This is a genomic window from Melissospora conviva, assembly GCF_049523535.1.
Taxonomy (GTDB): Bacteria; Actinomycetota; Actinomycetes; order Mycobacteriales; family Micromonosporaceae; genus Melissospora; species Melissospora conviva.
This window is the reverse complement of record NZ_JBLLDT010000002.1, coordinates 394559-451510: the sequence shown is the minus strand read 5'-3', so window position 1 is coordinate 451510 and position 56952 is coordinate 394559. Positions and strand designations below refer to the sequence as shown.

Sequence of the window (56952 nt, the reverse complement as noted above, 5' to 3'; positions counted from 1 at the left end):
GTCCGCCGCGCTCGCCGGCATCGTGCTGATGCTCCCCTTCACCGGAGTGGGGGAGACCGCGCCGGTCTTCGGCGTCAACGCCCGCGTCTTCGTGCTGCTCGGCTCGGCGGTCTACAGCCTCGGCTGGGCCCTGACCGGCTGGGCCGTCAGCCGCTCCCGGGTGTTCAGCGTCGGCGACGGCACGATGCTGATGATCGCCGCCCCGCTGCTCGGTATCGCCGGTGCCCTGCTCGGCGCCCTGCAGACCTTCGGCGCGGTTTTCGTGCTGGCCGCCGGAATCGGGGTGGCCTGGCGGGCCGGCCGTCTCGTCCCGGCCATCATCGCCCGGCAGGCGGCGGCGGCGAGCGTCGCCACCCCGGTGGCCCCGGAGAGCACCGACCCCCTCGCCGCCGGCTGAACCGGTACCGTGGCCGCCATGCCGCCGTCCCCGCAGCCCGGCATGCCGGTGCCCGCCGCAGCGGCCGCGGCAACCGGGCGGCGCGTCCGCCGGACACGCTGCCGGCTCGTCCTCGCGTTGGCCGTGGCGCTGGCGGCCGGCTGCGGCGACGGGACGCCGCCCGCGCCCACCCCGGAGCCGGCCCCCTCCAGCGCCGCGCCCGCGCCCACCCGGAGCACGCCGCCGCCGACGCCGCGCCCTTCGGTCACCGCCCCGGCCGGATTCGTCGCGCTCTCCAGCGTCGCCCCGACGATCATCGAGGACGTCCGCTACGCCACCGCGCACAACTTCGTCGGCCGGCCCGTGACCGGCTACACCGAGCCGATCTGCGTCCTCACCCGCCAGGCGGCCGACGCGCTGCGCCGGGTGCAGGCGGCGGCGCAGGCCCGCGGTTACCGCCTGAAGGTCTACGACTGCTACCGGCCGCTGTCGGCCGGGGAGGAGTTCGTGCGCTGGGCCAAGGACCCCGACGACGACCGGATGCGGGCGGAGTTCTATCCGACCCTGGCGAAGTCACAGCTCTTCCCGCAGGGCTTCATCGCCAGCCCCAGCTCCCACAACAGCGGCAGCACCGTCGACCTGACCCTGGTCAGAACGCCGGCCGCACCCCAGCCGACGTTCAGCCCCGGGCAGGAGCTGCAGTCCTGCACCGCGCCGGCCGGCCGGCGCTACGCCGACAACAGCATCGACATGGGCACCGGCTACGACTGCTTCGAGTCGCTGTCGCACACGGAGAACCCGGCCGTCACCGGTGCGGCCCGCGCCAACCGTCTGCTGCTGCGGGACCTGATGCGCCAGCAGGGCTTTACCAACTATTCCGGCGAGTGGTGGCACTACGACTACGACGACGACCCGTACCCGAACCGGTACTTCGACTTTCCGGTGACCCGCGCGGCGCTGCCCGGCGGGTGAGGCACCCGGCGGTCGGCGGCACCCCGGCGGTCGGCGGTCGGCGGGTGAGGTGGCCGACGCCCGCGGTGGGCGGTGCGTGACCCACCGCGGGCGACCGGCAGAATCGACCGGTGCCCGTGGAACAGATCACCGACCCCGACGACGTACGCATCGCCGACTACCGGGCGCTGACCGACGTGGAGCTGCGGACCCGCTGGGAGCCGCCGCACGGGCTGTTCATCGCCGAGGGGGAGCTGGTGCTGCGCCGCGCCCTGCGGGCCGGCTACCCGCCGCGGTCGTTCCTGGTCGACGCCAAGCGGGTCGACCAGCTCGGTGACCTCGACACCGGCGACGCCCCGGTCTACGCCGCCACCCCGCAGGTGCTGCAGGAGGCGACCGGATTCCACGTCCACCGCGGGGTGCTCGCCTCCTTCCACCGCAAGCCGCTGCCCACTGCCGCCGAGGTGCTCGCCGGGGCACGCCGGGCGGTGATCCTCGAGGATGTCAACAACCACACCAACCTCGGCGCGATCTTCCGGGCCGTGGCGGCGCTCGGCATCGACGCCGTGCTCCTGTCGCCCTCCTGCGCCGACCCGCTCTACCGGCGCAGCGTCCGGGTCAGCATGGGCGAGGTCTTCGCCGTGCCGTACGCCCGGCTGGAGCCCTGGCCCGCCGGGCTGACCCAGGTCCAGGCGGCCGGCTTCACGGTGCTGGCCCTGACACCCGCGCCGGACGCCGTGCCGATCCAGACCCTGACCGCCGCGCAGCGGGCCCGTGCCGCGCTGCTGATGGGCGCCGAGGGCGCCGGGCTGACCGCCGCCGCGATGGCCGCGAGCGACGTACGGGTGGTCATCCCGATGCGCCGCGGCGTCGACTCGCTCAACGTCGCCGCCGCCACCGCGGTCGCCGCCTGGGAGCTGGGCCGCGACGACCCGGTCTGACCCTCGCCAACCGTCGGAGTGGAGCCGTAACCTGTCGCCGTGTTTCCAACGGTGCGGGAGGTTCTGGCGCTGGGTCCGGTGCGGCATGGCAGCCCGCGACTGGTCGCCGGCGAGGACGGCGTCGACCGGCCGGTGCGCTGGGTGCACGTCGCCGAGGTGCCGGACATCGCGGCGCTGCTGCGCGGCGGCGAGCTGGTGCTCAGCACCGGCATCGGGCTGCCCGCCGACGACGCCGCGCTGCGCCGTTTCATCGACGAGCTCGCCGACGTGGGAGTCGCCGGGCTGATGGTGGAGCTCGGCCGCCGCTACACCGGCAGCGTGCCCCGGGCGATGGCCGACGCCGCGACCCGGCGCGGCCTGCCCCTGGTGGAGCTGCGGCGGGCCACCCCCTTCGTGCCGATCACCGAGGCGGTGCACGCGCTGGTCATCGACGCCCAGCTCACCGAGCTGCGGGCAACCGAGGAGATCCATCAGCGCTTCACCGAGCTGTCGGTGGAGGGCGCCGAGCCGGCCGAGGTGCTGCGCCAGGCTGCGGCGCTGGCCGGTTGCCCGGTGGTGCTGGAGAACCTGGCCCGTCAGGTCCTCGCCTACGACGCGGCCGGGGAGAGTCCGCAGGCCCTGCTCGACGGCTGGGAGCAGCACTCCCGCCGGGTCCGCCCACCCGGCCGCACCGGGTACGACGCCGACGCCGGCTGGCTGGTGACGATGGTCGGCGCCCGCGGGCAGGACTGGGGGCGACTGCTGCTGCGCTGGCCCGGCGCCGGATTCGACGCCGCGGGCGGATCACCGCCGACCCGGCTGGTGATCCTGGTGGAGCGGGCCGCGTCGGCGCTGGCGCTCGGCCGGCTCATCCGCCGCGACGTCGAAGGGCTGGAGCGGCAGATCCACCGGACCCTGCTCACCGCCCTGCTGGACCACACCGGCTCCCTGGACGAGGTGCAGCTGCGCGCCCGCGCGCTGGGGCTGACGCTGGAGCGCCGCCACCTCATCGGGGTGATGGTCCGCAACCGGGTCGACGATCCGTCCGCCGAGCACGGCCCGCAGGTGGCGCAGGCCCGGCTACGGGACCTCGCCGAGGCCGTCGGACAGGCGTTGCGGGAGACGAAACTGACCGCGCTGACCAGCGCCGTCGACGACCAGGCGGTGGGCGCGCTGCTGGTGCTCGCCGACCCGGCGGCGGAGGAATCGGCGCTGAGCGCCTTCGCTGCCGCGCTGCGCCGGATCCGCCTGATCGGCGCCGGACCGGCCGCGGTCAATGGCGCGGTGACCGGCTCCAGCCCTCCGGTGATCATCGCCGCCGGCTCCGGGGTGGCGGGCCTGCCCGAGGCGCGCCGATCGCTGCTGGAGGCCCGGCAGGTCGCCGATGCGGCCCGCCGGGACCGGCGTGACCTGCCGGTGTTCCGCCTGCCGCACGTCGGGCTGGCCGGACTGCTGCACCTGCTCCGCGACGAGCCGCGGTTGCAGACCTTCGTCGAACGTGAACTCGGCCCCCTGCTGGCCTACGACGCCCGGCACCCCCGCGAGCAGCTGCTGGAGACGCTGCGGGCGTACCTGGAGCAGGGGCGCAACAAATCGGCGGCCGCGACGGCCGCGCACCTGTCCCGGCCGGCCTTCTACGACCGGCTCGCCCGGATCGGCCGGGTCCTCGGCGCCGACCTCGACTCCGTGGCGGCCTGCCTTTCCCTGCACGTCGCTCTGCTCGCCCTGGACGCCGTCCGCGACAACTGACCCCGGCTCAGTCGACTGACCCCGGCTCAGTCGAGCGCGGCGAGCGCCTTCGCGTACGCCGGGGGCACGAACGACGGCCCGGCGGGGGTGAAGACGTCGGAGGCGGCGGCGGTCTCCCACGCCGAATCGGGCACGGCCGACAGCAGGGCGGTGACCACCGGGCTGTCCTGCCACTGCGGCTGCGCCGCCACCAGGCTCAGCGCCACCACCGACTCCTCCACCTCGCCGACGCACTCGAAGGGCTTGTGCCCGTCGACGCCGAGCAGCTCCCGGTAGCCGGGCAGCTGGGAGGGGTCGGCGAAGAGGTCCGCGCCGAAGATGTGCACCAGCCGGGCACGCTCCATGAACGGCGCCAGGGCCAGGAAGATGAAGCGGCACTTCGGGCAGTGCGCGCACCAGCGCGCGCTCGGGTCGTGCAGCTTGAAAGCGGCGTTGCAGCTGGTCACCACGTCGTCGTAGCGGGTGATGCCGGCGAAGAGCCGGGCGATGTGCAGCTCGGAGAGCTGCCGCAGCAGCGAGAAGTACGGCTCGGTCAGCCCCGCGTGCGCGGTGAGCGCCGCCCGCAGCAGCCCTTCGGCTTCGGCGCCCTTTGACCACTGGTGGTTGATCTCGTGACCGTTCCAGATCAGGTTCGGGTCCGAGGCGGAGCGCTCGTTGGACATCACCACCGGACCGAGCCCGTGCAGCACGGCGGTGGCGACCGCGATCAGCGAGTTGATCGCGGTGACCGGGATGTGGCCGTTGCGCGCGCCGGCGGCGTTCAGCTCGAACAGCGCCGGGTCGAGCCGCCGGCGGGCGGTCAGCGCGGTCAGCCCGGAGGCCTCGTTGACCGAGACGATCACGTGGTTGGGGTTGACCGAGAAGGGGACCGGGTCCAGTCCGGCGCCGCGCAGCGCCTCCAGGCTGACGATGGAGTCCTTGCCGCCACCGACGGCCGAGAGCGGACGGGCCGAAGCGGTGTCCAGCGGCGCGACCGGCGCCACCTCGCCGGCCGGGACATCGAGGGCCAGTTCGAGTACGTACGGCAGGTCGTTGCGGTAGGCGTACTCGCCGAGGCCCTTGGTGTAGAGGGCGGTCAGGAACGCGGTCGCGGCCTCGCCCAGCGGGTGCGGCGCGATCAGCCGGGGTGGGGCGGCGGCCTTGTAGTAGCTCACGCCGGCGGCCAGGTGCAGCAGCTCCAGCACCCGGTGCAGCGCCGCCAGCCGCGTCCCGGTCGGCGGCTGCGCCGGCAGCGGGAACGTCACCACCTCGGTGAAGCGCAGCTGACCGTCGGCGCCGGTGAGCGCGTAGTCGAAGCGGGCCTCGCCGGTGCTGAGATCCAGCGAGTACGAGGGGAAGGTGAAGGCGTCCATCTGCCGCAGCTGTCCGTTGAGCACACGCCATACTAGTCCCGGTTTGCCCGCCCACCGGAGGAGATCCCTGTGCGCCTGTCCGATCTGCGTGGCCGTCGTGTCGTCGTCTGGGGGACCGGACGGGAGGGACGGGCGGCGGTCACCGCCATCGCCGCGCAGCAGCCGGCCGAGCTGGTCGCCGTCGAGGACCGCCCGGCGGGCGACGCGCTGCCGTGGGGCGGGGCGCCGGCCGAGGTGGCGGCGGTGTACACCGGCGAGCAGGCCCACGAGCGGCTGCTCGCCGCCGACGTGGTGGTCCGTTCGCCCGGGGTGCCGCAGACCCACCCCTGGGTGATCGAGCTGCGCGAGCGCGGGGTGCCGATCACCGGTGGCACCGCGCTCTGGATGGCCGACCACGCCGCGCGCACCGTCGGCGTCACCGGCAGCAAGGGCAAGAGCACCACCGCCAGCCTGATCAGCCACCTGCTGACCGTGCTCGGCCGGGCCAACGTCTTCGGCGGCAACATCGGGGTGCCGCTGCTCAACCTCCCCGAGGCCGACCGCTACGTCCTGGAGCTCTCCAGTTACCAGTGCAGCGACCTGACCGACTCGCCGCGGGTCGCCGTGGTCACCTCGCTCTTCCCCGAGCACCTGGACGCCCACGGCGGTGAACGGGAGTACTACCGCGACAAGCTCAACCTGATCGACCACGGCCCCGAGGTCACCGTCGTCAACGGCACCGACCCGCGCCTGCTGGCCGAGCTGGGGTCGCGGCCGGCGATCCGCGCCGGGCTCCCCGACGGCTTCCACGTCGCGTCCGGCCCGGACGGCACCGCCTGGGTGTACGCCGGCGACCGGCCGCTCTTCATCCGCGCGCTCCTGCCGCTGGTCGGGCGGCACAACGAGAGCAACCTCTGTGTGGCGCTGACGGTGCTCGAGGCGCTCGGCATCGACTGTGTGGCCGAGCACGAGGCGCTGGCCCGGGCGGTCGCCACCTTCACCGGGCTGCCGCACCGGCTCGCCGAGATCGCCGACCCGGCCGGGATCACCTTCGTCGACGACACCCTCTCGACCAGCCCCTACTCGGCGATGCACGCGATCGAGGCGTACGAGGACCGGCCGTTGACGGTGATCGTCGGGGGCGCCGACCGAGGGCTTGACTACACCCCGCTGCGCGAGCATCTGGCGGCCCGGGAGCTGACGGTGATCGGGGTGCCCGACAGCGGCCCGCGGATCATCGGCGAGCTGCGCGATCTGCCCGGTGTCCGGGCCGAGCTGGCCGAGGACCTGGTCGCCGCCGTGCGCCAGGCCCGGCGGCTGACGCCGGCCGGCGGGGTGGTGCTGCTCTCCCCGGCGGCACCCAGTTACGGGCAGTTCCGCAACTTCGAGCACCGTTCCGAGGTCTTCGCCCAGGCGATCCGCGACACCGCCTGAGTCAGGGCGCTCCGGCGGGTCTCATCGGCGGTGGCTGATGATGGTCCGGCAGGTGTCATCGGCGGTGGCTGATGCGGTCTGACGGGTGTCCATCGGCGTTCGCTGATAACGGTTCGGGCCAGGGTCTTGCTGTCGGCGCGAGGGTGCCGTAAGAATTCTTCAGACGTTCATCCGAACGTGAAGACAAGCGACACACCGCGACGCGCCCGTCCACCCGACTGCCAGGCCCCGCGCGCCCCGGCGCCCCGACGCCCGCCGGACCCTGATTCGAGGAGACTCCCATGCACAGGCGTGACATCCTCCGTCGTACCGCCGCCGCCGGCCTGCTCGCCACCCCCGCCGCCGGTCTGCTCACCGGCTGCGCCACCGGCGACGGCGGGAACGACCGTGACCGTTACGAGGGCACCAGGACCGCCCAGAACCCGCTCGGCGTCGCCGAGGAGGCGCCGCTGGAGGTCGTCATCTTCAACGGCGGCTTCGGCGACGACTACGCCAAGGCGCACGAGACGATGTACCGCACCACCTATCCCAAGGCGGAGATCAAGCACTCCGCGACGCAGGAGATCAGCAAGACCCTGCAGCCGCGCTTCGTCGACGGCACCCCGCCGGATGTCATCAACAACTCCGGCGCCGGCCAGATCGACTTCAACGGGCTGGTCTCCCAGGGGGCGCTGGCCGACCTCGGCGAGTTGCTCGACGCCCCCAGCCTCGACATCCCCGGCAAGACGGTGCGCGAGACGCTGCTGCCCGGCGTGGTCGAGATCGGCTCGTACAACGGGTCGTTCCTGGTGCTCAACTACACCTACACCGCGTACGGCATCTGGCACTCCACGAAGCTCTTCGCCGACCGTGGCTGGGAGTACGCCAGGACCTGGGACGAGCACATCGCGCTCTGCAAGCAGATCAAGGCCGCCGGCATCGCGCCCTGGACCTACGCCGGCGCCCACCCCCGGTACATGAGCTGGCCGGTGATCGCCACCGCGATCAAGTTCGGTGGCAAGGAGGTGGCGCTGGCCATCGACAACCTGGAGCCGAACGCCTGGACCTCGGACGCGATGAAGACCGCCGCCGACGCCTGGTACCAGATCGTCAAGGACCGGTACATCCTGGACGGCTCACCCGGCCTGGACCACGTGCAGTCGCAGACCGCCTGGTGCCAGGGGAAGGCCGCCTTCATCTCCTGTGGCTCCTGGCTGGAGAGTGAGCAGAAGGCCGTCACCCCGGCCGGGTTCAACATGACCATCGCCCCGACGCCGAGCCTGGGCGCGGGCGACAAGCTCCCCTTCGAGGCGATCCGCGGCACCGCCGGTGAGCCCTTCATCGTTCCCGCCAAGGCCCGCAACCGCGCCGGCGGCCTGGAGTACTTCCGCCACATGCTCTCCCTCGCCGGCGCCAAGGACTTCACCGCCAAGGTCGCCAGTCTCAGCGTGGTGGCCGGCAGCACCGACGGGGTGGAGCTGCCCTTCGGGCTCGACACCGTCTCGAAGGCCCTCGACACCGCCGGCGACAACGGCTTCAACTGGGTCTACAACAACTACTACCGCAAGCTCGAGCGCAACCTGGTCGACGCGGCCTGCGGCGAGTTCTTCAGCGGTCGCTCCACCCCGGCGGAGTTCCTGGCCGCCTGCCAGAAGGGCGCCGACGAGATCGCCGCCGACTCCTCGATCACCAAGTACGAACGTACGGCGTAGCACTTCTGTGCGGTGCCGGAGGACGAGCGTGAAACAGGGCAAGTACCCGCTGATCATCACCTTTCTGGTGCCACCCCTGCTGCTCTACGGCATCTTCGTGCTCTCGCCGTACGCGCAGGCGTTCCAGATCTCCACCACCGAGTGGCTCGGCTACTCCCCGGACGCGGAGTTCGTCGGGCTGGAGCAGTTCCGCCGGCTGCTGCACGACGGCTACGTCTGGAACGCGCTCAAGAACAACGCGATCCTGCTGGCGATCGTGCCGGTGGTGACGATCGGGCTGGGCCTCTTCTTCGCCGCGATGCTCAACATGGGCGGGCGCCGGGGCCGCGCCGGGGTCGCCGGCGTGCGCGGCACCTCGGTCTACCGGCTGGTCTACTTCTTCCCGCAGGTGCTCTCCGTGGTGATCATCGCGCTGCTCTGGAAGGAGGTCTACCACCCCAACAGCGGCCTGCTCAACGGCGCGCTCTCGGCGGTGGGGCTGCCCACCCCGGCCTGGCTGGGCGACCCGCGCACCGCCTTCTGGTGCGTGCTGGCCGTGATGGTCTGGAGCAACGTCGGCTTCTACGTGGTCCTCTTCGGCGCCGCCATGCAGGCCATTCCGCGCGACATCTACGAGGCGGTGCTGCTGGACGGGGCGTCGCGCTGGACGACGATGCGCCGGATCACCATCCCGCTGCTGCGCGACACCGTGCAGGTCGCCTGGATCTACCTGGCGATCGCCGCGCTGGACGCTTTCATCCTGGTGCAGCAGATGACCAAGGGCGGCCCGAACTTCTCCTCCGACGTCATCGGCCTGCGGATGTACGACACCGCCTTCGGCGCCGAGACCAAGTTCGGGTACGCCTCCGCGATGGGCGTGGTGCTGTTCTTCCTGACGCTCTCGGTGGCGATCGTGGCGCTGCGCATCGGCCGGCGGGAACGGATCGAGTACTCATGACCACTGTCCAGCAGCGCACCGCCACCGGCGCACCGGCCACGACGGCGCGGCCGCTGCGCCGTGACCGGGGCGTGGCGAACGTCTTCTCCCACACCGTGCTGGTGGTCTGGGCGGCGCTGACGATCCTGCCGCTGGCCTGGATGTTCGTCAGCTCGGTCAAGGACAACAACGAGATCCTCACCGATCCGTGGGGGCTGCCCGCGGCGCTGCGCTTCGACAACTGGGTGCGGGCGTTCAGCGAGGCGCAGATCGGGCGGTACCTGTTCAACAGCCTGGTCGTGGTGACCGGTTCGCTGACGCTGACGATGCTGCTCGGCGCGAGTGCGGCGTACGTCTTCGCCCGCTACAGCTTCCGCGGCCGGCAGCTGCTGTACTACCTCTTCGTCGGCGGGATGATGTTCCCGGTCTTCCTGGCGCTGGTGCCGCTCTTCTTCGTGGTCCGCAACGCCGGGCTCTTCGGCACCTGGACCGGGCTGATCCTGGTCTACGCGGCGTACTCGCTGCCGTTCACGGTCTTCTTCCTGACGGCCTTCTTCCGCACCCTGCCCACCTCGGTGGCGGAGGCCGCGCTGATGGACGGCTGCGGGCACTTCGGGCTCTTCTTCCGGGTGATGCTGCCGATGGCCCGGCCGGGACTGATCAGCGTGGCGATCTTCAACTTCCTGACGCAGTGGAACCAGTTCCTGCTGCCGCAGGTGCTGATGCAGGGCGACGAATCAAAGTGGGTGCTCGCCCAGGGGCTGGCGGCGCTGGCGGTCAACCAGGGATACGCCGGCGACTACAGCCAGCTCTTCGCCGGCCTGACCATCGCGGTGCTGCCGGTGCTGGTGGTCTACGCGATCTTCCAGCGGCGGATCCAGTCCGGTCTCACCGCAGGACAGCTCAAGTAGCCGGCACCTCTGCGCCGCAGGCCTGGCCCGGCGGCGGCGGGTGCGCCGCAGGCCCGGCGGGGCGCCGGGTGCGCCTCAGGCCGCCGGGGGGAGCGCGTCGTCCGCGCCGCGGACGAAGCGCCGGTGCAGTAGCTCGGGGGCCTGGACCTGCGGCAGGCCGCGCAGCGCCAGCCAGGCCGCGCCGGCCGCGCCGTCGCCCGGCGCCGGTACCGGCGCGCCCGGCCAGCGCGTGGCGACCGCGGCGCGGACCAGCGCGGCCAGGGGGGTGTCGCCGGTGAGCAGCCCACCGGCGAGCACCAGCGGGGTCGTCTCCTGCTCGTCGCGGATGCGGGCGACCGTGGCGACGAGCGCCGCGGCTGCCTCGGCCAGCAGCGCCCGGGCACCGGTGTCGCCGGCGGTCGCGGCGGCGCAGACCAGTGGGGCGAGCCGGGCCAGCGCCACCGGGGGTGCCTGCGTGACGGCCTGGATGACGGCTTCGACGCTGCGGCGGGGGTCGGCGGCGACCTCGGTGGTGCCGATCAGCTCCCGCATCACCCGCCGGCCGAGCGGTCCGGGCTCGCCGGCGTCGAGCCCGGCAAGGGTGTGCCGGACGACCTCGCGCCCCAGCCAGAAACCCGATCCGGTGTCGCCCAGCAGCCACCCGTGCCCGTCGGCGATCCGGGTGGGTGTCATTGCCCGCAGCCCGACGGCGATCGCCCCGGTGCCGGCGATCAGCACGGTGCCGTCCGGGGCGGCGGTGCCGGCCGCGTACGCGACGACGGCGTCGCTGCAGACCTGCCAGGGGCAGCGCAGCCCGGCGGCGGACCAGGCCTGGTCGAAGGCGGCCCGCACGGCCGGGTCGCTGGTCAGCCGGGCGGCGCCGGCCATCCCGAGCACCCCGGCGCGGACCCGGCGCGGGTCGTGGCCGGCGAGGGCGGCGCGCAGCGCGGCGGCGAACTGGGCGGCGGCGGTCACCCCGTGGCTGGTCGGGTTGCCGCCGAGGGCGCGGCCCGCGCCGACCCGCTCGCCGGCGAGGGTGAAGAGCGCCGCGCGGGTGGCGGTGCCGCCGAGGTCGAGCCCCAGCACCAGGGCGGCATCGGGAAGCGGCACCCCGACATCGTCCGCGCCGGGTCACAACCGGGGCAAGCCCTCGGTGGCGTGTCGTACGTCAGGCGCAGAATCAACAGCGTGTTGACGGTGGTGGCGGCGGGACCCAACGGTGGGGGAGTGCTGCGCGCGCTGCACCCCGACGGGAGTCCCGCCGGTCCCGTCGACCTGGTCGACGACCTGGTCGCCGCCGTCGCCGCCCGCCAGGCCCGGTCGCGGCCCCGCTGGATCTGGGCGGCGACCGCCGAGTTCTATCCCCGGTTGCTCGCCGCCGGGGTGCGAGTCGACCGCTGCCACGACCTGGAGCTGACCGAGGCGCTGCTGCTGGGCCACGCCGGGCACTGGGGCGAGCCGCGCAGCGTGGCCGCGGCGTACGCGCGCCTGCACGGCCGGGCGGTCCCGCCGGATCCGCCGTCCCGCCAGCCCACCCCGCCCGGGCAGGACCAGCCGGCGCTCTTCGCCGCCCCGGCCGCCGACGGCCCGCGCCTCGACGAACTTGTCGCCGTGCACGCCGATCAGCTGGCCCGGATCGGGTCGACCGGGGCGCCGGGGCGGTTCCGGATGCTGGTCGCGGCCGAGTCGGCCGGGGCGCTGATCGCGGTGGAAATGGCCGCGGCCGGGTTGCCCTGGCGCGCCGACGTGCACGACGACCTGCTGCGCGACCTGCTCGGCGAGCCATCCCCGGTCGGTGGTCCGCCGCGCAAGCTGGCCGCGCTGGCGGCGCGGATCGCCGAGACCTTCGGCCTGCGGCAGTTGCAGCTCGGCTCCCCCGGTGAGCTGCTCAAGGCCTTCGCGCAGGCCGGCATCGATCTGCCGAACACCCGCTCGTGGTCGCTGCGGGCGGTCGATCATCCGGCGGTGCCGCTGCTGCTGGAGTACAAGGAGCTCTACCGCATCTGGACCGCCCACGGCTGGGCCTGGCGCGGCGACTGGGTGCGCGACGGGCGTTTCCGGCCGGAGTACGTACCCGCCGGGGTGGTCTCCGGCCGCTGGGCGACCCGTGGTGGGGGCGCGTTGCAGATTCCGAAGGTGGTGCGGCGGGCGGTGGTGGCCGACCCGGGACGCCGGTTGGTGGTGGCCGACGCCGGCCAGCTCGAGCCGCGGGTGCTCGCCGCGGTCTCCGGTGATGCCCGCCTGGCCGCGGCCGGCGGCGCCGGCGACCTCTACGCGGCCCTGGCCCGGGATGCCTTCGGCGGGGACCGGGCCCGCGCCAAGTTGGCGCTCCTCGGCGCGATGTACGGCCAGACCGGCGGCGCTGCCGTCCCGGCGCTGGCGGTGCTGCGGCAGAGCTACCCCACCGCCTTCGGCTATGTCGAGGCCGCCGCCCGTACCGGTGCCGCAGGCGGGCTGGTGCGCTCCTGGCTGGGCCGGACCTGCCCGCCGGGCCCGGTGCCCCCGGACGCCGGTGGGAGCGACCCGGTGGGGGAGGAGGGGACCGCCGATTCCGCCTCCGGGCGGGCGCGGGGGCGGTTCACCCGCAACTTCGTCATCCAGGCCACCGCCGCCGAGTGGGCGTTGACGCTGATGGCGCTGGTCCGCACCGGCCTGGCCGGCACCGGCGCGGAGCTGGTCTTCTTCCAGCACGACGAGGTGGTGGTCGACTCCCCGGCCGGAACGGCCGCACAGGTGGCCGAGCTGCTGACCGATTCGGCGAACCGGGCGGGGGAGCTGCTCTTCGGCGCCTCGCCGGTGCGCTTCCCGCTGGACGTCTCGATCGTCGACTGCTACGCCGACGCGGCATAGGGGTGCTTTTTCCGATTTGCCGATACCTGTCCCGAAACCACTCGTTGGGTCCGGTGAGCGTAAGGGCGGCGTGACCACCGCCCGGGCCGGCACCGGCCGGCTCTCGGAGACCATGACACGCGCCGTCGGCGGCACCGCGAAGTCCGCCGGTGGAGTGGGTCGTCACCAGTGGGGGTGGCGGAGTTGAACCGCATCGCAGGAATGATCATCGCCGCGGGTGGCGGACGGCGCATCGGCACCCCGGAGGCGCTGCTGCACCAGGACGGCAGGCCGCTGGTCGAGCAGATGCTCGAGACGCTGACCGAGTCCGGCTGCGACCCGGTGGTGGTGGTGCTCGGCGCCGCTGCCGACGAGGTCCGTGAGTCCGTGGACCTCTCCGCGGCGACCGTCGTGGTGAACAAGGCGTGGGGCACCGGCATCGGCTCGTCGCTGCGCGCCGGCCTCAACGCGCTGAGCGACAACAGCATCGAGGCCGTGGTGGTGGTGCCGGTGGACATGCCCGGCCTGACCGCCGCCGCCGTACGCCGGGTGATCGCGCTGCCGTACCCCGACGTGCTGGTCTGCGCCACCTACGGCGGGCTGCGCGGCTACCCGATGCTCTTCGGCCGCCGGCACTGGGCGGGAATCAGCACGCTGGCCAAGGCCGACGTCGGCGCGCGCCCCTACCTGCTGGCGCACAAGAAGGAGATCGTCGACATCTCCTGCGACTCGGTCGCCGACGGCTGCCGGGTCGACACCCCGGAGCTGATGGAGCTCTGGGGGCTGACGGTGCCGCCGCAACGGGTGGGGGTCTGAGCGGCGCAGCCGATTCCGGACAGCGACGGGGGGCTGCGCCGGCCGGTTCAGACCTCGATGTTGAACTCGCGCAGCACCGACGGCGCCACCAGGCCGATCGTGGCGAGCACCGCGAGCCCGGTGAGCACCGCGCGCATCACCACGGTCTCGGCCTTGCTGCCGGTCTTGATGGCGATCGAGTTGGGCAGGCCGACCATCGTCCACATGCGGCGCTTGATCGGGATGGGCCAGAGAATGGGCACGCCCGCCCGCGTGATCATGTCGCCGAGGATGTGCACGAAGGACCCCACGCCGACCGCCAGCCCGATCATCGGATAGCTCTGGTTGCCGGGGAGGTTCAGGTAGGTGAGCCAGGCGGCGCCGAGCGAGATCACCGTGACCCAGACCCAGCCGGCCCGCTTGGCCCACTCGTCGAAGAGACCGCGCAGCGCCAGACCGATCATGAAGAAGAGGATCGGGATGACGGCCCACTTGCCGTACGCGTTGCAGAGCGAGGTGGTGCCCCAGCCGACGAGCAGAGTGAAGGGGATGGTGTGGGTCAGCGTCCGGTGGCCGTTGCGGCGTACCGGGTCCTTGCTCAGCCGGGTGGCGGTGTAGACCCCGAGGGAGACCTTCTCGACCACCTCGGCGATGAAGAGCGAGAAGACCCCGAAGGTGCGGGCCACGGTAGCCCCGCCCTCGTTCTTCGTCACCTTGCCGGAGAGGTCCAGGTCCGGGAAGAGTGCGCCGCCGGCGCAGACCGCGGTGCCGACGGCGATGGCCAGTGCGGACTGTTCGTAGTCGGTGAACTGCTCCACCGCGAACGACCCTGCCAACCACACCGCCGCGCCCGAGAGCGCGTGCGACGGTCCCATCATGCCGGCAACCTCCCTATGGATCTTGCGGGAGAAGGTACGGCATCGGTGTGACAGCGCCGACACCGGCACCCGTGCTGTCCGTACTCAGTGGACGTTGGAGGAAATGGTCGCGGCAGGCGCTCCGCGGCGAGCGGATCAGCTCGCCTGGTCGTCGCGGAAGAGCAGATTCCCCTCCGGAACGACGATCTTCGCGGGCGCCGTGGGCGGCCGGTGCCGTCCGCCTTCGCGGCCGGCGCCGAGATAGGTCAGCACGGTCAGTCCGGCGATCGCCGGCCAGCTGTAGCGCTCGCCGACCATGCTCCTCGCCCGGCGCGCCACCCGCCGGGCGAAGACCTCGTCGGCCAGCAGCCGGTCGACCGCCCCCGCGAGCGCCTCCGGATCGCTGTGCGGGAAGGTAACCCCGGTGACCCCCGGTTCGACGATCTCGGCCAGCCCGCCGGTGGCCGCCACCGCCAGCGGCGCGCCGGCCGCCGCCGCCTCCAGCGCGACCATCCCGAACGGCTCGTAGAGGCTCGGCACCACCGTGGCGTCGGTGGCCGCCAGCATCGCCGGCAGCTGGGTGGCGGTCATGAACCCGGCGAAGCGCACGGTGCCGTCCAGTCGCAGTGCTGCCGCCTCGGCCTGCAACTGCTCCCGGTACGGCCCGTCGCCGGCGATCACCACCCGCAGTCCCGGGTGCCGCCGGTGCAGCCGGGGAACGGCGTGCACCAGGTGCTGCACGCCCTTCTCGTAGACCAGCCGCCCGGCGTACCCGATGAGGGGGCCGTCGCCGGCGAAGCGGGCACGGGCGGCGGCGACCGCGCGGGCGCCGGCCCGCCAGGCGCGGTCGTCGACGCCGTTGGGCACCACGTCGACCCGGCTCTGCGGGGCGCCGAAGAGGGAGGTGACCTGCTGGCGCATGTAACCGGAGCAGACGATCACCCGGTCGGACTCGTGGGTGATCCAGTGCTCGACGGCGTGGATCGTGCGGTTGAGTTCCTCGGGCAGCCAGCCCTGGTGCCGGCCCGCCTCGGTCGCGTGGATGGTGGTGACCAGCGGCAGACCGAGATGCTCGGCGAGGGTGATGGCGGTGTGCGCCACCAGCCAGTCGTGGGCGTGGATGACGTCGTACTCGCCGTCGTCGCCGGCCCGCAGCGCCGCACGGGTCAGGGTGTGGTTGAAGGCCATCGTCCAGGCCAGCAGCGAGCCGGTCGCGAGCGGGAACGCCACCGGATCCTCGGCGGCGCGGATGACGCGTACGCCGTTGACGTGCTCCCGCAGCGGCGCCCCGGCGGCGTGCCGGGTGACCACGGTGACCTCGTGCCCGGCCGCGGCGAGCGCGCCGGAGAGGGCGTGGACGTGCCGGCCGAGTCCGCCGACGAGCACCGGCGGATACTCCCAGGAGAGCATCAGGATGCGCAGTCGGCGACCGGGGTTGATGGCGATCAGGTCGGCGTCAGGTGACATGCGGTCCCCCTCGGATTGCTCCGGCCTCCCGCGCGCGGCGCCGGACCGGTGCCGCCACGTCATCGGGATGGACCAGATCCTGCCGATACCGCAAGAAGGTGCGAAGAATTCGCTGTTGCCAATGTGTAACGGTCAGTTGTCACTTGCCGCGGGCGCGTAGTACCTCCCCGACGGACCAGGCCTGGAAGGGGCAACCGGTGGCGAGATGCGGCGCGGATCCGTCCGCCGTCTCGCTCACCGAGCCTAGGCCAAACTCTCCCAGATGAGAATCAATGCCTGCGAAAACGTCCATCATGGGAAGATCCGCCCGTCTGTGGGCATCCGCCCACGGCCCGAGCAGCCACGGCCAGACCGTGCCCTGGTGATAGGCCCGGTCGCGCTGGGCCGGACCGCCACGGTGTGACCCGGCGTAGCCGGGCAGGCCGGGGGCGAGGGTGCGCAGCCCCAGCGGCGTCAGCAGCCGGGCGCCGATCATCCGCAGCGCTTGTGCGTCGGCGGTCATCGGCGCGTACGGCAGGGACCAGGCCAGCAGCTGGTTGGGGCGCAACTGGTCGTCGTCGTGGCGCGGACCCGCGCCACGCGGGTAGGCCGGTGCCGGGGCGTCCACCACGTCGTGCAGCCAGCCGGCCGGCGCCGGGAAGCGGCGCCGGAACGACGCCACCGCCTTGCCGTGCGCGGCGCGGGCCGTTGTTGCCTGCGCGCCGATCCGCTCGGCCAGCCCGGCGACGGCGGCCAGCCCGTTGACCCAGAGCGCGTTGACCTCGACGGCCTTGCCGGCCCGCGGGGTCACCGGCACCCCGTCGACACGGGCGTCCATCCAGGTCAGAGCCGCCCCCGGTGCGCCCTGGGTGAGCAGCCCGTCCGCCGGGTCCACGCCGATGCCGTACCGGGTGCCACGCAGGTGCGCGTCGACCACCGTGCGCAGCGCCGGAAGCAGTTCAGCGGCCAGGTCGTCGTCGGCTGCCACCTGGACGTGCCGGGCGACCGCGTGCAGGAACCACAGTGTCGCGTCGACGGTGTTGTACTCCACCCGCCCGGTGTCGGCGGTGTTGGCGAGCATCCCCTCCGACAGGGTCGCCGCGTAGCCGCGCAGCAGCTCACGCCCTCGCGCGGCGCGGCCGGTGGCGAGGAAGAGCCCCTCGTAGGCGATCATCGTGTCCCGCGACCAGCAGCCGAACCAGGGGTAACCGGCCACCACGTCCGGGCCGCGCGGAGTGTCGATGACGAAAGCGTCGGCGGCGAGCGCCAGGCTCGCCTGCACCTCGTCCGCCGGCCGTGCCGCGGCGACCACCGCCCGGTGCCGGGCCCGGGCTGCCCCCACCACCTCCTCGGCCGGCGGGGGCGCCTGCGCCGGGGTCGGCGTCCACGCCCGCACCCCGAGGACGTCGCCGGGCCGCTCCAGGGCGGCCGCGAAGGAGCCGGCGTGCCAGAGGTCCTCGCTCGCGGCCAGGCCGCGAGCCGCCTCCTCCCGGTGGTACGCCCCCAGCCACCATTGCCCGGCCGGCTCCCAGCCCGGACCGGCGATGCGGAACGCCTCCTCGACCACCACCCCGTCGGCCGCCGGCCACATCGCCGGCGCGACCCCACCGCTGCCCCGCTCGCCGTGGGCGTCGCGCCAGGTGCAGACCGCCGAGAGCTCCAACCGCACCGGGCCGCCGGCGAGCAGCCGGTGCACCACGGCGACCGCGCAGCGGCCGTGCGTCATGGCGATCTCCCGTTCGATCACCACGTCCCCGATCCGCCAGCGCCAGCGGGGGAGCCCGTCGGTCAGGTCGAAGCGTTCCAGCAGTTCGAAGCCGCGCGGGTCGATCGTGCCGGGCGCCCACTCGTGCGCGCCGAGGCGCACCCGGGCACCTCCGGGCAGCGTCACGGCCGGGTCCAGGCTCACCAGACCCAGATGCCGGGCCGCCGGAGTCTCGTCTGCGGCGATGAGCAGGCCGTGGTAGCGGCGGGTACGCAGCCCGCCGACGGTGCCCATGGCGTACCCGCCGAGACCGTCGGTGACCAGCCACTCGCGCGCGGCCGCGGCATCGGCGTCACCGCAGATCTGCGGACCGAACCGGATGTCGATCATGTGTCCTCCGCGGGTCGGGCCTCCGCCACGGCGCAGCGGATGGGCGTGCCGGAGGCCGGCAGCGGTGCGGTCGGCCGCGGTGCGAATGGCAGTGGCTTTCCGGGGACGCTACGGCGGAGAATGGAGCGATGGTCACTGATGGGCCACCGAAGCGTTCCCGGGTGGAGACCGCCCCGCCCGAGCACACCCCGCCCGAGCACCTCCCGCCGGGCTCCGCATCTTCCGGGGCCGGCGGGACCGAGCCCGGCCCGGACGCCGAGCGGCATCGGCTCGCCGAGGCCGACGCCGGGCAGCGCGACTGGCGCGCCTGGGGTCCGTACCTCTCCGAGCGGGCCTGGGGCACCGTCCGGGAGGACTACAGCGAACACGGCACGGCCTGGGACTACTTCCCCCACGACCACGCACGCTCGCGGGCGTACCGGTGGAGCGAGGACGGGATGGCCGGCGTCTGCGACGAACGGCAGCGGTTCTGCTTCGCACTGGCCCTCTGGAACGGCGCGGACCCGATCCTCAAGGAGCGGATGTTCGGCCTCGGCGGCGACGGCGGCAACCACGGCGAGGACGTCAAGGAGTACTGGTGGTACGAGGACTCCACCCCGACCCACTCGTACATGCGCTGGCGTTACCACTATCCCCAGGCCGCCTTCCCGTACGCCGAACTCGTCTCGGTCAACGCCCGGCGGGGACGCGACGACACCGAGTACGAGCTGGTGGATACCGGACTCTTCGATGATGACCGGTACTGGGCGGTGACCGTCGAGTACGCCAAGGCCGCGCCGACGGACATGTGCCTGCGGATCACCGTCGCCAACCGGGGCGACCGGGCCGCCCGCCTGCACGTGCTGCCCACCCTCTGGTTCCGCAACACCTGGGCGTGGGGGCTGCCCGGCGCGCACCGCGTCCCGGAGATCACGGCCGACGGCGCCCGGCTGGTCGGCGCCCACCACACCCTCGGCCAGGTCGTGCTCACCGGAGCCGGCACCCCCACGCCGTTGGTCTGCGACAACGACAGCAACACCGTACGGCTCTGGGGGCTGCCGGGGCGTACCCGTTTTCCCAAGGACGGCATCAACGACCACGTCGTCGACGGCGCCGCGACCGTCAACCCGGCCGGCCGGGGCACCAAGGGGGCGTTGCACTACATAGTGGACGTACCCGCGCGGGGCCAGACCGAGATCCGGCTGAGGTTGACCGGCACCGACCCGGGGTCGACGGTGCCCCCGGCCGACCTCGGCGCGGGCTTCGAGGCGGTGCTGGCGCGGCGGCAGGCCGAAGCCGACGCGTACTTCGCCGACCTTATCCCGGCCGCCGCGAGCGCCGACGAGGCGCTGGTGGCCCGGCAGGCGGTCGCCGGACTGATGTGGGGCAAGCAGTTCTACCACTTCGACGTGACGCGCTGGCTGGCCGGCGATCCCTGCGCGGTCCCGCCGCCGGCCGGCCGCCGCCAGGGGCGCAACAGCGCCTGGCCGCACATGAACAGCTGCGACGTCATCTCCATGCCCGACCCCTGGGAGTACCCCTGGTACGCCGCCTGGGACCTGGCGTTCCACTGCGTCGCCCTGGCCCGGGTGGACCCCGGCTTCGCCAAGGACCAGCTCCTGCTCCTGCTGCGCGACTGGTACCTGCACCCCAACGGCCAGATCCCGGCGTACGAGTGGGCCTTCGGTGACGTCAACCCGCCGGTGCACGCCTGGGCGGCGCTGAAGGTCTTCGCCATCGACGGCGGCCGCGACCACGCCTTCCTGGCCCGGGTGATGCAGAAGCTGCTGCTCAACTTCACCTGGTGGGTCAACCGCAAGGACACCGGCGGCAACAACGTCTTCGAGGGCGGCTTTCTCGGCCTTGACAACGTCGGCCCCTTCGACCGTTCGGCGGCGCTGCCGGTGACCGGGGTGCTGGAGCAGTCCGACGCCACCGGCTGGATGGCGATGTACGCCCTCAACCTGCTCGACATGGCGATCGTGCTCGCCGAACACGAGCACACCTATGTGGACCTTGTGACGAAGTTCTTCGAGCACTTCGCCTACATCGCCGCCGCCGCGTACTCACAGGGGCTCTGGGACGACGAGGACGGCTTCTTCCACGACGTGCTGCGGCTGCCTGACGGCTCGCAGATTCCGCTGCGGGTGCGCTCGGTCGTCGGGCTGGTGCCGCTGGCCGCGGCGACCCGGCTCACCTCCCACACCCTGCACCGCCTCCCCGAACTCGCCGCCCGGCTGCGCTGGTTCCTGACCGGCAAACCGGAGTACGCCACCGTCATCGGCACCCGCCGCCTCGGCGCTGACGGCCGGCAGCAGCGACTGCTGTCGATGGTCGGGCCGCAGCAGCTGGTGCAAGTCCTGTCGCGGATGCTCGACCCGGCCGAGTTCCTCTCCGACTACGGCCTGCGGACGATGTCCCGCGCGCACCTGGCCCGCCCCTTCTCCGTGGTCCTCGGCGGCCGGGTGTTCACCGTCGGCTACGAGCCCGCCGAGTCGCAGGCCGGCGTCTTCGGCGGCAACTCCAACTGGCGAGGCCCGATCTGGATGCCCACCAACTACCTGCTGATCGACGCGCTGCGCACCTACGCCGACTTCTACGGCGACGACCTGCTGGTGGAGTATCCGACCCGCTCGGGGAACAAGCACACCCTGCACGAGGTGGCCGACGACCTCTCCGAGCGGCTGATCGCCCTCTTCACCCGCGACTGGTGGGGGCGACGGCCCATCTACGGCGCCTCGGAGCTCTTTCAGCGGCACCCGGACTGGCGGGACCGGATCGCCTTCCCGGAGTACTTCCACGGCGACAACGGCGCCGGCCTGGGCGCCTGGCACCAGACCGGCTGGACCGCCCTGGTCGCCGACCTCATCATCGGCCTGCGAAGTCAGGGCACGGGACGCGATTGACCTTCCCGAAAACCGCATGACAAAGGCCGGACCCCACCGGGGTCCGGCCTTCGGTCGTTGTTGCTGTGTGGTTGTCACCAGTGCTGGGCGACCAGGTCGGCGGCCTGGGCTTCCCACTTCGCGTACGCGTCCGGGTACGCCGACACCTGCACCTTCTGCGCCGCGTCGGTCAGTTCCATGCTCTCCCAGCCCTGCACGTCCTCAAGGGACTCCAGGAACGCCTTGGTCGAGTACTGCGGGTCCCGGATCTGCTCCACCGTGCCCCAACCACTGGACGGACGCTGCTGGAACAGACCCTGCGAATCATGATCGTTCGCCGCACCCAGGTGACCCAGGTTCTCCAGCTTCGACTCCTGCATCGCAGTAGCCACCGCGATCACCGCAGCCCGCTCGTTCATACCCTGAGCCTTGGTCGCCTCGACGATCGCCTTCACGTTCGCCTGCTGCTCGGCGGACAGATCGATCCGCGCCTGCTCACCGGTCACACTCGTGGCCAGCTTCGCCCGATCCGGACCGGCCCGCACCTGCGCCACCGCAACCGTATCCGGGGCCGCCACGTCATGCGCGACCGCCGGCACCACCGGACCCGCGAGCACACCAGAGGTGAACGCCAGACCCGCCACACCAACACCGATACCACGGAAAATGTTCTTCATCGAAAAAGCTCCTTCACACAAAGGGGGACACCCACCGACGCGCACACCCTGAGTCACGACTCAGGAAGACACGCGCGCACGTGCGGGCTCGTACCAAAGAAGATTGGGGGAACGGCCGAGAAGGGGAAACACCCCCGGCACCCACACCGAGGCCACCCGGGTTCACACACCCGGCGCGGCAGGGGGTCGCGTTCCTCGGCCGTACGCCATACACAACCACGCCGGCCCCCGGAGCGATTCCGGACCGGCCCCCATCCCGGCCCGAAAAAATCCGGACATTCATGCCGCAACTTGCTGGCGGCAACCGGCCATACGGCGCTCAACGGCGTATCTCGGCAGAGCCATCGCGAGGTGGACGGAGCCCTCGGTCGGGATCAGGATGATGAGGTCCGGTACGGGGCTCGGCTTGTGGATCTCCGCGGCCGGGTACGCCGGCACCCGGACTGGCGGGGCCCATCTCCGGGGCGTCCCGCCGGGACGTCTCGCATCCAGTCAGGAATGAAGAAGCGCTAGTCGGCGGGGTGCACCTGGCGTTGTTCCCACCGCAACCGGCCTGCTGAGGGACGGGCTTCGGGGCGACTTGTGGCTGGTCGACGGAGTTGAGCCGCCTCGACGCAGTTACCGCTGCGAGGATGGGATCGACCACGACGTGACCGGGGGAGAGATGACTGAAGTGGAAGTTCCGCCGCGGCCGCTGGAGGAGCGGCTGCGGGACACCCGCGCAAAGCTGGCCGGCGACATCGACCTCTGGGTGGCGACGGCGGGCCCGACCGGGGGTGTCCATCTTGTCCCGCTCTCGTATTGCTGGGACGGGAGCGCTTTCCTCGTCTCCACGCCGCGCTCCTCGGTGACCGCCCGGAACCTGCTGGCGGACAACCGGGTACGGCTGAGCCTCGGGCCGACGCGTGACGTCGTGATCGTCGACGGCACCGCCGCAGCGGTGGAGATCGCCGATCTCGGCGCGGAGGTGGGCGACGCCTTCGCGCGCAGGACCGGCTTCGACCCGCGTGAACTCGACGAGACGTACCAGTACTTTCTGATCCGGCCGCAGCGCATTCAGGCCTGGCGGGAGGCGAACGAACTACGGGGCCGCATCCTCATGCGCGACGGCCGCTGGCTCGGCTGAATCCGGGCGGACGCAGCCATGATCGTTAGTTGATTCCCGGTGTGGTGAGGGCCGCAGAGCACCGGAAATCAACTAACGATCATCACGGCTCATCGGCGGGCGACCGCGATCCATCCGTGCGCCGCCCGCTGTCGCCGTCGCCGGCTCAGCTCATCGTGGCGAGCAGGTCGCGGCAGGCGCGCTCGCAGGCCCGGCAGGCTTCGGCGCAGATCCGGCAGTGTTCGTGCATGCCGGCGTGCTGCTCGCATTCGTCGCCGCAGGCCTTGCACGCGGTGATGCAGGCCTCCAGCAGGCTCCGGCTGATGTTGGCGTCGTAGCCGGTGTGGCGGGAGAGCACCCGGGCGGTGGTGTCGCAGATGTCGGCGCAGTCGAGGTCGCTGCGGATGCACTTGGTCAGCATCTGCACCTGATCTTCGCTCAGGCAGGCGTCCGCGCAGGCGGTGCAGGCCTGGCTGCACGAGATCAGCATGTCGATCGCCGCGGCGAGCTTGCTGCGATCCATGTTGATCGAGGCCGGGTAGGCGCCGAGCATCGCGCGGGTGGTCGTTGTCATGGTGGCCGTCACGGTCACTCCCTTCGTCGTTTCTGCTGGTCCGTTCCCTCCTACCCGGCACGTCACGGCTCATGCGGGGGCGCCGGGTGGGCAGGGACCCGAACCGGGCGAAATGGGTGTGACCGGCCGGCTGCCGCCGCGTACGCTGCCGCAGGGCCGGACAGGAGCAGGGGAAGGATGGGACGTATGGGACGTATGGCGGCAGGAGCGCGCGACGGGGCGAAGGTGCTCGTTTTCGATGCCGACGACACCCTCTGGGAGAACAACGTCCTCTTCGAACGGGTCATCGACGACTTTCTGGAATGGGTGGCCCACCCGACCCTGGCCAAGACCGAGATCCGGCGCATCCTCGACGACATCGAACGCGCCAACGCCGTCGCCCACGGGTATGGCAGCAAGGTCTTCCTGCGCAGCCTCGGCGACTGCTTCACCCACCTGCGGCAGCGCCCCGCAACCGAGGCCGAGCGGCGCGAGATCGAGGAGCTGGCGATAGCGCTGCAGCACCACGAGGTCGAGCTGATCCCCGGCGTGGCCGACACCCTCGACGACCTGGCCCGCCGCTACGAGCTGCTGCTGCTCACCAAGGGCGACCGCGACGAGCAGCAGCGCAAACTCGACGCCTGCGGACTGCTGCACCACTTCGATGCCGCGCACATCGTCGACGAGAAGAACACCGACACCTACCGCCGGCTCAGCGCCACCCACGGCTTCGACCCCGCGTACGCGTGGATGATCGGCAACTCCCCGAAGTCGGACATCCTGCCCGCCCGGGCGGCCGGCTTCAACGCCGTCTTCATCCCCAACGACAACACCTGGGTCCTGGAACACGACGAACTCGACCCCACCGACACCGGCGTGCTGCACCTGTCGGCCTTCCCTGAGCTGCTGCGCCACTTCTGATGGCGGAGATCGCCGAGGGGGATCCGGCCGCCGCCTACCTGCGGGGCCTCAGGGAGCAGTTCGACCGCGCCAGGCCGGCCGGCGATCAGCCGCCGCTCGGCGTCACCGAGGCGGAGCGGATCCAGGAGCAGTTGCGGCAGTACGTGGAACCGGCAAGCCGACTGGCGGCGCAGCCTACCCCGGTCGCCGGGGTCGACGTCTCCTACGACAAGGCCTCCGAACAGGTCGTGGCCGCCGCGGTCCTCATCGACCCGGCAACCGGTGAGCTGCGGGAGTCCGTCGTCGTCCACGGCGAGGCCGCCTTCCCGTACGTCCCGGGACTGCTGGGTTTCCGCGAGGTGCCGATCCTGATCGAGGCGCTGGCAGGGCTCGCCGGCCGTCCCGACGTGGTGGTCTGCGACGGGTACGGCCTCGCCCATCCACGACGCTTCGGGCTCGCCTGCCACCTGGGAGTGGTAACCGGCCTGCCGACCTTTGGGGTGGCGAAGACACCTTTCGTCGCGGGGTACACCGCACCCGGCAGGCGGCGGGGCGAGTGGTCGCCGCTGTGCGACGGCGATGAGGTCCTGGGCCGGGTTCTGCGCACGCAGACCGATGTGAAACCGGTCTTCGTCTCCGTGGGCCACCGCATCAGCCTGGACGAGGCAACGGAGATCACTCTGGGGCTCTGTCGCCGTTACCGTCTCCCCGAGACGACCCGCGCCGCCGATCACCTCTCCCGCAAGGTACTGCGCTGCCTAGCCACGTCGGCCGAGGGATCACGCGACGATCTGGCGCGGCCTCGGCCGAAGATCCACCGATCGGTGGAGGTGCGAATCAACCCGAGCTCAGACGACACGGTCGACGTGGCGGGGGCGGTGCGCCCATAGCTTCGGAGCATGACCGTGTTGGACGTACGACATCTGCACAAGCGCTACGGACGGCACGTCGCCGTCGACGATGTCTCTTTCACCGTCGAAGAGGAGGAGATCTTCGGCATCATCGGGCCCAACGGCGCCGGCAAGACGACAATCGTCGAGAGCATCGCCGGCCTGCGAACACCCGACTCGGGTTCGATCTCCGTGCTGGGACTCGACCCGGTCAAGGACCGGGCCCAGGCGCGTGAGCGAGTCGGCGTGCAACTGCAGGAGAGCAGCTTCCCAGACGCGATCAAGGTCGCCGAAGCCCTCGAGCTCTACAGCTCCTTCTACCGGAACCCCGCCGACTGGCGCGAACTCATGGAGCTCCTTGGCCTCACCGAGAAGCGCAACACGCAGTACAAGGCTCTCTCTGGCGGGCAGAAGCAGCGACTGTCGATCGCGCTCGCTCTGGTCGGGAATCCGAAGGTCGCGATTCTCGACGAGCTCACGACGGGACTGGACCCGCAGGCGAGGCGCGACACCTGGAGTCTCATCGAGCGCGTTCGGGACACGGGCGTCACGATCCTCCTGGTCACGCACTTCATGGATGAAGCGGAGCGCCTCAGCGACCGGATCGCCGTCATCGATGGTGGCCGGGTCGCCGCAGTGGACACGCCCGCAGGGCTGATTGCCCAGTCGAGCGCGGCGCAGCAGGTCCGGTTCCGCCTGAGTCAACCGCTGGACAGGAGTGTCCTGACCGAGCTTCCCGACGTGACCAATGTCGAGATCACCGATGGCCGCTGGCTGGTCACCGGCAGGGGACAGCTTCTGAGCAGCGTTGCAGGGGCGCTCGCCAGGGCACAGGTCGTCGCGGAGGATCTCCGCGTCGACCAGCGCAACCTCGACGACGCGTTCGTGGCCTTCACGGGACGCGCCCCGGAGTCCTCAGGATCCGCCGAGAGGAGGGTGCACTGATGCCCGCGCTCCTGAAGATGGTCAAGGTCGAGACGAGACTCTTCCTCCGGGACTCTGCCACCGTCATGTTCGGTGTGCTCTTCCCGACGGGACTCCTGCTCGGGCTGGGTGCCATCCCGGCGCTCAGAGAGTCGTCGCCGGAAACCGGTGAGCTCCGGTCCATCGACATCTGGGCGCCGACCGCACTGGTCTTCGGGATGGTGATGATCGCCGTGCAGCACGTCCCGGCGATAATCGCGACGTATCGTGAGCGCGGCATCCTGCGTCGGCTGTCGACCACTCCTGCGCACCCGCGCCTGGTCCTGCTCGCGCAGATGATTGTCGCGTTCGCCTCCGTTGTCGTCTCCGCGGCACTCATGATCTTTCTCGCGTGGGCGGTGCTGGATATCGCGCCGCCCGAGCGGCCGCTGGAGTTCGTCGTCGCCTTCGTCGTCGGCTATGCCGCACTGCTCGGGATCGGCATGATCTCCGCGGCCGTGGCCCGCACGAGCAGTGCCGCGAACCAGATCGGCACCTTCCTGTTCGTTGCGCTGATGTTCTTCGGTGGAGCCTTCCTGCCCCGTGTCCTCATGCCCGACGTGCTGCGCGAGGCCGGCGAATTCATACCGCCCGGGCTGCAGGCTCTCACCGCGGCGTGGTCCGCCGAAGCGGGCGAGGTCACCGCCACTGCCGGTGGGCAACCGTTCTGGCTGCAGATTGCCATAATGGCGGGCATCGCACTGATGGCGAGCGCGGTCGCCGCGAAGCTCTTCCGCTGGGAGTAGGTTTCGATGATGCGGGATGCCGGGGCCGGTGAGCGCCCGAGCTTCGGGACGCACGAATCCGCCATCGTGGAAGAGGCGGAGATGGCGAATCGCTCCCGGTTGGCCTGGAAGAAGGAGCAGCTGCGGGTCTGGGACCTTCTGCAGTTGATCACACCGTGGCTGCTGCTGACGGTCTCGACGGCAATCTATTTCTTGCGGGTGCTTCCGGCTGATGGCGAACGCTTCCGGCCCGAGGGGGCCGCCGTCCTCGGGCTCGTCGCGGTCTCGGCGCTGTGGGTGCTGTTCGGGCAGACGCTGCCCATTAGAAGGAGGACGCTCCGGCCCGTGTCGGCGGGCATCTACTTCGTCGGGCTGCTGGCGCTGTGCGTCACCCTCATGACGTACTCCGACATCTTTCTCGTCTTCACCGTTGCGGGCTTCTTCCACGCGTACCTGCTCAGGCCGTGGCCGTTGGGGGTGCTCGGAGTCCTGGCCACCTCCGTGGCCCTCAACGGCTCGGCGATGCGCGTGTGGGCCAACCCGACCCCGGCCATGCTCGCGGAGTTCATCCTGATCGTCACCGTGCAGACTGCGGCGATCGGGGTGGGCATCCTGCTGACGGCGCGCAGCGAACCGGAGGAACGCAAGCGGGAGGAACTCGTCGAGCGACTCGAGGCGGCACTGCACGAGAACGCCGGGCTCCACGCGCAACTGGTCGCCCAGGCCCGTGAATCCGGGGCGCAGGATGAGCGGCAGCGATTGGCCGGCGAAATCCACGACACGCTGGCCCAGGGTCTCGCCGGCATCATCACACAACTCCAGGCAGCGGAGCGTTCCGCGAGTGTGCAGGGCGAGACGGAAGAGCACGTCGCGCGCGCACTTCGGCTCGCCCGCAGCAGCCTGACCGAGGCCAGACGGTCCGTGCAGGCGCTCGCTCCCCAGGAACTCGGCCGAGCGCACCTCCCCGACGCGCTGCGTGTGTTGACCGAGCAATGGTCGCAGGACCAGGGGATCAGCGCGCAGGTGGAGGTCACCGGCGTCCGGGAGCCACTGAGCCCGGCGATCGAGGTGTCGCTCTTCCGGGTCGCGCAGGAGTCGTTGACCAACGTGGCGAAGCACGCGGAGGCCTCGCGCGTCGGCGTCACGCTGTCGTACGCGGGCACCGAGGTGCTGTTGGACGTACGCGATGATGGACGCGGCTTCGCGCAAGGGGTCGGCACCGGCTTCGGCCTGACGAGTATGCGCCAGCGCATCAGAGGGGTCGGCGGTCACGTAGAGGTGCAGAGCGCACCGGGTGAAGGGACATCCGTCAGTGCGCGCGTTCCGGCGATCGCCCGCGGGGGCACGAGAGCAGATGGGGAGACCGACCGATGATTCGACTGGTGATTGTCGACGATCATCCGATCGTGCGGGGCGGTCTTCGCGACACATTCGCAGACGCCGAGGACATCGTTGTGGTCGGTGAGGCCGGGGACGGCGCCGAGGGCATCGAACGGGCAACGCTGCTGGCAGCGGATGTCGTGCTCATGGACCTTCGGATGCCCGGGATGGACGGCGTCGTGGCGACCGCGACCCTGCGCGAGCGGGCCCCGAGTGCCCGGGTACTGATCCTGACCACCTTCGACAGCGAGAGCGACGTACTGCCGGCGATCGAGGCGGGTGCGATCGGATATCTCCTGAAGGATGCTCTGCCCGACGAACTGATGCGAGCGGTCCGTGCCGCCGCGCGTGGAGAGTCTGTGCTCGCGCCGTCGGTGACGCAGCACCTGATGGGGCATGTTCGCAGGCCCGGCGTCGGCACGCTGACCGATCGAGAGAAGGAGGTACTGCAACTGGTCGCGAACGGCAATTCGAACCGGGACGCTGCTACCGCGTTGTTCATCGGTGAAGCGAGCATCAAGACTCACCTGCAACACATCTACGACAAACTCGGCGTTCGTGATCGAGCCTCGGCGGTGGCCGAGGGCTACCGCCGTCGCCTGCTCACGTGACACCTGACCGGCGGAACGGTGGGTGGAGCAGGCGGGCGCTGCCGGCTTTGTAGAGCCGGGCGGGGCGCGCTCCGGTGTCGGCGAGCGCCCCGGGCACCTCGGTCACGAAGCTCTCGGCCGCCAGGATCTTGCGCCGGAAGTTCGCTGCCTCGATTGCCTCGCCCCAGATCGCTTCGTAGGTCCGCCGCAGCTCGCCGAGGGTGAACTCGGCCCGCATGAGCCGCAGGGCCACGTCTGTGTACTCGATCTTGCCGCGTACCCGCTCGACGGCGTCGTTGACGATCATTCTGTGGTCGAAGGCGAACTCGACCTCGTCGAGGTCGTCCAGCGCCCACCAGCGGGCGTCGGCGGCGTCCGAACCGCCCTCCGGCTCGCCGGGGTAGGGGACCAGGGCCACGTACGCGACGGAGACCACCCGCATGCGGGGGTCGCGCCCCGGGTCGCTGTAGGTCGCCAGCTGTTCCAGGTGGGCCGAAGAGAGTGCGATGCCGGTCTCCTCGACCAGCTCACGCCGGGCGGCTGAGCCGGCGTCCTCGTCGATGCCGACGAACCCGCCGGGCAGTGCCCACGACCCGGCGTACGGCTCCCCGCCGCGCTCGACGAGCAGCAGGCAGAACGCACCGTCGCGGATGGTCAGGACGGCCAGGTCCACGGTGACCGCGAACGGCGGGTACGCGCCGGGGTCATAGCTGTTCATTGCACTCCTTGGGAAAGGGCGACGGGGTTGCCGTACTCGGTGCCGACGCGCGGGTAGTCCAACTTCCAGTTGTCGGCGAAGTCGCGCCGGATCGCGGCCAGGCCGGCCCTGATCCGCGCGTCCAACGTGGGGGAGTCCAGCACCAGGTAGTTCAGGCCGTGCCGCTCGCAGAGGTCGATCCAGTAGGCGTCGGCGCTTTCGCGGCTGTCGCCGCCGTACCGGAGCGGGTCGGCCTCGAATGCAATGGTGGCCGACGGGATGAGGTAGAGGTCGGCGGCGGTGGCGACGGCGTCGGCGACGAGGCCGTCGGGAGTGTTGCCGCCCCACATGTCCCAGTAGCCGACGGTGGTGAAGAGGTCGGTGTCCTGCACGATGAACGGCTTGTCGCACGCCTCGACGTCGGCGGCGGCCTGGATGGCCTTCTGGCCGCGCCAGATCGTCGCCATCTTGGCCTCGGTGACCTCGGGCCCGATGCCGGGCGCTTCCAGATAGGGGCGGGCGTACTCGAAGAGCCAGTGCCCGCCGAGCAGGGACGCCAGCTTGCGCGACAGGGTGGTCTTGCCGACGCACTCCGCCCCGAAGAGGGTGATGCGCCGCCGCACCACGGGCTGGAACTCCGGCAGCAGGTCGGCGAAGCGGCCCAGCGGGTCGGTGCGCACCGCGGTCGCCTTCGCGCCGTTCAACTCGCGGCCGATGTCGTACGGCACGAAGGTCGTGCCGGTGACCCGGGCGAGGTCGGCGCCGTAGGGCTCACTGGTCACGATGAGATCGGTCCCGGGCTGGAGACCGAACATCAGCAGGAGGTCGCGCCACATCTCCCAGAATCCCGGGTCGTCGCCCTGGGGCTCCTGCTGGAGCGTCTTGTGTAGGTGGTGGATGTTCACCCGCATCGTCCCGGTCGCCGCCCGCAGTGCCGCGACCCGCTCGGCCCAGTACGGTTCGCCCGGCTGGGTGCAGATGATCACCTCGGCGGTCTCGGCCACGGATGCGGCGAACCGGATCAGGTTGAGGTGTCCCTTGGTCGGCGGCAGGGCCGTCACCAGGACGTACGCGCGGGTCATGCCGCGACCTTCGCGCGCTGTGCTGTCATCGACTGACGCCACGAGTACGCACCATAGAGGGTGTTGCCGAGGAAGAAGACGTACTGGAATCCGGCCAGCGGCAGGCCCGCCTCGAAGTAGGTGTAGATGGCGGCGACGTTGACCACCGCCCAGACCGCCCAGGTCTCGATGCGCTTGTTGTCCAGCAGGAACTGGGCCAGCATGGTGCCGATGAGGATCGCGGCGTCGGTCGGGGCCATCTGTCCACCGAGAGCCTTCACCAGGGCGCTCGCGCCGAAGTAGGCGAGCGCGGTGACCGCGATGTACGCCGGCCACCAGCGCAGCGCGACGAACCCGACGGGACGGGTCTGCTCGTCGGCGCGCCAGCGGAACCAGCCGTAGACCAGCGCCGGTGTCAGGTACGCGTTGAGCAGCGCCGACGCCACCAGCTCCTGCTGCCAGAAGAGGACCGCGTACGCGGCCGTGCTGATCGCGCCGATCGGGTAGTTGAGCCGCCGCTGCTTCACACAGAGGTAGGTGCAGGAGAACGAGGTGACGACGGCGAAGACCTCGAGCCAGTTGAGGGTCTGCACCCAGCCGGCCGCCAGCGCGATGACGTACGAGACGCCGATCAGGACGACGGCGACGACCGCCGACTCGATGACGGCCCGGTCACGCAGTTGCCGGTAGAGGTTGGCCCCGAACCCGGGGACGGTGAGGGCCGGCGCGGTGGTCGCTGGTTGGCCAGTGGTCATGCCTGCCTCCGAAGCAATATAGTCAAGATGACTATATTCGTGCTGAGCGTCGTGTCAAGGCCGCATGCCGCGCAGGGAATCGGCGGCCGGAAGGTGCGGGGCGGCCGGAAGGTGCGGGGCGGCTGGGGCTGCGCTGCGGAGCTGGGCCGCTAGCCTGGCCAGGATGAAGAGACTGCTGATCGTGCACCACACGCCGTCGCCGTCGATGCAGGCGATGTACGAGTCCGCCCGCGCCGGCGCCGCCACCGACGAACTCGACGGGGTGGAGGTGGTGACCCGGGCGGCGCTGTCGGCCACCGCGGTCGACGTGCTGGCGGCGGACGCGTACCTGATCGGCACGCCGGTCAACCTCGGATACATCAGCGGGGCGCTGAAGCACTTCTTCGACCAGATCTACTACCCGTGCCTGGAAGAGACGGTCGGCCGGCCATACGCGGCGTACCTGCACGGCGACAACGACGCGTCCGGCGCCCTGCGGGCCGTCGAGGCCATCACCACCGGGCTGAGCTGGAAGCCGGTCCGGCCGCCGCTGGTCGTCACCGGCCGGCCGGGCAGGCAGGACCTGGAACAGTGCTGGGAACTCGCCGCCACCCTCGCCGCAGAGATCGCCGGGTAGCGGCCGAACAAGACGTCAGGAGATGTCGCCGCGGACGATGGCCACCGCCACCCGGCAGAACTCGTCCATGTCCGGATTGAACGCCTCGGCGATGTCGGGATGCAGCCCCGCGCGGGTCTCCTCGAGCAGCCGCTGACAGACCTGTTCCACCGGTTCGCCGTCGTAGGAGTCGTGCACGCGGTGGGTCGCCGCCTGCAGGGCCGAGCTGAGCTGCTCCTCCAGCGGGATGCGGAGCTTCTCCTGCACCGGAGTCAGCTCTGCGGGGTCGAGGGTCACGTGTGGCTCCGACATCTCAGCTTCCCTTCGTCGGCGTCCGCGATACCCCGCCACGGCCACCCTTCAAACGGTCACGGGTGTGGCGGACGGTCCGCTTCGGTACGAACGTGCCGAGGTTCTGCTCGTCGACCTCCTCGTACCTGCCGATCCTGCCCAACCGTCCCGGCGCACGGTGGCGATTCGCCGGAATAGCGGCTGACACCCACGTCACCACCAGGTTTCGTTGATCTTCGACTCGGGCAGTGGGAGAGCGAAACGCCTGATGACGGCCGCCCGATCGGCGGCCTGTTCGTCGTTTCCGCATGCCGGGGGCGGACCGGCCCGGCGAGGTCCGACGAGAAGGGGAGGGGCATGAGCGACCCCGAACGAACCGGCCGGCGCCGGGTGCGTACCCGGGCCGGGGCGGCGGCGGCCGCGCTGGCGCTGATCGCGCCGATGGCGGCCTGCGGCACCGCCGACGAGGGCGGCATACCGACGATCAACCTGTACTACGCGCCGGAGGAGAACTTCCAGCAGGTCGTCGACCGCTGCAACACCGAGGCCGAGGGCCGTTACCGGATCGCGTACCGGGTGCTGCCGCGTGGCGCCGACGACCAGCGGGTGCAGATGGTGCGCCGGCTCGCCGCCGAGGACCGCGGCATGGACATCCTGGGCCTGGACGTGACCTGGACGCAGGAGTTCGCCGGCGCGAAGTGGATCCTGGAGTGGACCGGCGAACACCGCAGCGAGGTCGAAGAGGGCACCCTGGAGGGCCCGCTGGCGACCGCCCGGTACGAGGACCGCCTCTACGCCGCCCCGAAGAACACCAACGTCCAGCTTCTCTGGTACCGCACCGACCTGGTCGACACCCCGCCCGCCACCTGGGACGAGATGATCGAGCAGGCGAGCCGCCTCAAGGCCGAGGGCAAAACCCACCAGGTGATCACCATGGGCGCCCAGTACGAAGGCCTGGTCGTCCTCTACAACACCCTGGTCGCCAGCGCCGGCGGCCGGATCATCGACGAGGAAGCCAACAAGGCCGTCATGGACGAGGGGGCGGTACGCGCGCTGGAGCAGCTGCAGCGCTTCGCCACCGCCGGCATCACCGACGCCTCCTTCGCCAACGCCATCGAGGACCCGGCCCGGCTGGTCTTCCAGTCCGGTGGCGGCGCCTTCCAGATCAACTGGCCCTACGTCTACCCGGCGCTGCAGGAGGCCGACCCGGAGCTCGCGGAGAAGGTCCGCTGGGCGCGGATCCCCGGGGTCGACGCCGGCACCCCGAGCAAGGTCACCATCGGCGGCTACAACCTGGCCGTCAGCGCCTACTCCGAGCACCCGCAGGAGTCCTTCGAGGCGGCCATGTGCCTGCGCAGCGCCGAGAACCAGAAGTTCTCGGCGATCAACGACGGGGTGCCGCCCACTATCGAGAGCGTCTACGACGACCCGGAGATGGCGCAGGCGTATCCGATGAAGGACACCATCCTCGAACAGCTCCAGGACGCGGCCACCCGGCCGAGGTCGCCGGCGTACCAGAACATCTCGACCGTGACCTCCGCGGTGCTCTCGCCGCCGTCGGCGATCGACCCCGCCGCCACCGCCGACGAACTGCGCGAGGCCATCCAGGACGCGCTGGACTCGAAGGGGGTCCTGCCATGAGTGTCCCCACCACGCCCGTCGCCGCCGAGGCCGCGGCCGAACAGACCCAGGCCGGCAACCGCGAGCCGGCCACCCGGCGGCGCGGCAAGGCGCCGCTGAGCGAGGGGAAGAAAGCCGAACGGCGCCTCGGGCTGCTGCTCTGCGCCCCGGCCGCCCTCGTCATGATCGCGGTGACGGCGTACCCGATCCTCTACTCGGTCTGGCTGTCGCTGCAGCGCTACGACCTGAAGTTCCCCGACGAGCGTCAGTTCGTCGGACTGGAGAACTACGTCACCGTCCTGACCAACGAGTACTGGTGGACCGCCTTCGGTGTGACGATGCTGATCACGGTCGTCACCGTCGCCGTCGAGCTGGTACTCGGCATGGGGCTCGCGCTGATCATGCACCGGACGCTGGTGGGGCGCGGCATCGTCCGCACCGCCGCCCTGATCCCGTACGGCATCGTCACCGTCGTGGCAGCCTTCTCCTGGCGCTACGCCTGGACGCCGGGCACCGGCTACCTGGCGAACCTCGTCGGCGACGGGGCGCCGCTGACCGAGCGGGCCTCCTCGCTGGCGATCATCATGCTCGCCGAGATCTGGAAGACCACCCCGTTCATGGCGCTGCTGCTGATGTCCGGGCTGGCGCTGGTCCCCGACGACCTGCTCAAGGCCGCCTCGATGGACGGGGCGTCGGCGTGGCAGCGCTTCACCAAGGTGATGCTGCCGGTGATGAAGCCGGCGATCCTGGTGGCGCTGCTTTTCCGCACCCTGGACGCCTTCCGGGTCTTCGACAACATCTACGTGCTGACCGCCGGCGGCAACGAGACCTCGTCGGTGTCGATGCTGGCCTACAACAACCTGATCCGCGGTCTGAATCTCGGCATCGGCTCCACCATGTCGGTGCTGATCTTCCTCACCGTGGCGGTCATCGCGTTCATCTTCGTCAAGCTGTTCGGCACCGCTGCCCCCGGCAGCTCTGAAGAGGAGAGGCGCTGATGGCGGCCCTGGACAACACCGCACGCGCGAAATGGCGCTGGGGTCTGCTCGACGTCGTCGTGGTGGTCTTCGCACTCACGCCGGTGCTCTGGATCGCCTCGCTGTCGTTCAAGACCCCGGCCACGCTCACCGACGGCAACTTCATCCCCCGCGAATGGACGCTGGAGAACTACCGCTCGATCTTCGCCACCGACCAGTTCGTCCGCGCTCTGATCAACTCCATCGGCATCGCCCTGATCGCCACCGCCATCGCCGTCGTGCTCGGAGCGATGGCCGCGTACGCGATCAGCCGGCTCGACTTCCCCGGCAAGAAGGTGCTGGTCGGCGTCTCCCTGCTGATCGCGATGTTCCCGCAGGTGTCGCTGGTCTCGCCGCTGTTCGACATCGAACGCCGGCTCGGCATCTTCGACACCTGGCCGGGGCTGATCCTGCCGTACATCACCTTCGCGCTGCCGCTGGCGATCTACACGCTCTCGGCGTTCTTCAAGCAGATCCCGTGGGACCTGGAGAAGGCCGCGAAGATGGACGGGGCCACCCAGGCCCAGGCGTTCCGGCGGGTCATCGCCCCGCTCGCCGCCCCGGGGATCTTCACCACGGCGATCCTGGTCTTCATCTTCTGCTGGAACGACTTCCTCTTCGCCATCTCGCTGACCTCCACCGAGCGCTCCCGCACGGTGCCGGTGGCGCTGTCGTTCTTCACCGGCGAGTCGCAGTTCGAGGACCCGACGGGGGCGATCTCCGCCGCTGCGGTGGTCATCACCGTACCGATCATTCTGTTCGTGCTCTTCTTCCAGCGCCGCATCGTGTCGGGCCTGACCTCCGGCGCAGTCAAGGGATAGGTGATACAAGATGGCCGACATCGTGCTGGACAAGGTCAGCAAGCGCTTCCCGGACGGGACAGTCGCGGTCGACGAGGTGGAGCTGGAGATCGCCGACGGCGAGTTCGTGATCCTCGTCGGACCGTCGGGGTGCGGCAAGTCCACCACCCTCAACATGATCGCCGGGCTGGAGGACATCAGCTCCGGTGAGCTGCGCATCGCCGGCGAACGGGTCAACGACAAGGCGCCCCGCGACCGCGACATCGCCATGGTCTTCCAGTCGTACGCGCTTTACCCGAACATGACGGTGCGGGAGAACATGTCCTTCCCGCTGCGGCTGGCCAAGATGGACTCCGAAACCATCGACCGCAAGGTCACCGAGGCGGCGAAGGTCCTGGAGCTGACCGCGCTGCTGGACCGCAAACCCGCCAACCTCTCCGGCGGGCAGCGGCAGCGGGTGGCCATGGGACGGGCCATCGTGCGCCAGCCCAAGGCGTTCCTGATGGACGAACCGCTCTCCAACCTCGACGCCAAGTTGCGCGTGCAGATGCGTACCGTCGTCTCCCGGCTGCAGAAGCAGCTCGGCACCATCACCGTCTACGTCACCCACGACCAGACCGAGGCGATGACCCTCGGCGACCGGGTGGTGATCATGCGCGGGGGAGCGGTGCAGCAGGTCGGGCCGCCACAGGAGCTCTACGACAACCCGCGCAACCTCTTCGTCGCCGGGTTCATCGGCTCGCCGTCGATGAACTTCCTGCACGCCGCCGTCGAGAACGGCCGGCTGCGCACCGCCCTGGGCGACCTGCCGCTGGGCGATCGGCTGCGCCGCGAACTGGAGGCCGAGAACGCGCCCCGCGAGCTGATCCTCGGCATCCGCCCGGAGCACTTCGAGGACGCCGAACTGGTCGACGAGGCGGTCCGGGCCGCCGGTACGGAGTTCGAGGCGCCCGTCGACATCGTCGAGTCGATGGGCTCGGACAAGTACGTCTACTTCACCCTCGACGGGCAGCGGGCCGCCGCCGCCGAGCTGGAGGAGCTGGCGGCCGACTCGGGTGCGGCCGAGTTCGGCGGCGGGTCGAACCTGGTCACCCGCCTCTCGGCCGAGTCAACCGTCACCGAGGGGACCAACCGCCGCGTCTGGCTGAACCTCGAAAAGATCCACCTCTTCGACCCCGCCGACGGGCGCAACCTCACCCTGCACGAGGGGCGCGCGGCCGGCGCGCTCGCCGCCTGACAGCGCCCACACCGGTGGCGGCCGGTGGCCCGGACAACGGGCCGCCGGCCGCCACCGTCTCGTCTCGGCGGGCTGCGGCCGGCCGCTCCGATCCGGCGGATCGTCGTCACCGCTGTCGTACCGGAGGTTGCGGGCGGTTCGTCCCCGCCCGGTCGTTAGTTCGCCTGAGCACCGGGTAGACGCCTGCGAATCGGCAGCGGTCTGAGAGGAGCGGCTACATGGCGGGGCAACTCAAGGTGGCGGTCATCTACTACAGCGCCACCGGCATCACGTACCAGATGGCCCAGGCGGCCGTGCAGGCCGCCGTCGACGCCGACCCGACCGCGGAGGTCCGGCTGCGCAAGGTCCGCGAACTGGCCCCCGACGAGGCCATCCGCTCCAACGCCGGCTGGAGTGCCCACCGGTTGGAGACCCAGGACGTGATGGAGGCCGAGCCCGACGACCTCGCCTGGGCCGACGTGATCGTCTTCGGCACGCCCACCCGGTACGGGGTGATGTCCGCGCAGCTCAAGCAGTTCATCGACACCACCGGTCCGCTCTGGGCGGCCGGCACCATGGTCAACAAGATCTTCACCGGCTTCTGCACGGCAGCCACCGCGCACGGCGGGCAGGAGGCGACACTGCTCTCGCTCTACACGGTCATCTACCACTGGGGCGGCATCGTCGTCGCGCCCGGCTACGTCGACCCGAGTCAGTTCGTCTCCGGCAACCCGTACGGGGCCTCGCACACCAGCAACAACGGACAGACCGCTCCCGACGAGATGGCAGTCAAGGCGACCACCGTGCAGGTGCAGCGGGCCTTGCAGGTGGCCACCGCCCTGCGCGCCGGCATGGCGTGACGCCTGAGGGCGCCGGCCCGGCGTGACGCCCCCAGGGCGCCGGCCCGGCGTGACATCCCCGACGGCGGCCGACGCCGGGTGACAACTCGCGCGGAGACCGGCGGACCGACCGGGGGCTCTCGGACCCGGCCGGCCCACCGGTCCATCGACATCGCTACCCTCGTCCGGACAGAACATGCGTTGCCGGCGCAGCCCGACCGTGACCGGCAGTGGGGCGCCGAGGGACCCGGTGGCACCTCCGGTGGGTGCCGGCGGCGCACGCACGGATCTTCGCGGCGCGGATGGACCGACCACGAGCCGGGTACAGGGGACTCCGATGAAGATTCTCGCGATGGACCTTGGAACGTCCTCGGCCCGCGCCCTGGTGCTCGACGAGAACGCCGCGGAGCTGCCGGGTCATCTGGCCCGGCGCAAGGTCACGATGGTCACCGAGCCAGCCGGGGCGGGCACCCTGGACGCCGCCGCCTATCTCGCCGCCCTGGTCGCCTGCGTCGACGAACTCGCCGACGCCGGCCGGCTCGACGGGGTCGGTCTGGTCGCCGTCTCGGCGCAGTGGCACTCGTTGCTCCCCGTCGACACCATCGGCGCCCCGCTGGGGCCGGTGCTCACCTGGCTCGACAGCCGGGCCGCCGCACCGTCCGGCGTGTCCGGACCTGCCGATCCGGCGGACTACCACCGGCGCACCGGCACCTGGTGGCACCGCTGCTACTGGCCGATGCGACTGCGCTGGCTGCGCGACTGCGAGGGCGTGCGAGCCGCCCGCTACGTCGGGCTCGCCGAGTACGTCCTCGGCGAACTCCTCGACGATCCGGCGATGTCGATCTCGCAGGCCTCGGGCACCGGGCTGCTCGACCTGCGCGCCGGCACCTGGGACGAGGAGGCGCTGGAGCTCGCCGGGGTGCCGGCCACCCAGCTGCCCGCACTCGCCGCCGCCGATTGGCGTGGCCGGCTGCGCCCCGAGTACGCCCGCCGCTGGCCGCCGCTGGCCGGCGCCGCCTGGGCGCCGACGGTCGGTGACGGTGCGGCCGCCAACGTTGCCGCCGGCTGCGTCACAGCGCAGCGGGCAACTGTCACCGTCGGGACCTCGGCCGCGCTGCGCGTCGCCCGGTACGCGCCGGTCGGCACCGCCCTGCCGCCCCTGTCCGACCGGCACTGGCGCTACCGCGTCGACCACGACTACATCGTCACCGGCACCGCCTACTCCAGTGGCGGGAACCTCTACGCCTGGGCGCAGCGGGAGCTGCGGCTGCCGACGGGGGAGGCGCTGGAGGAGGAGTTGGCACGTACCTCGCCGCAGTCCCCGGTCGCCGACCCCCGGTTCGGCGGGGACCGGCCCCCCGGGCTCGCGCCCGCCGGCTCCGGCAGCCTCACCGGCCTGGGTTTTCACACCACCGCCGTTGACATCTTCGCCGCGTTGGCCCGCGGGCTCTGCCGCCAGGTCGCCGAGGACCTGGTTCCCCTCGAGGAAGGGCTCAGCGCGCGGATGGAGGTGGTCCTCAACGGCGGGGCGATCGCTGCCTCGTCGTGGTGGCGCTCCGCCTTCGCCGACGCCCTCGCTCCCCGCAGCGTCCACTTCCAGCCCGAGCCGGAGATCGGCGTCGTCGGCGCGGCGCTGGTCGCGCTCGGACGAATCGCCTGCCCAGCCCCGGCGGCGCCGGCCGGCACGGACCGCGATCTCCGCGTCGTCGGCCACGACAGCGTCGGCGTCTCGCAGTATCCTTCCTGAGCCGCGGGACGGGTAGCCTGCGCAATCGTGAGTCCGACCGGCCGCGCCGCCGCCGGTGGACCGCTCGGACCCGGATCGTAGGAGGTATGTGTGGGCGCGACCGCGTCGCAGCCGCCGGACGGCACTACTCCGGCGCCCCGTGCCCGGCCCCGCCTCGTCGACCGGCTCTCCGCGCTTCGGGTGCGGCACTGGCGGCTGCGCAGCAAGCTCGCCGCAGTTCTGGTGGTTCCCTCGATCGCCTTCCTCACGCTCGCGGGCATCCAGGTCAACGGATTGGTCGGCCAGGCGAGCAACCTCAGCGACTTCGCCGCCCAGGTCGGCATCGGACGTGAGATCACCGAGCTGGTGCACCACCTCCAGCAGGAACGTGACCGCACCGCCGGTGAGCTGGCGGCGCTCAAACGCGGCGGCCAGCGTGCCGACCGCGCCGCCACCGCTGCGGCCATGCGCCCGCTGCAGGCCGGCACCGACGGCGCGATGCGCGACTTCACCGCGGCCGCCGACCCGCTCGCCGACGCCGACGCCTCCTGGCGCATCGGGTACGGGCAGGTGCTGGAGGCCTACGAGCAGCTGCTGCAGACACGCGCCGAGGTGCCGCCGGCGTTCCGGGACCGCGACAGCATCCTCGCCGGCTACGACCGCACCATCGACGCGCTGCTGACTCTGCTGGCAGAGCCCTCGCCCGGCCCGCAACGTCCGGAGCTCAACGACGCGGTGCTGCGCTACGTGCAGTTCGCCCGCTACAAGGAGGCATCCTCCCGGATCCGGGCCGTCCTCTACGACGCCGCGCGAGCCGGCCGCTACGCCCTCGACGACCCCGCACACCTGACCGACCTGCGGGCCGGACAGCTCGCGGCGCTGGCCGCGTTCCGCGGCAGCGCCACACCCGAGCAGATCGCGCTGCAGGACCGGGCAGCACAGGAGACGGGCTTCGTCGTCGCCGCGGACCTGGAGGGGCGCACCCTGGTCACCGGCGTGGAAGCGCCGCAGGTCCTCGGCGCCGAGGAGTGGTGGCAGGCCGACCGGCAACGGCACGACGTGCTGCACCGCGTCCAGCTGTCGGTGCTCGACGACGCTGTGCAGCAGGCCGAGGCGGTCGAGTCCGCCCAGCTGCGCCGTACGGTGCTGGCGGCCGGCGCGGTGCTGCTGGTGCTGCTCGCCGCCCTGCTGACGTCGATGGCCATCGGCCGCTCCATCGCCCGTTCCATGCGCACCCTGCGCTCGGCGGCGATGAAGGTGGCACAGGTGGAGCTGCCCGAGACACTGCAGCGGCTGCGTTCGGTCCGTGGCGAGATCCCCGAGATCACGGTGACGCCGCCGGCCGTCCGATCGAGGGACGAGGTGGGGGAGCTGGCCGAGGCCTTCGTGGCGGTGCACCGCAGCGCCGTGGGCGTCGCCGTGGAGCAGGCGACGATGCGCCGCAACGTCAACGCGATGTTCGTCAACCTGGCCCGGCGCAGCCAGGTGCTGGTGGAGCGTCAGCTCGAACTGCTCGACGGGCTGGAGCGGGAGGAGAGCGACCCGCAGCAGCTGGAGAACCTCTTCCGGCTGGACCACCTCGCCGCGCGCATGCGCCGCAACGACGAGAGCCTGCTGGTGCTGGCCGGGACGGAGTCCAGCCGGCGCTGGAACCGCCCCACCGCACTGTCGACGGTGGTCCTGGCGGCGACCGCCGAGATCGAGCAGTACCACCGGGTGCAGCGCCAGCACATCGCCGAGGTGCAGGTGGTCGGGCACGCTGTCGGCGAGTTGGTCCACCTCCTCGCCGAACTGCTGGAGAACGCCACCGCATTCTCCCGGCCGGACACCTCCGTGCAGGTGATGGCCCGGGTCGAGTCCGACGGCGGGGCGCTCGTCGAAATCGTCGACCAGGGCATCGGAATGGGCGAGGCCTCGCTGGCGGAGTTGAACGCGCTGCTCTCCGCGCCGGCCGAGGTCGACGTGGCGGCCTCGGAACGGATGGGCCTCTTCGTGGTCAGCAACCTCGCCGCCCGGCACGACATCCGGGTCCAGCTGCGGCCCGGGCCGGAAGGGCTCATCGCCGCAGTACGGGTGCCGTCCCGGCTGCTCACCGGAGCGCAGCCACAGCAGCTCGAGTCGCCGGCACTGCGCCGCGTCGGTGGCCTCTGGGCGACCGGCAGCGCCGACCGGGGCACCGCCATGCCGGTGGCGGGGCGCCGCCCCGTCGCGGCGCTGACGCCGCGGCCGGTGCCGACCCGGGCCGAGGACGTGCTCGTCCCCGAGTCCGAGCCCAGCACCTGGTGGTCCGCACGCGCCGCGACGGGCAGCGCCGCACCCGCTCAGCGCACCGCGCCGCCGGCGGTGCCGGTGACCGGCGGCACCAACGAACGCGGACTGCCGGTACGGGTGCCGATGGCGCAGCTGAGCGAGAAGCGCGACGCGCCCGCGCGTCCGGCGGCCCGCCATGACCCCGACCCCGATGCTGTCGGGGGCACGCTCTCCCGGTTCTACCAGGGTGTACGAAAGGCGGAGTCCGAGGAGACGGTGGAGATCACCCTGCCCTCGGCGGCTGATCGCAGTGAAGGGAAGTGACAGTGGAGACATTGAGCCAACAGGCCCGTGACCTGAGCTGGCTGGTCAGCGCGTTCGCCGAGCGGGTACCGGGGGTGGCGCACGCGATTGTGGTCTCCTCGGACGGCCTGCTCGTGGCGGTCTCGGCGAACCTGCCCCGGGACAACGCCGACAAGCTCGCCGCGGTGACGTCCGGCCTGTCAAGCATCACCGCGGGAGCGGCGCAGATGTTCGACGGTGACATCGTCAAACAGACCGTGGTCGAGATGGGACGCGGCTACTTCCTGGTCATGCAGATGCGGGACGGGTCGATCCTGGCGACACTGGCGGCCGCCGACGCCGACATCGGTGTGGTCGGTTACGAGATGGCGCGGCTGGCCAAGCAGGCCGGCGAGATGCTCACCCCGGCGCTGCGGGCCGAGCTGCAGCAGGCGCTCCCGCACTGACAACGGGCCGGCCGTACGCGTGCAGTGCGGCCGGCCCTGTGCTGTCCCGCGGTCGCTGTCATGCCGGTGGTGGCTGTACCACCGGCATCGTCTGCGGGTGCCGGATGCCGGGGTGTCCCGGTGGTAGCGACCGGCGGATCACCCACCAGCTGCCCGCGAGCAGCGCGGCGATCAGCGGCCAGCTCAGCAGCACCCGGGCGCCGACCAACGCCAGCACCTGTTCGGCGTAGTAGAGCGGCACGAAAACCGCCAGCCGCAGCAGGTAACTGGCCGTCCAGAGCCAGCTCGCGCGGGTGTAGCCGCGCATCAGCGCCGGGTCGCGCCGCCACCGTCCGCGCTGGCGCAGCAGGCTGCCGACCACCACGCCCATCAGGGGCCACCGCACGACGACGCTGACTGCCCAGGCGAGCGCACTGGCCGCGTTGGAGAGCACCTGGATCAGGAAGAAGTCGACCGCCCGTCCGGTGCGCAGGGCGATGATGGCGGCGACGCAGACCGCGAGCAGCCCGATCAGCACCGAGCGGGGCCGGTCGCCGCGATAGAGCCGCAGGCCGGCGACGACGGCGCCGCTGAGCAGGGCCGCCCACACTCCGGTCCAGATCGACTCCCCACCGGCGAACCAGCCGACTCCGAAGGCCAGCGGCGGGATGGTGGCGTCGATCGCGCCGCGCCGCCCGCCGAGCAGGTCGAAGAGGTTGTCGGACTGGGGTTGCGGTGGCGGTGTCGTCATTGTCTGCCCTCCGGGTTTCCGTTCGGTGTGCCCGATGATCGTTCACCACCTGCCCGCCCGTCCATCCTGCTGTGCGCGGCCTCCTGCTGTCCGGTCCATCCGCGCAGGTCACTGCCGGTGGGGCGCCTGGAAGTGGTCCCCGCCGTGTGTCCGGCTCGAGCTGCGGTTACGGTTTGCGGGTGCGAGGGGGAACCAAGGCCTGGACCGCGGTCTGGCTATTGCTGCTGGTCGCGATTCAGGCGGCCGGCTTTTATCTGGTGTGGCGCTACTCGCTGCACACCGTCACCGGACAATGGCTGGACACTGCCGCGCTGGCCGGCAACCAGATCGGTCAGGAGCAGATTCAGGAACCTGTCAGTCGCATCCTGAACGCGGTTTCGGTGGTCTCCCTGCTCGCCGCGACCCTCGTCATCGGGTTCATCGCGCTGATCCGGGGCCGGGTGGCGCTGGCGATCACGGCGATCCTGCTGATCGGCGGCGCCAACGTCACCACACAGCTGCTCAAGTTCTTTCTGATCCGCCCCGACTTCGGCATCGACCCCGAACGGTCCGGCGCCGGCAACAGCCTCCCGAGCGGTCATGCGGCGGTCGCCGCGTCGGTGGCGGTGGCGCTGGTGCTGGTCCTGCCCCGCAAGGGACGTGCCCTGGCCGCGCTGCTCGGCGCCGGATACGCCGCCGCCGCCGGCGTGGCGACGCTCTCCGCCGGATGGCACCGTCCCAGCGACGCCGTCGCCGCGTTCCTGGTAGTCGGGATCTGGGCGGGAATCGCCGGGCTTCTGCTGCTGTTCACCCAGCGTGCCCAGGCTCAGGTGGAGCCGGCCGAGGCACACCGTGTCTCATTGGTGATCCTGGGCGTCGGCGGGCTACTGCTCTGCCTGGCGGCGGGGGCCGCACTGGCATGGCTCGCGGGACAGACCGCCATACCGCCGGACGAGCTGCGGGCACGGACCCTCTTCATCGCCTATGCCGGGTCCGCCGCGGGCATCACCGGGGCGATGGCGCTGGTGATGACGTCGGTGCTGGTCACCCTGCATCGGCTGGTGCCCAGCCAGAAGGGCTGACGGCGTCGGCGGCAATCGGCTGCAACGGCTCAGGGTGCGCCGGGCTGCCGGCGAGCACAATCGACGATCATCAGGAATTGACGCATCTGAGATCTTGCCTGTTGCGCACGTTTGTGGGCACCATCGAGCGGTGACGAATCGCTGGGGCATGACCATCCCGCTCAACGACGTGCCACTGTCGGAACACGACACCATCTACGCCGCACTGGAACGGGCCGGTTTCAGCGATCTCTGGTCGGCTGAGGTGGCCGGGGCCGACGCCTTCACCCCGCTGGCGCTGGCGGCCGCCTGGGCGCCCCGGCTCCGGCTCGGCACGGCGATCACGCCGGTCTTCACCCGCGGTCCGGGTCTGCTGGCGATGAGCGCCGCCACCCTTGCCGACGCCGCGCCGGGCCGGTTCTCGCTCGGGATCGGGGCCTCCTCGCCGGTGCTGAGCCAGGACTGGAACGCCGTGCCCCACAGCAGACCGTTCCACCGCACCCGCGACATGCTGCGCTTCCTGCAGAGCGCGCTGCGGGGGGAACTGGTCGACGAGACGTACGAGACGTTCGCGGTGCGCAGGTTCCGCCTCGAACGGCCGCCGGCCGTGCCGCCGCCGGTGCTCCTGGCGGCGTTGCGGCCGCGGATGCTGCGGCTGGCCGCCGAGGAGGCCGACGGGGTCATCCTCAACTGGCTCGGCGCCGACGACGTGCCGCAGGCCATCGCCGAGCTGGGGTCGCGACGGCCCGGGTTCGAGATCGTCGCCCGGATTTTCGTCTGCCCGACGGAGAACGCCGAGTACGCGCGCACCCTCGGACGCCGCCTCATCGCCACCTACCTGACCGTGCCCGCGTACGCCGCCTTCCATCGGTGGCTGGGGCGCGAGAAGCTGCTGGACCCGATGTGGCAGGCCTGGGCGGCCGGGGACCGCCGAGGCGCGGCGGCTGCCGTGCCCGACGAGGTCGTCGACGCGCTGGTGCTGCACGGTTCGCCGCAGAGCTGCCGGGAGCAGGTGCGGCGCTACGCCGCCGCCGGGGTGACGGTCCCGGTCATGGCCCTGCTGCCCACCCCGGAGTCGCAGTCCGGATCCACCGCGGCGATGACCGCGCTGATCGCGCGCCTCGGCACGGGGCCGGCGGAGGGAGACTGACATGGAGCTGTCCGGCCGGGTCGTGGTGATCACCGGTGGGGCCGGCGGAATAGGCGCGGCCATGGCCCGCCGCTTCGCCGCCGAAGGCGCCGAAGCGGTGATCGTGGCGGACCTGGACGCCGAAGCCGCCGGGGTGGTCGCCGACGACATCGGCACGGGTGCCACCGCTGCTGCCGTGGACGTGACCGACGCTGGGCAGGTGGCGGCGCTGGTCGCGCAGACCGAGCAGCGGTACGGCCGCATCGACCTGTTCTGCGCCAATGCCGGGGTCACCTCCGGTGTCGGTCTCGACGGTGATTTCGATCGTGCCTGGCAGGTCAACGTGATGGGTCACCTGCACGCCGCGCGGGCGGTGCTGCCCGGCATGCTCGCCCGGGGTGAGGGTTACCTGCTGCAGACCTGCTCGGCGGCGGGCCTGCTGACCTCGGTCGGTGATGCGGCGTACGCGACGACGAAGCACGCGGCGGTTGGCTTGGCCGAGTGGCTGGCCGTCACCTACGGCGACCGGGGTATCCGGGTCAGCGCGCTCTGCCCGCAAGGGGTGGACACGCCGATGCTCAGCGAAGGCCTGGCGGCCGGCCACCTCGGTGCCCGGGTGACGGCGGCGGCCGGGGCGGTGCTCGCCCCGGAGCAGGTGGCGCAGGCGGTGGTCGAGGGGATCGAGGCGGAGCGGTTCCTGATCCTGCCGCATCCGCAGGTGGCGCTCTTCCACCAGCGCAAGGCGGAGAACCCCGACGGCTGGCTGACGGCAATGCGCACGATGGTACGGCGTTTCAGCAGTTAGCCGGCGCGTCCGGTCCTCCCCGGCGCGTCCGGTCCTCCCCGGTATGGCCGAAACTTTGCCCGCGGCACGTCCGTGCCGGGCTGCCCGGGCTGCTCATCTCCAGTAGAGCGGTCCGGGATGGAGCGACCAGAGCAGCCGCCGCCACCGGGGGCGCGCTGCACGCATCGCCGAGGTGAACTCGTGCGCGAGCTGCGCGGCTCGCTGGGCCCGCGCGTCGTGGGCCGTGCCCGGTGCGAAAGCTGCCTGGTTGACCAGCTCCGCCAGCTCGTGCAACGACGGTCCGCTGCCGCTGCCGCTGTCGGCCCCGGTGGCGGTGGGCCAGAGGGCGGCGGCGGCCTCGGCGATCTCCGTGGCGCTGTGGTGGTCGGGCGCGGGATGCCCGGCCAGCCGCAGGGCGTCGGTCGCTTCCCGCCAGGCGCCGGCTATGCGTTGCGGGGCGGACCCGACGGTCAGTCGTCGCCGGCGCAGCCTGCTGCGCAGGAACAGGACCACCGCCGGTGGCACGCCGAGCAGCAGCACGACCAGGGCGACGATCACCGGCCAGAAAGCCGTTGCGCGCTCCGGTGCCGCGGCCACCGCCTCGGGTGCCTCCGGGGCGGGGGAGGAGGGGCTGATGCTCGGCTGTGCCTCCTCCGGCGGGGGTGACGATTTCTCCGGCTTGGGCCGGAAGTCCTCCTCCACCGGACGCGGCTGCCGGTCGTCGCGGGGCATCGGATCGAACGCCACCCACCCGACCTCGTCGAAGAGCACCTCGGGCCAGGCGTGGGCGTCACCGGCGCGGACCGGACCGTCGCCAGTGGACGAGTCGAAGCCGACCACGACGCGGGTTGGCAGCCCGGCGAGCCGGCCCAGCACCGCGAACGCGGCGGCGAACTGCTCGGAGGTGCCGCGCTGGCCGCCCATGTCGCGGCCACCGAAGAGAAAGAACTCGAGATTGGGGTAGGCGTGGCCGCTGGGGGCGTCGGCGACCTCCCGGTAGTGCTCGGCGAGGAAATCCTCGATGGCGACCGCCCGCGCGTATGGCGCACCGTTGTCGGCGGCGAGCTGCTCGGCCAGCTCCCGCAGCCGCTGCGGAGTACCGTCGGCGACCTGCAGCACCCGCGTGTGCTCCGCGCCGGCCGGGACGTCCGCGACGCCCAGCAGGCCCGGGTCGGGACGCTCCGCTGTGGAGAGCACCTCGTAGCGCAGCCCCGGGGTGAGTCCTTCCGGGCGGATGAGGGTGCCGGTCTGCGCGTCGTACGCCACCCGGGAACCGCTCACCTGCTGCGGCGTCGCCACCGCCGGCAGCAGCCGGCCGTTCAGGCCGGCGATGGTGATCTCCTGACGGACGGTACGCAGAATGGCCCCGGGGGCCGGTTCGGCCGGCGGCAGGACCCGGCCCGCGTTGCGGTAGGTCCCTCCGACCTGCCAGGTCACCCCGTCATAGTCGCTGAGCACGGCGAGCCGCAGCCGCACCGGCGCCGCTGCCGTGTCGGCCGCCGGATCGTTCCCGGCCCCGGCATCGGCCGCCGGCCGGTCCGCGGTGCCGTCGGTGTCGGTCGCGGGTGCCTCGGGGCCGGTCGGAGTGTTGTCGGTGCGGCCGGTCGTCTCCGACCGCAGCTCCAGCAGGACCTGGTCCGGGTGCAGCGCCCAGCCGGAGATGCGGATGAGCGGGCTCTCGTCGAGCGACTCCACCTGCGGGGGCTGGACGTACCGGCGGGGATCCACCGGGCGCCCGGCGACCTGCCCTGCCACGTACGGCCCGACGAGCACGCCGGCGGCGACGACCGCCACGAGTCCGGCTGCGGTCCCGGCAGCCAGCCGCAGACGTACGGCGGTAGGCAGCTTGCCCGTGCCGAGGGTGCCGGCGGCGGGACCGGAGGGCGTGGCGCCTCGCCGGCCGGGGAGCACGAGTCCCAGCGCCGCGGCGGCGATGAAAGCTGTGGTCGGCCACAGGGCCGGGTCGGCGTTCGGGCCGACCACGTAGAGCGCGCCGCCGTAGAGCAGCACCGGCGGGAGGTAGCCGAGCAGCACCCGTCCGGTGCGTAACGTCACCTCCGCGCAGGCCAGCCCGGCCAGCCAGGTGGCGACCAGCGGGACGAGCACGGTGTCCGGTGCTGCCTGCACCGGGATCATGGCGGTCAGCAGCCGGGGAACACCGTTGCGGGCGGCGTCCAGCGTCACCTCGGCGAGCCCGCCGGGCAGTTCGGCGTGGCGGGCCGCCACCTGCAACGCGAACGCGGTGTAGGCGGTCAGGCCGAGGACCGACAGCGGGGCGATCAGCCAGGACGGCAGGCGGCGGGTGGCGAGACTGATGCCGACGGAGGCGATGGCGGCACCCAGCAGCAGCCGGGTGAGCAGCGGTCCGGAGTAGACCCGGGAGAGCACGGTGGCGGCCAGCCCCAGCAGTGTCACCAGCACCAGCGCGGCGGTCAGAGGGCGCCAGAGCTTCACCATCGGCGCACCCCGTCCCACTCGGCGGCGAACTCGGCGCCGTCGGCCGCTTCGAGCACCGTGAGCCCGGCCGCCCCGCCGGCGCTGACGCCGGCCGCCCCGAAGAGCCCCACCAGCAGCGACGGGTACGCCGAAGGGCGCAGCGCGGCGACGTCACCGAGGTCGGCCGCGCCACCGGGGCCGGTGAGGAAGACGAGGGTGTCGCCGAGGCGGTCGCGGCGCAGCCGGCCGAGTACCTCGCGCAGCGTGCCGTCGCCCGGGGCACGGGTCAGTTCGGTGGCGGCGAGCCGGTCCAGCGGGCTGGGCAGCTCCGTCCCGCCGGCGACGACCTCGAGCAGGGTCACCGGCAGTTCCTCGTGCAGCGCGGCGGTGACGACGGAGGCGGCCGCCTCGCACGCCGCCTCGAAAGTCTCGGCGATGCCGCCGCGGGCGGCGGGGTGCGCGGCGGCGCGGTTGTCCAGGAGCACCACCAGCCGGGGGAGGCTGGTGTCGACGTGTTCGCGGACCATCAGCTCGCCGATGCGGGCGCTGGTGCGCCAGTGCACCCGACGCATCTCGTCGCCGACGACGTACTCGCGCAGCGAGTCGAAGGTGATGGAGCCGTGCGGGACACCGTCGACGCGACCGTCGAGGCTGCGGGCCACGCCGGTGGGGACGGCGCGCAGCGGGTGCACCCGCGGATAGACCCAGACCGGCGTGCTCTGCCCGTAGCGGCGGGTGACCGACACCAGGCCGAGCGCGTCGTGGCGGGTGACCCGCAGCGGCCCGACCGGGATCACGCCCCGGCGGTGGGTGGGGACCGGGTAGCTGACGGTGGTGTCGTGCCCGGGGCGCAGGCGCAGTACCGGCACGGGCACGGTGCGGTTGCCGCAGCTGTCTTCGGCGAGCAGGTTCACCGGGCGCAGCCGGGCCCGGTTGCCGAGCGTGAGGGTCATGGTGGCCGGTTCACCGCGGGCGACCCGGTCCGGGTCGGCACTGCGGGTGACCGTCAGCCGGGGCTGCCCGGCGGCGTGCAGCAGCGCTCCGGCGACGGCGACCGCCGCGGCCGCGCCGAGCACGGCCAGTTCCGGGTACGCGAAGCGGAACCCGGCGGTGAGCAGCAGCACGGCGGCGGCGAGCAGCGCGACGCCACGACTGGTGACGGTCATCTTCTGGTGCTCAGCTTCGGACGGGCTGCTGCCCGGCGGGCAGCGGCACCGTGACGGAGGCGACCGCCTGCGCGAGGACCTCGGCGGCGGTGACGCCCCGGACCTGCGCGTCGGGGGAGAGCAGGACCCGGTGGGCGAAGACCGGCCCGCTGAGCTCCTTGAGATCCTCCGGCATGATCCAGCCGCGCCCCTGGATGAGCGCGTACGACTGGGCGGCGCGGGTCAGGGCGATCACGCCACGGGGACTGACCCCGACGCGGACCTGCGGGTGGGAGCGGGTGGCGGCGGCGAGCCGGACCGCGTACGCGTAGAGCGGGTCGGCGATGTGCACCCGCTGCGCCATCCGGATCATCCCGCTGACCGTGGCGGTGTCGGTGACCGGCGTCAGCGCCTCCGGTGACCGCCGGTTGGCGCCGCGCAGCACTTCGATCTCCACGGCCTCGTCGGGGTAGCCGACGGAGAGTTTCATCAGGAAGCGGTCCAGTTGCGCTTCGGGCAGCCGGTACGTGCCGTCCATCTCGACCGGGTTCTGGGTGGCGACCACCAGGAACGGCTTCGGCACCGGGTGGCGCACCCCGTCGACGGTGACGGTCTGCTCCTCCATCACCTCCAGCAGTGCCGACTGGGTCTTCGGCGAGGCCCGGTTGATCTCGTCGGCGATGACGATGTTGGCGAAGACCGGCCCGGGGTGGAACTCGAAGGCCCGGCTGGCCTGGTTGAAGATGGTCACCCCGGCGACGTCGGAGGGGAGCAGGTCCGGGGTGAACTGGATGCGCCGCCACTGGCCTTTCACGGACGCCGCGATCGCCCGGGCCAGCGTCGTCTTGCCGACGCCGGGCACGTCCTCCAGCAGCACATGCCCCTGGGCGAAGAGCGCGGTGAGCGCCAACCGGACCACCTGCGGCTTGCCCAGCACCACCGATTCGATGTGCTGGGCGAGCCGGGCGGCCAGGCCGGCGAAACCGCGTACCTCGTCCTGGGTGAGCGGCTCGCGGCTGTTCACGATCGGTGATGCTCCTCGCCTGGTTGGTGCGGTTCAGCAGGTGGGCAGCAGAGCGAGGTCGTCGTCGCCCTCCAGGTTGAACCAGGCCCACGGGATGTAGTTGCTGCCGGAGTAGTTGATCCGCACCCACCAGGTGCTGCGCTTTTCCTTGTTGTAGACGAAGGCGTAGACCTCCTCGCCGCGCACCTTGCAGTACGCCTCCCAGCGGGTGCCGGGCTTGGCCCAGCCGACCTGCCGGTCGTTGTCCTGCCGCGGTACCGAGAAGACCTCGTTGCCGTTGCGGCCGTCGCGGTCGGCGTCGCAGTAGGTGCGCTGGTCGCCGCTGCTGCCGTTGACGCAGGTGGCGATGCCGTAGACCGCGGCGGTGGTCGCGGTGGCGTTCGCGCTGCCGGCCCCGGCGGCGTTGGTGGCGGTCATCTTCACCGTGTACCGGGTGCTCGGGGTGAGACCGGTCAGGGTCAGCGACGCGCAGCTGCCGCTCTTGGCGGCGGCCCCGGCCGCGCTGAGCGTGCAGGTCGTGCTGCCGCCGCCGGCGTCGACGGTCGCCGCCACCGTCACCGAGGTCGCGGTCACCGAGGTCCGGGTGATGGTCACCTGGGGCAGCGCGACGGTACGCGCGGTGGCGCTCGCCTGTGGCCCGGGACCGGCCTCGTTGACCGCGCGCACCTTGATCTCCACGTTCTGGCCGTTGCCGAGGTCGCCGAGGATGGCCTGTTCGGTGGTGACCTCCGTCGTGCGCCCGCCCGCCTCCACCTGGTACGCCGTGACCGGCCGGCCGTTGTCGACCGCGGGATCCCAGCGCACCGAGATGGTGCCCGGCCGATCGGCCACTGTGGCGGCCTGCAACCCGGTGGGCGCGTCGGGCAGGGTGAACGGCACGACGGTGCCGCTCGGCGGGGAGGCCTTCGATCCGGCGCCGCCGTCGCTGATCGCCACCACCGTGAAGGCGTACTGGCTGCCGTAGGTGAGGGTGCCGGCGGGGATGACCAGTTCGGTGCCCGGTGCCTCGCCCACGGGCGCGTTGGTCCCCTCGGAGACGGCGGTGACGGCGTACTTGGCGATCTTGTTGCCCTGGCCGTTTGCCTCGGGCCAGCTCACCGCGACGGTGCCGTCGGGGCGGGCTTCGGCGGTGACACTCACCGGGGCGTCCGGCACCTCCGCGGTCGGCACCACCGGGTTGCTCCTGCCGGCCGGTCCCGTGCCCTTGGCGTTGACCGCCTGCACGGCGAAGCGGTAGGTCTGGCCGTTGGTCAGGCCGGTGAGTTCGATGGAGCGCTGGTTGGCGCCGACCTCGACTGGGCGTTCGGCGCCGGTCACGATGTATTTGGTGATGGCGGCGCCGTTGGGGGCGGCCGGCTGCCAGTTCACCCGGGCGCTGGCGTCACCGGCCGAGGCGGAGACGCTGCGCGGGGCGCCGGGCTTGCTCGCCTGGGGCTTCTTCGGCGCCGGGGGTGGCGGGGCAGCCACCGGGGGCTCCGGCGGCGGGTCGCCGCCGAGAACGTCGTTGGCGTACTTGTCGACGCTGCGCACCGAGTGCTTGTCGTCGACCACCTGCGCGGTGGAGGACTGCGGCGAGTTGATGAAGAGATGGTTCTCGCGGACCTCGAGCTCGAGCCGGCCGCCCCGGCCGGCAGCGGCGATGGTGTCGACGAGTTCGCCGTTCGCGTCGAAGACGTAGACCTTGCCGGTGGTCTCGTCGGGGCAGTAGAAGCGGTCCGCCCAGGCGACGGCCGGCGAGAGGGTGGCACCGCCACCGGGCACGGTGAACCGGGCGACGGGCTGCTCGCCGTCGACGACGTGCACCTCGCGCTCGTCGGGCACGGTCACCGGCACCAGGGCGCCACTGGTGTGCGCCGGCAGCGCGGCCGGACCCGCCAGCGAGAGCTGCGCCTTCGCGGTGGCCTCGCCGCGGACGGTGGCCAGTACGCCTCCGGTGCGGTCCAGGACGGCGACGCCGTCGTCCAGGGTGGAGAGGAGGAGTTCGTGATTGGGCTCGGCGACGTCAAGGGTGTGCACCCGGGTCGGGCTGGAACCGTCGCCCGCATCGCCGTCGCCGCCGCCCGAACCGGCAGCGACCGGCGGCTTCGCCGCGGTGATGGCCGAGACGGTGCCTTCGCTCGGCACGGCGATCCAGAGTCGCCCCGCGCCGTCGAAGGCGCCACCGGTGATGCCCGGCGGGTACTGCAGGGCCTCACCGACCGGGGTCAGCGAGCGGGCATCCAACTGCTGGACCAGACCCTGCACGGTGTCCACCACGAATACCGCGTCCTCGTGAATGGCGACGTTGACCCCGAGCCCGGGAACGGTGGGCATGTTCGCCATGATCTGCAGGGTGGCGAGGTCCATGGTGCTGACCCGGCCGGTCTTCTGATCCCGCATGATCAGCATCCGGTCGGTCTGGACGATCTGCATCGGGTGGCTGCGCGCGTCGGGCACCTGCACCCGGGTGTCCACCCGGGCGGTGATGCCGTTGACCCGGGCCAGCTCGCTCCTGCTGGTGCTCCAGAGCCACGAGCTGGCGTCGAAGCTGGCCGCGGCGTTGTCGGCCGCCCCCAGCCCCAGCACCGTCAGCCCCATCGCGGCGACGAGCGCCGAGACCGTTCCCACGGTGACCAGGCCACCGCGCCGCCACCTGCGTCGTCGCGGCGCGGCCGGTATCGCTCCGCCCTCGGACATGGTGCCGTTGTCTGTGGTGTCCACAGCCGGCTTCCTCCCCCGTGCTTTTTCGGTCCTGGTCGCCGACAATGTCGCCAACATTTCCGCCGGTAATCGGCGCAAGCCGCGTGCCATCATATGGGCCCGTCGATACACCGTGGAACCCGCGGTTGCGGCCTGTGGACAACCAATGTCCGCACAGAAATCGGCTGCCGTGGGATCCGTTGACAGATCTCCACGGCAGCCGATGTACGCGATACGTGGCGTCAGCTCGGGGTCGGCTGGGGCGTCCGGTTCGTGCAGACCGACGCGGAGCTGCTCACGTTGTCCGTGGCGTAGACGGCCAGCACCACGAAGCAGTAGTTCTGGCTGGGGCTGAGCCCCTCCAGCGTGCGGCTGGTCTGGCCGGCCGGCACGTCCGCCACCCGGCCGAGCCGGTCCCGTCCACTGGCGACGATGAACGGGACCAGCCCACCGGACGGATCGTCCCAGCTGATCGTGATCGAAGTGCCGTTGTCACGCAGCTGCACATTCGTCGGCGGCTGGCCGAGCGGCGCCGCCGACGGCGTCGGATCGGGGTCCCCGGACGCGTCGTCGCCGAGCTTGCCGATCACCAGGACGACTGCGGCAACCACCGCCACCAGTGCGGTCACCGCGAGGATCGCGACGGCCACGATGAGCCCGCGGGACTTCGGGCGATCCGTGGCAGCGGCCACCTCATTGCCGTACGCCCGCTCTGCGCCGCCGTGCTCGGCGAAGCGGGACCGGTCAGGGCCGGGGCCGCTCCAGCCCTGCTGCTGGCCGGGGCGCGGCGGCGGCGCGAAGTGCGGCGGATGCGGACCCGGCGGGTACGCGTACGCCCCGGGGGGCGAGCTGATCGGCGGGCTGCTGATCGGCGGCGAACTGATCGGTGGAGAACTCACCGGAGGTGCGCTGGCCGGGGCCCAGTTCTGGGCTTGTGGAGTCCAACCCTGCGACTGTGTCGGCGCCGCCTGTGGTGGCACCGGAGCCGCGTACGTCTGGGCAGGCATTCCCTGCGCCTGGGCCGGAGCCGCGTACGGCGGTGCCGGCGCCGCCTGTGGTTGCGGCGGTGTCACCAGCGGCATCAGGGTGGTCGCCTCGTCGCCGGCCTCGGCGATGCCGGCGGGAGCGACGATCATCGTGGGCTCGTCCGGGCCCTGCGAAGCGGCAGTGCCGGCCGGGAAGACCGTTGTCGCCTCGTCGCCGGTCTCGGCCGAGCCCAGCCGCGTCGTCGGCTCGTCGATCTGGATCGTGGTGAGGTGCGTCGTCGGCTCGGCCAGCGCGTCCAGCGCCGGATTGACCGGGCGCGCGGCGGCAGCGCCGGTCGCGGCCGGCGGCCCCGACTGCGGTACGGCCGGTGGCGCGGACTGCGGCGCGGCGGGATGCGGCGCATACGGCGTTGCCGGTGGCGCGGACTGCGGTGCGGCGGCCTGGGGCGCGTGGGGTACGGCGGCGTTCGCGCCCCCGGCCTGGGTCTGCCCGGCGGGGGCCGGGGCGGCATCGCCGAGGAAGGCTCGCGCCGCCTGCACCGCCCAGTGCTCGGCGCCGAGCACCGCAGGCCCGTCGGTCGCTATCCGGGTGTGGTGCTTTCGTGCCTCGTGCCGGTTTCCGAGCTCCTCGGCGACGCCGGCCAGGTCGGCGGTGATCCCCAGCACCAGCGGGTCGTTGCCGGCCGTCCGCCGGGACGCGGCCTCCAGCGCGATCTCCAGGATGCGCCGGGCGGCGGCGGGATCGTCGGATTCGCGGTGCAGCCGGGCGAGGAAGTGCGAGGCGGCGAGCACCTCGGGGTGATCTTCGCCGTAGCTGCGTCGGGCCGACGCGAGGACGTCGTCGAGGTATTCGCGGGCGCCGGCCGGGTCACCGGCGTTGCGCTGGGCGAGCGCTCGCTGCTGTGCGGCGGCTAGGGGAGAGGGCTGGGACACCCGCCCAATGCTGCCCGGCGCGCCGTCCTGGCGCTACCCGGGTCCCCGGGCTGTGGCCGGCTTGCTGTGTTCCGGCAGTGCCCAGGCGTCGTCGACGGGAAGGGATCGGCGTGATCACCTCGGCTGCGGCGGGCTCGAACAGGCCTCTGACCTGCGCAAAGTCGATCTCCGAACCGGGATGTGCATGATCCAATCGGGCCGTGTAAAGTAATGCCCCGTGCAGCTGGAAGGCCTGCCGACGGGCGAGAAAATCGCCGCGGTCGGACAGGGTAGGCTGTACGAGCAGGTCCGGGTGGCGGAATGGCAGACGCGCTAGCTTGAGGTGCTAGTGCCCGTATAGGGCGTGGGGGTTCAAGTCCCCCCTCGGACACCAAATTGCAGCAGCCATGCTGTGTTTCGCGTACTGGTGGTTAGGCACGCTTGACCACGCAAATCTCAGCGCAGCTACCCCTCGATCGACCCTGTCTCGATCGGGGGCGATTGTGGTGGCGGATCGTTCCGTGGCTCCCGTCATCCCTCCCGTGAGGCTGTCGGACCGGGAGCAAAGCCCGCATCGGCCGCGTGGTGGAGCCACTCGTCGTCCGCCATCGCCCCTGCCGGTGCTACCGACGTCACGCGCCGGCACGATGGTGTACGGCCTGGCTGCCATCGACAGCAGTGGCCGGATCCCCGACCGTACGGTCATCCGTGCCCTCGGACGGGGGCCGGGCACGCGGCTGCACATCCGCGAGGGCTTGGGAGTCATCGTCGTCGGGTTGGACCGGCAGGGCGTTTTCACCGTCACTGGACAGGGCCACCTCCACCTGCCGGGGACTGTCCGGCACTGGTGCGGGCTCGCCACCGGCGACCGGGTGCTGCTCGCGGCAAACCCTGCTGACGATCTGCTCGTCGTGCACCCTCCTGCCGCCCTGGACGCGATGGTCGTGGCGGTGCACGCAGACCTGCTCGGCGGTGGTCAGGCATGAGTGACACCACTGTGGGCCGGGCGGAGCTGGATGCCGCGCGGTTGTTACTGGCGCGCATGGGGATCTCGCCGGCCGATCTCGTCGACGCGGCGTCGGACCGTCCGCCAGCACCGACGTTCGCCGAGTACGTGCCGGTCGTCTCGGCGGCGGTTAGCGACGGTACCCGGCGGGCGTACGGCTCGTACTGGAAGCGGGTCCTGGAGCACCGGGCAGAGCGGCGGCTCGACGAGCCGACACCGTCGGAGATCGAGCAGCTCGCCTAGTACGCCAAGACGCACGTGGTGGCCCGGCGCAACGCGCGGGGAGGACGAAGCGCGGCGGAGCATCTGATCGCCGCGCTGCGGTGCCTCCACAGGCGGGCCGTCGCCGACGGGTACATCGCCGCAGCGGACAACCCCGCACTCAAGGTGGCCAAGCCGCGGCGCCTGCCGAGCACCAGGCGGGCGGTGGCCGATAGCAGGTTGGCGGAAATCAATGCCGTCGCCGCCAGCACGGGCGATGACCCGCGCTGGACAGTCTGCTGCGGCTGCACACCGAGACGGCGTACCGCCGGCGCGGT

General features: G+C 71.8%; 48 protein-coding genes, 1 tRNA gene and 1 pseudogene (1 of these 50 running past the window's edge). 33 read left to right on the top strand and 17 right to left on the bottom strand.

Annotated features, from left to right (window positions below; genetic code table 11):
- From ACK8GG_RS07165 to ACK8GG_RS07150, 4 genes are all read left to right on the top strand, one after another.
- A protein-coding gene (locus ACK8GG_RS07165) for a hypothetical protein (protein WP_440348917.1) crosses the window boundary here: on the top strand, positions 1–397 show its 3' portion. 389 nt of this gene lie to the left of the window's left edge; only the last 397 of its 786 coding nucleotides appear in the window; its start codon lies off the left edge, out of view; its stop codon occupies positions 395–397.
- A gap of 18 nt (positions 398–415) precedes the next feature.
- Complete coding sequence (locus ACK8GG_RS07160) at positions 416–1348, top strand: M15 family metallopeptidase (protein ID WP_440348916.1); 933 nt, start codon at positions 416–418, stop codon at positions 1346–1348.
- A 110-nt stretch (positions 1349–1458) separates the two neighbouring features.
- A complete protein-coding gene (locus tag ACK8GG_RS07155; protein ID WP_440348915.1) occupies positions 1459–2268 on the top strand; it encodes a TrmH family RNA methyltransferase in 810 nt (269 codons plus the stop codon).
- A 39-nt stretch (positions 2269–2307) separates the two neighbouring features.
- Positions 2308–3996 (top strand): PucR family transcriptional regulator, encoded by a 1689-nt coding sequence (locus tag ACK8GG_RS07150; protein WP_440348914.1) that lies wholly within the window; start codon positions 2308–2310, stop codon positions 3994–3996.
- A 26-nt stretch (positions 3997–4022) separates the two neighbouring features.
- Here the strand turns inward: ACK8GG_RS07150 and ACK8GG_RS07145 are convergent, their stop codons facing one another.
- Positions 4023–5372 (bottom strand): MurL-like N-terminal domain-containing, encoded by a 1350-nt coding sequence (locus ACK8GG_RS07145; RefSeq protein ID WP_440348913.1) that lies wholly within the window; start codon positions 5370–5372, stop codon positions 4023–4025.
- A 45-nt stretch (positions 5373–5417) separates the two neighbouring features.
- Between ACK8GG_RS07145 and murD the strand changes: the two genes are divergently transcribed.
- The 4 genes from murD (at position 5418) to ACK8GG_RS07125 (ending at position 10279) form a co-directional block, all read left to right on the top strand.
- The gene (gene murD / locus ACK8GG_RS07140) at positions 5418–6761 is read left to right on the top strand and encodes a UDP-N-acetylmuramoyl-L-alanine--D-glutamate ligase (protein WP_440355898.1); all 1344 of its coding nucleotides are present in this window, start codon (positions 5418–5420) and stop codon (positions 6759–6761) included.
- A gap of 281 nt (positions 6762–7042) precedes the next feature.
- Positions 7043–8452 carry an N-acetylglucosamine/diacetylchitobiose ABC transporter substrate-binding protein gene (gene ngcE, locus ACK8GG_RS07135; RefSeq protein WP_440355897.1) on the top strand — a complete coding sequence of 470 codons (1410 nt, stop codon included), beginning with the start codon at positions 7043–7045 and terminating at the stop codon, positions 8450–8452.
- 28 nt (positions 8453–8480) lie between these two features.
- Complete coding sequence (locus ACK8GG_RS07130; protein WP_440352852.1) at positions 8481–9389, top strand: carbohydrate ABC transporter permease; 909 nt, start codon at positions 8481–8483, stop codon at positions 9387–9389.
- Positions 9386–10279, top strand: a complete 894-nt coding sequence (locus ACK8GG_RS07125; RefSeq protein WP_440348909.1) for a carbohydrate ABC transporter permease — start codon at positions 9386–9388, stop codon at positions 10277–10279. Before ACK8GG_RS07130 ends, ACK8GG_RS07125 begins: the two co-directional genes overlap by 4 nt.
- A 75-nt stretch (positions 10280–10354) precedes the next feature.
- Here ACK8GG_RS07125 and ACK8GG_RS07120 read toward each other — a convergent pair whose 3' ends face one another.
- Complete coding sequence (locus ACK8GG_RS07120; RefSeq protein ID WP_440348908.1) at positions 10355–11368, bottom strand: N-acetylglucosamine kinase; 1014 nt, start codon at positions 11366–11368, stop codon at positions 10355–10357.
- Positions 11369–11416: 48 nt separating this feature from the next.
- On the opposite strand from ACK8GG_RS07120, the gene ACK8GG_RS07115 reads away from it, so the two are divergent.
- Both ACK8GG_RS07115 and ACK8GG_RS07110 read left to right on the top strand, forming a co-directional pair.
- The gene (locus ACK8GG_RS07115; RefSeq protein WP_440348907.1) at positions 11417–13108 is read left to right on the top strand and encodes a bifunctional 3'-5' exonuclease/DNA polymerase; all 1692 of its coding nucleotides are present in this window, start codon (positions 11417–11419) and stop codon (positions 13106–13108) included.
- Between the two features lie 201 nt (positions 13109–13309).
- Positions 13310–13903: a nucleotidyltransferase family protein gene (locus tag ACK8GG_RS07110; RefSeq protein WP_440349228.1), complete on the top strand. Its 594-nt coding sequence runs from the start codon at positions 13310–13312 to the stop codon at positions 13901–13903.
- A 47-nt stretch (positions 13904–13950) separates the two neighbouring features.
- Here ACK8GG_RS07110 and ACK8GG_RS07105 read toward each other — a convergent pair whose 3' ends face one another.
- The 3 genes from ACK8GG_RS07105 to ACK8GG_RS07095 all read right to left on the bottom strand — a co-directional run bounded on the left by ACK8GG_RS07105 (position 13951) and on the right by ACK8GG_RS07095 (position 18280).
- Positions 13951–14760, bottom strand: coding sequence for a metal-dependent hydrolase (locus ACK8GG_RS07105; RefSeq protein WP_440348906.1), 810 nt, complete (start codon positions 14758–14760; stop codon positions 13951–13953).
- Between the two features lie 135 nt (positions 14761–14895).
- A complete protein-coding gene (locus tag ACK8GG_RS07100; RefSeq protein ID WP_440355896.1) occupies positions 14896–16206 on the bottom strand; it encodes a glycosyltransferase family 4 protein in 1311 nt (436 codons plus the stop codon).
- Between the two features lie 139 nt (positions 16207–16345).
- Positions 16346–18280 (bottom strand): amylo-alpha-1,6-glucosidase, encoded by a 1935-nt coding sequence (locus tag ACK8GG_RS07095; RefSeq protein WP_440355895.1) that lies wholly within the window; start codon positions 18278–18280, stop codon positions 16346–16348.
- Positions 18281–18408: 128 nt separating this feature from the next.
- Between ACK8GG_RS07095 and ACK8GG_RS07090 the strand changes: the two genes are divergently transcribed.
- Positions 18409–21165, top strand: coding sequence for an MGH1-like glycoside hydrolase domain-containing protein (locus ACK8GG_RS07090; RefSeq protein WP_440355894.1), 2757 nt, complete (start codon positions 18409–18411; stop codon positions 21163–21165).
- 74 nt (positions 21166–21239) lie between these two features.
- Here ACK8GG_RS07090 and ACK8GG_RS07085 read toward each other — a convergent pair whose 3' ends face one another.
- The gene (locus ACK8GG_RS07085; RefSeq protein ID WP_440348902.1) at positions 21240–21821 is read right to left on the bottom strand and encodes a hypothetical protein; all 582 of its coding nucleotides are present in this window, start codon (positions 21819–21821) and stop codon (positions 21240–21242) included.
- Between the two features lie 664 nt (positions 21822–22485).
- On the opposite strand from ACK8GG_RS07085, the gene ACK8GG_RS07080 reads away from it, so the two are divergent.
- Complete coding sequence (locus ACK8GG_RS07080; RefSeq protein ID WP_440355893.1) at positions 22486–22947, top strand: pyridoxamine 5'-phosphate oxidase family protein; 462 nt, start codon at positions 22486–22488, stop codon at positions 22945–22947.
- A gap of 145 nt (positions 22948–23092) precedes the next feature.
- Here ACK8GG_RS07080 and ACK8GG_RS07075 read toward each other — a convergent pair whose 3' ends face one another.
- The gene (locus ACK8GG_RS07075; RefSeq protein ID WP_440348900.1) at positions 23093–23512 is read right to left on the bottom strand and encodes a four-helix bundle copper-binding protein; all 420 of its coding nucleotides are present in this window, start codon (positions 23510–23512) and stop codon (positions 23093–23095) included.
- Positions 23513–23695: 183 nt separating this feature from the next.
- Between ACK8GG_RS07075 and ACK8GG_RS07070 the strand changes: the two genes are divergently transcribed.
- From ACK8GG_RS07070 to ACK8GG_RS07045, 6 genes and pseudogenes are all read left to right on the top strand, one after another.
- Positions 23696–24400 (top strand): HAD family hydrolase, encoded by a 705-nt coding sequence (locus ACK8GG_RS07070; RefSeq protein ID WP_440348899.1) that lies wholly within the window; start codon positions 23696–23698, stop codon positions 24398–24400.
- Positions 24401–24531: 131 nt separating this feature from the next.
- Positions 24532–25149 (top strand): annotated as a pseudogene (locus tag ACK8GG_RS07065) (endonuclease V); the annotation flags it as partial.
- A 129-nt stretch (positions 25150–25278) separates the two neighbouring features.
- Positions 25279–26214 (top strand): ABC transporter ATP-binding protein, encoded by a 936-nt coding sequence (locus ACK8GG_RS07060; RefSeq protein WP_440355892.1) that lies wholly within the window; start codon positions 25279–25281, stop codon positions 26212–26214.
- Complete coding sequence (locus ACK8GG_RS07055; protein WP_440355891.1) at positions 26214–26978, top strand: ABC transporter permease; 765 nt, start codon at positions 26214–26216, stop codon at positions 26976–26978. Before ACK8GG_RS07060 ends, ACK8GG_RS07055 begins: the two co-directional genes overlap by 1 nt.
- 6 nt (positions 26979–26984) lie before the next feature.
- Entirely contained in the window at positions 26985–28331 is a 1347-nt protein-coding gene (locus tag ACK8GG_RS07050; RefSeq protein WP_440355890.1) for a sensor histidine kinase, read from the top strand.
- Complete coding sequence (locus ACK8GG_RS07045; RefSeq protein WP_440355889.1) at positions 28328–28948, top strand: response regulator; 621 nt, start codon at positions 28328–28330, stop codon at positions 28946–28948. The genes ACK8GG_RS07050 and ACK8GG_RS07045 overlap by 4 nt, the downstream gene beginning before the upstream one ends.
- Here the strand turns inward: ACK8GG_RS07045 and ACK8GG_RS07040 are convergent.
- Genes ACK8GG_RS07040 through pnuC form a run of 3 tightly spaced genes read right to left on the bottom strand, consistent with a single transcriptional unit; the run spans position 28941 to position 31440 of the window.
- Positions 28941–29645, bottom strand: a complete 705-nt coding sequence (locus ACK8GG_RS07040; RefSeq protein ID WP_440355888.1) for an NUDIX hydrolase — start codon at positions 29643–29645, stop codon at positions 28941–28943. The two genes, ACK8GG_RS07045 and ACK8GG_RS07040, sit on opposite strands and share 8 nt — an antisense overlap.
- Positions 29642–30706 carry an AAA family ATPase gene (locus ACK8GG_RS07035; protein ID WP_440355887.1) on the bottom strand — a complete coding sequence of 355 codons (1065 nt, stop codon included), beginning with the start codon at positions 30704–30706 and terminating at the stop codon, positions 29642–29644. The genes ACK8GG_RS07040 and ACK8GG_RS07035 overlap by 4 nt, the downstream gene beginning before the upstream one ends.
- Entirely contained in the window at positions 30703–31440 is a 738-nt protein-coding gene (pnuC, locus tag ACK8GG_RS07030; RefSeq protein WP_440355886.1) for a nicotinamide riboside transporter PnuC, read from the bottom strand. The genes ACK8GG_RS07035 and pnuC overlap by 4 nt, the downstream gene beginning before the upstream one ends.
- A 163-nt stretch (positions 31441–31603) precedes the next feature.
- Here pnuC and ACK8GG_RS07025 point away from each other — a divergent pair, with 163 nt between their 5' ends.
- Positions 31604–32056, top strand: a complete 453-nt coding sequence (locus tag ACK8GG_RS07025) for a flavodoxin family protein (RefSeq protein WP_440352865.1) — start codon at positions 31604–31606, stop codon at positions 32054–32056.
- Between the two features lie 15 nt (positions 32057–32071).
- Here the strand turns inward: ACK8GG_RS07025 and ACK8GG_RS07020 are convergent, their stop codons facing one another.
- Entirely contained in the window at positions 32072–32347 is a 276-nt protein-coding gene (locus tag ACK8GG_RS07020) for a hypothetical protein (protein WP_440348890.1), read from the bottom strand.
- 336 nt (positions 32348–32683) lie between these two features.
- Here ACK8GG_RS07020 and ACK8GG_RS07015 point away from each other — a divergent pair, with 336 nt between their 5' ends.
- From ACK8GG_RS07015 to ACK8GG_RS06980, 8 genes are all read left to right on the top strand, one after another.
- Positions 32684–33967: an ABC transporter substrate-binding protein gene (locus tag ACK8GG_RS07015; protein ID WP_440355885.1), complete on the top strand. Its 1284-nt coding sequence runs from the start codon at positions 32684–32686 to the stop codon at positions 33965–33967.
- Entirely contained in the window at positions 33964–34944 is a 981-nt protein-coding gene (locus ACK8GG_RS07010; RefSeq protein WP_440352867.1) for a carbohydrate ABC transporter permease, read from the top strand. The genes ACK8GG_RS07015 and ACK8GG_RS07010 overlap by 4 nt, the downstream gene beginning before the upstream one ends.
- Complete coding sequence (locus ACK8GG_RS07005) at positions 34944–35783, top strand: carbohydrate ABC transporter permease (protein ID WP_440348887.1); 840 nt, start codon at positions 34944–34946, stop codon at positions 35781–35783. The genes ACK8GG_RS07010 and ACK8GG_RS07005 overlap by 1 nt, the downstream gene beginning before the upstream one ends.
- Before the next feature lie 10 nt (positions 35784–35793).
- Positions 35794–36999: an ABC transporter ATP-binding protein gene (locus tag ACK8GG_RS07000; RefSeq protein WP_440355884.1), complete on the top strand. Its 1206-nt coding sequence runs from the start codon at positions 35794–35796 to the stop codon at positions 36997–36999.
- Positions 37000–37217: 218 nt separating this feature from the next.
- Positions 37218–37838 carry an NAD(P)H:quinone oxidoreductase gene (gene wrbA, locus ACK8GG_RS06995; protein WP_440355883.1) on the top strand — a complete coding sequence of 207 codons (621 nt, stop codon included), beginning with the start codon at positions 37218–37220 and terminating at the stop codon, positions 37836–37838.
- 316 nt (positions 37839–38154) lie between these two features.
- The gene (locus ACK8GG_RS06990) at positions 38155–39564 is read left to right on the top strand and encodes an FGGY family carbohydrate kinase (RefSeq protein ID WP_440355882.1); all 1410 of its coding nucleotides are present in this window, start codon (positions 38155–38157) and stop codon (positions 39562–39564) included.
- Positions 39565–39654: 90 nt separating this feature from the next.
- On the top strand, positions 39655–42117 hold the full coding sequence (locus tag ACK8GG_RS06985) for a sensor histidine kinase (RefSeq protein WP_440355881.1): 2463 nt from the start codon (positions 39655–39657) through the stop codon (positions 42115–42117).
- Between the two features lie 2 nt (positions 42118–42119).
- Complete coding sequence (locus ACK8GG_RS06980) at positions 42120–42542, top strand: roadblock/LC7 domain-containing protein (RefSeq protein WP_440348882.1); 423 nt, start codon at positions 42120–42122, stop codon at positions 42540–42542.
- Between the two features lie 58 nt (positions 42543–42600).
- On the opposite strand, the gene ACK8GG_RS06975 is transcribed toward ACK8GG_RS06980, so the two are convergent.
- A complete protein-coding gene (locus tag ACK8GG_RS06975) occupies positions 42601–43272 on the bottom strand; it encodes a DUF3159 domain-containing protein (RefSeq protein WP_440352871.1) in 672 nt (223 codons plus the stop codon).
- 173 nt (positions 43273–43445) lie between these two features.
- On the opposite strand from ACK8GG_RS06975, the gene ACK8GG_RS06970 reads away from it, so the two are divergent.
- From ACK8GG_RS06970 to ACK8GG_RS06960, 3 genes are all read left to right on the top strand, one after another.
- A complete protein-coding gene (locus ACK8GG_RS06970) occupies positions 43446–44333 on the top strand; it encodes a phosphatase PAP2 family protein (RefSeq protein ID WP_440352872.1) in 888 nt (295 codons plus the stop codon).
- Between the two features lie 148 nt (positions 44334–44481).
- The gene (locus tag ACK8GG_RS06965) at positions 44482–45462 is read left to right on the top strand and encodes an LLM class F420-dependent oxidoreductase (protein ID WP_440349227.1); all 981 of its coding nucleotides are present in this window, start codon (positions 44482–44484) and stop codon (positions 45460–45462) included.
- 1 nt (position 45463) lies between these two features.
- Positions 45464–46246, top strand: a complete 783-nt coding sequence (locus tag ACK8GG_RS06960; protein ID WP_440355880.1) for an SDR family oxidoreductase — start codon at positions 45464–45466, stop codon at positions 46244–46246.
- A 93-nt stretch (positions 46247–46339) separates the two neighbouring features.
- Here ACK8GG_RS06960 and ACK8GG_RS06955 read toward each other — a convergent pair whose 3' ends face one another.
- From ACK8GG_RS06955 to ACK8GG_RS06935, 5 genes are all read right to left on the bottom strand, one after another.
- Positions 46340–48682 carry a transglutaminase TgpA family protein gene (locus ACK8GG_RS06955; protein ID WP_440355879.1) on the bottom strand — a complete coding sequence of 781 codons (2343 nt, stop codon included), beginning with the start codon at positions 48680–48682 and terminating at the stop codon, positions 46340–46342.
- Positions 48676–49827: a DUF58 domain-containing protein gene (locus ACK8GG_RS06950; protein WP_440352875.1), complete on the bottom strand. Its 1152-nt coding sequence runs from the start codon at positions 49825–49827 to the stop codon at positions 48676–48678. The genes ACK8GG_RS06955 and ACK8GG_RS06950 overlap by 7 nt, the downstream gene beginning before the upstream one ends.
- 10 nt (positions 49828–49837) lie before the next feature.
- Positions 49838–50830 (bottom strand): AAA family ATPase, encoded by a 993-nt coding sequence (locus ACK8GG_RS06945; RefSeq protein ID WP_440348876.1) that lies wholly within the window; start codon positions 50828–50830, stop codon positions 49838–49840.
- 33 nt (positions 50831–50863) lie between these two features.
- Positions 50864–53506: a fibronectin type III domain-containing protein gene (locus ACK8GG_RS06940; RefSeq protein ID WP_440349226.1), complete on the bottom strand. Its 2643-nt coding sequence runs from the start codon at positions 53504–53506 to the stop codon at positions 50864–50866.
- 245 nt (positions 53507–53751) lie between these two features.
- Positions 53752–55428, bottom strand: coding sequence for a fibronectin type III domain-containing protein (locus ACK8GG_RS06935; RefSeq protein WP_440355878.1), 1677 nt, complete (start codon positions 55426–55428; stop codon positions 53752–53754).
- A gap of 286 nt (positions 55429–55714) precedes the next feature.
- On the opposite strand from ACK8GG_RS06935, the gene ACK8GG_RS06930 reads away from it, so the two are divergent.
- The 3 genes from ACK8GG_RS06930 (at position 55715) to ACK8GG_RS06920 (ending at position 56656) form a co-directional block, all read left to right on the top strand.
- A tRNA-Leu gene (locus tag ACK8GG_RS06930) sits at positions 55715–55801 on the top strand.
- A 226-nt stretch (positions 55802–56027) separates the two neighbouring features.
- The gene (locus ACK8GG_RS06925; protein ID WP_440355877.1) at positions 56028–56393 is read left to right on the top strand and encodes an AbrB/MazE/SpoVT family DNA-binding domain-containing protein; all 366 of its coding nucleotides are present in this window, start codon (positions 56028–56030) and stop codon (positions 56391–56393) included.
- Positions 56390–56656, top strand: a complete 267-nt coding sequence (locus ACK8GG_RS06920) for a hypothetical protein (RefSeq protein ID WP_440352878.1) — start codon at positions 56390–56392, stop codon at positions 56654–56656. The genes ACK8GG_RS06925 and ACK8GG_RS06920 overlap by 4 nt, the downstream gene beginning before the upstream one ends.
- Positions 56657–56952 lie beyond the last annotated feature (296 nt).

Coding starts and splice junctions, on each gene's coding strand:
- ACK8GG_RS06955 (WP_440355879.1), bottom strand. CDS start 48,682: ATGGTGAAGCTCTGGCGCCCTCTGACCGCCGCGCTGGTGCTGGTGACA.
- ACK8GG_RS07020 (WP_440348890.1), bottom strand. CDS start 32,347: ATGTCGGAGCCACACGTGACCCTCGACCCCGCAGAGCTGACTCCGGTG.
- ACK8GG_RS07010 (WP_440352867.1), top strand. CDS start 33,964: ATGAGTGTCCCCACCACGCCCGTCGCCGCCGAGGCCGCGGCCGAACAG.
- ACK8GG_RS07050 (WP_440355890.1), top strand. CDS start 26,985: ATGATGCGGGATGCCGGGGCCGGTGAGCGCCCGAGCTTCGGGACGCAC.
- ACK8GG_RS07085 (WP_440348902.1), bottom strand. CDS start 21,821: ATGAAGAACATTTTCCGTGGTATCGGTGTTGGTGTGGCGGGTCTGGCG.
- ACK8GG_RS06960 (WP_440355880.1), top strand. CDS start 45,464: ATGGAGCTGTCCGGCCGGGTCGTGGTGATCACCGGTGGGGCCGGCGGA.
- ACK8GG_RS07070 (WP_440348899.1), top strand. CDS start 23,696: ATGGCGGCAGGAGCGCGCGACGGGGCGAAGGTGCTCGTTTTCGATGCC.
- wrbA (WP_440355883.1), top strand. CDS start 37,218: ATGGCGGGGCAACTCAAGGTGGCGGTCATCTACTACAGCGCCACCGGC.
- ACK8GG_RS07100 (WP_440355896.1), bottom strand. CDS start 16,206: ATGTCACCTGACGCCGACCTGATCGCCATCAACCCCGGTCGCCGACTG.
- ACK8GG_RS06950 (WP_440352875.1), bottom strand. CDS start 49,827: ATGACCGTCACCAGTCGTGGCGTCGCGCTGCTCGCCGCCGCCGTGCTG.
- ACK8GG_RS06990 (WP_440355882.1), top strand. CDS start 38,155: ATGAAGATTCTCGCGATGGACCTTGGAACGTCCTCGGCCCGCGCCCTG.
- ACK8GG_RS07045 (WP_440355889.1), top strand. CDS start 28,328: ATGATTCGACTGGTGATTGTCGACGATCATCCGATCGTGCGGGGCGGT.
- ACK8GG_RS07035 (WP_440355887.1), bottom strand. CDS start 30,706: ATGACCCGCGCGTACGTCCTGGTGACGGCCCTGCCGCCGACCAAGGGA.
- ACK8GG_RS06965 (WP_440349227.1), top strand. CDS start 44,482: ATGACCATCCCGCTCAACGACGTGCCACTGTCGGAACACGACACCATC.
- ACK8GG_RS07060 (WP_440355892.1), top strand. CDS start 25,279: ATGACCGTGTTGGACGTACGACATCTGCACAAGCGCTACGGACGGCAC.
- ACK8GG_RS07055 (WP_440355891.1), top strand. CDS start 26,214: ATGCCCGCGCTCCTGAAGATGGTCAAGGTCGAGACGAGACTCTTCCTC.
- ACK8GG_RS07015 (WP_440355885.1), top strand. CDS start 32,684: ATGAGCGACCCCGAACGAACCGGCCGGCGCCGGGTGCGTACCCGGGCC.
- ACK8GG_RS07105 (WP_440348906.1), bottom strand. CDS start 14,760: ATGATGGGACCGTCGCACGCGCTCTCGGGCGCGGCGGTGTGGTTGGCA.
- ACK8GG_RS07090 (WP_440355894.1), top strand. CDS start 18,409: ATGGTCACTGATGGGCCACCGAAGCGTTCCCGGGTGGAGACCGCCCCG.
- ACK8GG_RS07160 (WP_440348916.1), top strand. CDS start 416: ATGCCGCCGTCCCCGCAGCCCGGCATGCCGGTGCCCGCCGCAGCGGCC.
- ACK8GG_RS06940 (WP_440349226.1), bottom strand. CDS start 53,506: ATGTCCGAGGGCGGAGCGATACCGGCCGCGCCGCGACGACGCAGGTGG.
- ACK8GG_RS07005 (WP_440348887.1), top strand. CDS start 34,944: ATGGCGGCCCTGGACAACACCGCACGCGCGAAATGGCGCTGGGGTCTG.
- ACK8GG_RS07125 (WP_440348909.1), top strand. CDS start 9,386: ATGACCACTGTCCAGCAGCGCACCGCCACCGGCGCACCGGCCACGACG.
- ACK8GG_RS07025 (WP_440352865.1), top strand. CDS start 31,604: ATGAAGAGACTGCTGATCGTGCACCACACGCCGTCGCCGTCGATGCAG.
- ACK8GG_RS06975 (WP_440352871.1), bottom strand. CDS start 43,272: ATGACGACACCGCCACCGCAACCCCAGTCCGACAACCTCTTCGACCTG.
- ACK8GG_RS07040 (WP_440355888.1), bottom strand. CDS start 29,645: ATGAACAGCTATGACCCCGGCGCGTACCCGCCGTTCGCGGTCACCGTG.
- ACK8GG_RS07000 (WP_440355884.1), top strand. CDS start 35,794: ATGGCCGACATCGTGCTGGACAAGGTCAGCAAGCGCTTCCCGGACGGG.
- ACK8GG_RS06920 (WP_440352878.1), top strand. CDS start 56,390: ATGAGTGACACCACTGTGGGCCGGGCGGAGCTGGATGCCGCGCGGTTG.
- ACK8GG_RS07110 (WP_440349228.1), top strand. CDS start 13,310: ATGATCATCGCCGCGGGTGGCGGACGGCGCATCGGCACCCCGGAGGCG.
- ngcE (WP_440355897.1), top strand. CDS start 7,043: ATGCACAGGCGTGACATCCTCCGTCGTACCGCCGCCGCCGGCCTGCTC.
- pnuC (WP_440355886.1), bottom strand. CDS start 31,440: ATGACCACTGGCCAACCAGCGACCACCGCGCCGGCCCTCACCGTCCCC.
- ACK8GG_RS07095 (WP_440355895.1), bottom strand. CDS start 18,280: ATGATCGACATCCGGTTCGGTCCGCAGATCTGCGGTGACGCCGATGCC.
- ACK8GG_RS07080 (WP_440355893.1), top strand. CDS start 22,486: ATGACTGAAGTGGAAGTTCCGCCGCGGCCGCTGGAGGAGCGGCTGCGG.